This is a genomic window from Gramella sp. KN1008 (assembly GCF_004332155.1).
In the GTDB taxonomy this organism is placed as follows: domain Bacteria; phylum Bacteroidota; class Bacteroidia; order Flavobacteriales; family Flavobacteriaceae; genus Christiangramia.
Genome location: NZ_SJDV01000013.1, coordinates 1 through 57671, shown reverse-complemented (window position 1 = coordinate 57671; position 57671 = coordinate 1). Strand labels below are relative to the sequence as shown.

At 39.7% G+C, this 57671-nt stretch carries 56 protein-coding genes, 1 rRNA gene and 1 other RNA gene (1 of these 58 running past the window's edge); 31 read left to right on the top strand and 27 right to left on the bottom strand.

All coding sequences use genetic code 11. The features are described from left to right. The 4 genes from EZJ28_RS15395 to EZJ28_RS15380 all read left to right on the top strand — a co-directional run. On the top strand, nucleotides 1-2312 hold part of the coding region annotated (locus tag EZJ28_RS15395) for an HYR domain-containing protein (RefSeq protein WP_131399500.1) (this coding region is incomplete at its 5' end). Its footprint begins 1789 nt before the window's first position; 2312 of 4101 annotated nt are visible. Between the two features lie 12 nt (nucleotides 2313-2324). Next, the gene (locus EZJ28_RS15390) at nucleotides 2325-3236 is read left to right on the top strand and encodes a type IX secretion system membrane protein PorP/SprF (protein ID WP_131399498.1); all 912 of its coding nucleotides are present in this window, start codon (nucleotides 2325-2327) and stop codon (nucleotides 3234-3236) included. 18 nt (nucleotides 3237-3254) lie between these two features. Next, nucleotides 3255-5117: an OmpA family protein gene (locus EZJ28_RS15385; RefSeq protein ID WP_131399496.1), complete on the top strand. Its 1863-nt coding sequence runs from the start codon at nucleotides 3255-3257 to the stop codon at nucleotides 5115-5117. 518 nt (nucleotides 5118-5635) lie between these two features. After that, nucleotides 5636-7123, top strand: a complete 1488-nt coding sequence (locus EZJ28_RS15380) for a S41 family peptidase (protein WP_131399494.1) — start codon at nucleotides 5636-5638, stop codon at nucleotides 7121-7123. 364 nt (nucleotides 7124-7487) lie between these two features. On the opposite strand, the gene EZJ28_RS15375 is transcribed toward EZJ28_RS15380, so the two are convergent. The 5 genes from EZJ28_RS15375 to pyrR form a co-directional block, all read right to left on the bottom strand. Next, a complete protein-coding gene (locus tag EZJ28_RS15375; RefSeq protein ID WP_131399492.1) occupies nucleotides 7488-7994 on the bottom strand; it encodes a CAP domain-containing protein in 507 nt (168 codons plus the stop codon). Between the two features lie 175 nt (nucleotides 7995-8169). Next, entirely contained in the window at nucleotides 8170-9078 is a 909-nt protein-coding gene (locus EZJ28_RS15370) for a ribonuclease Z (RefSeq protein ID WP_131399490.1), read from the bottom strand. Between the two features lie 39 nt (nucleotides 9079-9117). Continuing rightward, a complete protein-coding gene (locus EZJ28_RS15365) occupies nucleotides 9118-9450 on the bottom strand; it encodes a ribonuclease Z (RefSeq protein WP_131399488.1) in 333 nt (110 codons plus the stop codon). Between the two features lie 63 nt (nucleotides 9451-9513). Then, nucleotides 9514-10446 (bottom strand): aspartate carbamoyltransferase catalytic subunit, encoded by a 933-nt coding sequence (locus EZJ28_RS15360; protein WP_131399486.1) that lies wholly within the window; start codon nucleotides 10444-10446, stop codon nucleotides 9514-9516. Between the two features lie 7 nt (nucleotides 10447-10453). Next, nucleotides 10454-10993 carry a bifunctional pyr operon transcriptional regulator/uracil phosphoribosyltransferase PyrR gene (gene pyrR, locus EZJ28_RS15355; RefSeq protein WP_131399484.1) on the bottom strand — a complete coding sequence of 180 codons (540 nt, stop codon included), beginning with the start codon at nucleotides 10991-10993 and terminating at the stop codon, nucleotides 10454-10456. Between the two features lie 175 nt (nucleotides 10994-11168). On the opposite strand from pyrR, the gene EZJ28_RS15350 reads away from it, so the two are divergent. After that, a complete protein-coding gene (locus tag EZJ28_RS15350; protein WP_131399482.1) occupies nucleotides 11169-11777 on the top strand; it encodes a hypothetical protein in 609 nt (202 codons plus the stop codon). Between the two features lie 8 nt (nucleotides 11778-11785). Here the strand turns inward: EZJ28_RS15350 and EZJ28_RS15345 are convergent, their stop codons facing one another. Continuing rightward, complete coding sequence (locus EZJ28_RS15345) at nucleotides 11786-12793, bottom strand: carboxylesterase (protein ID WP_131399480.1); 1008 nt, start codon at nucleotides 12791-12793, stop codon at nucleotides 11786-11788. A gap of 93 nt (nucleotides 12794-12886) precedes the next feature. Here EZJ28_RS15345 and EZJ28_RS15340 point away from each other — a divergent pair, with 93 nt between their 5' ends. The 3 genes from EZJ28_RS15340 (at nucleotide 12887) to EZJ28_RS15330 (ending at nucleotide 17461) form a co-directional block, all read left to right on the top strand. Continuing rightward, nucleotides 12887-13738 (top strand): GNAT family N-acetyltransferase, encoded by an 852-nt coding sequence (locus EZJ28_RS15340; protein ID WP_131399478.1) that lies wholly within the window; start codon nucleotides 12887-12889, stop codon nucleotides 13736-13738. Between the two features lie 275 nt (nucleotides 13739-14013). Further along, entirely contained in the window at nucleotides 14014-17079 is a 3066-nt protein-coding gene (locus EZJ28_RS15335; RefSeq protein ID WP_131399476.1) for a PAS domain S-box protein, read from the top strand. After that, complete coding sequence (locus tag EZJ28_RS15330) at nucleotides 17066-17461, top strand: response regulator (protein WP_131399474.1); 396 nt, start codon at nucleotides 17066-17068, stop codon at nucleotides 17459-17461. The genes EZJ28_RS15335 and EZJ28_RS15330 overlap by 14 nt, the downstream gene beginning before the upstream one ends. Before the next feature lie 107 nt (nucleotides 17462-17568). Here EZJ28_RS15330 and rpsA read toward each other — a convergent pair whose 3' ends face one another. The 3 genes from rpsA to lon form a co-directional block, all read right to left on the bottom strand. Next, on the bottom strand, nucleotides 17569-19428 hold the full coding sequence (gene rpsA / locus EZJ28_RS15325; RefSeq protein WP_131399472.1) for a 30S ribosomal protein S1: 1860 nt from the start codon (nucleotides 19426-19428) through the stop codon (nucleotides 17569-17571). 205 nt (nucleotides 19429-19633) lie between these two features. Next, a complete protein-coding gene (gene cmk / locus EZJ28_RS15320; RefSeq protein WP_131399470.1) occupies nucleotides 19634-20335 on the bottom strand; it encodes a (d)CMP kinase in 702 nt (233 codons plus the stop codon). Nucleotides 20336-20425: 90 nt separating this feature from the next. After that, a complete protein-coding gene (lon, locus tag EZJ28_RS15315) occupies nucleotides 20426-22876 on the bottom strand; it encodes an endopeptidase La (RefSeq protein WP_131399468.1) in 2451 nt (816 codons plus the stop codon). 210 nt (nucleotides 22877-23086) lie between these two features. On the opposite strand from lon, the gene EZJ28_RS15310 reads away from it, so the two are divergent. Genes EZJ28_RS15310 through EZJ28_RS15295 form a run of 4 tightly spaced genes read left to right on the top strand, consistent with a single transcriptional unit; the run spans nucleotide 23087 to nucleotide 26056 of the window. Then, nucleotides 23087-23647, top strand: a complete 561-nt coding sequence (locus EZJ28_RS15310) for an RNA polymerase sigma factor (protein ID WP_131399466.1) — start codon at nucleotides 23087-23089, stop codon at nucleotides 23645-23647. Further along, nucleotides 23637-24197, top strand: coding sequence for a DUF4179 domain-containing protein (locus EZJ28_RS15305; protein WP_131399464.1), 561 nt, complete (start codon nucleotides 23637-23639; stop codon nucleotides 24195-24197). Before EZJ28_RS15310 ends, EZJ28_RS15305 begins: the two co-directional genes overlap by 11 nt. Then, nucleotides 24178-25305, top strand: coding sequence for a hypothetical protein (locus EZJ28_RS15300; RefSeq protein WP_131399462.1), 1128 nt, complete (start codon nucleotides 24178-24180; stop codon nucleotides 25303-25305). Before EZJ28_RS15305 ends, EZJ28_RS15300 begins: the two co-directional genes overlap by 20 nt. Before the next feature lie 25 nt (nucleotides 25306-25330). Further along, nucleotides 25331-26056 (top strand): head GIN domain-containing protein, encoded by a 726-nt coding sequence (locus EZJ28_RS15295; protein WP_131399460.1) that lies wholly within the window; start codon nucleotides 25331-25333, stop codon nucleotides 26054-26056. A 46-nt stretch (nucleotides 26057-26102) separates the two neighbouring features. Here EZJ28_RS15295 and EZJ28_RS15290 read toward each other — a convergent pair whose 3' ends face one another. Beyond that, nucleotides 26103-27428: an MFS transporter gene (locus tag EZJ28_RS15290; RefSeq protein ID WP_131399458.1), complete on the bottom strand. Its 1326-nt coding sequence runs from the start codon at nucleotides 27426-27428 to the stop codon at nucleotides 26103-26105. 67 nt (nucleotides 27429-27495) lie between these two features. Then, nucleotides 27496-28326, bottom strand: coding sequence for a M48 family metallopeptidase (locus tag EZJ28_RS15285; RefSeq protein ID WP_131399456.1), 831 nt, complete (start codon nucleotides 28324-28326; stop codon nucleotides 27496-27498). A 190-nt stretch (nucleotides 28327-28516) separates the two neighbouring features. Here EZJ28_RS15285 and EZJ28_RS15280 point away from each other — a divergent pair, with 190 nt between their 5' ends. From EZJ28_RS15280 to lpdA, 5 genes are all read left to right on the top strand, one after another. Further along, nucleotides 28517-29395, top strand: coding sequence for an alpha/beta fold hydrolase (locus EZJ28_RS15280; RefSeq protein ID WP_131399454.1), 879 nt, complete (start codon nucleotides 28517-28519; stop codon nucleotides 29393-29395). Between the two features lie 19 nt (nucleotides 29396-29414). Continuing rightward, nucleotides 29415-29903, top strand: coding sequence for a peptide-methionine (R)-S-oxide reductase MsrB (msrB, locus tag EZJ28_RS15275; protein WP_131399452.1), 489 nt, complete (start codon nucleotides 29415-29417; stop codon nucleotides 29901-29903). A gap of 1 nt (nucleotide 29904) precedes the next feature. Continuing rightward, entirely contained in the window at nucleotides 29905-30297 is a 393-nt protein-coding gene (gene msrB, locus EZJ28_RS15270; RefSeq protein ID WP_131399450.1) for a peptide-methionine (R)-S-oxide reductase MsrB, read from the top strand. 15 nt (nucleotides 30298-30312) lie between these two features. Continuing rightward, nucleotides 30313-30873: a collagen-like protein gene (locus tag EZJ28_RS15265; RefSeq protein WP_207388477.1), complete on the top strand. Its 561-nt coding sequence runs from the start codon at nucleotides 30313-30315 to the stop codon at nucleotides 30871-30873. A gap of 139 nt (nucleotides 30874-31012) precedes the next feature. Further along, entirely contained in the window at nucleotides 31013-32404 is a 1392-nt protein-coding gene (lpdA, locus tag EZJ28_RS15260) for a dihydrolipoyl dehydrogenase (RefSeq protein ID WP_131399447.1), read from the top strand. Nucleotides 32405-32507: 103 nt separating this feature from the next. On the opposite strand, the gene EZJ28_RS15255 is transcribed toward lpdA, so the two are convergent. The 5 genes from EZJ28_RS15255 to EZJ28_RS15235 all read right to left on the bottom strand — a co-directional run bounded on the left by EZJ28_RS15255 (nucleotide 32508) and on the right by EZJ28_RS15235 (nucleotide 35641). Then, the gene (locus tag EZJ28_RS15255) at nucleotides 32508-33200 is read right to left on the bottom strand and encodes a diphthine--ammonia ligase (protein ID WP_131399445.1); all 693 of its coding nucleotides are present in this window, start codon (nucleotides 33198-33200) and stop codon (nucleotides 32508-32510) included. Continuing rightward, entirely contained in the window at nucleotides 33197-33622 is a 426-nt protein-coding gene (gene aroQ, locus EZJ28_RS15250) for a type II 3-dehydroquinate dehydratase (RefSeq protein WP_131399443.1), read from the bottom strand. Before aroQ ends, EZJ28_RS15255 begins: the two co-directional genes overlap by 4 nt. A gap of 72 nt (nucleotides 33623-33694) precedes the next feature. Next, nucleotides 33695-34309, bottom strand: coding sequence for a porin family protein (locus EZJ28_RS15245; RefSeq protein WP_131399441.1), 615 nt, complete (start codon nucleotides 34307-34309; stop codon nucleotides 33695-33697). A 142-nt stretch (nucleotides 34310-34451) separates the two neighbouring features. Beyond that, nucleotides 34452-34925, bottom strand: coding sequence for a hypothetical protein (locus EZJ28_RS15240; protein ID WP_131399439.1), 474 nt, complete (start codon nucleotides 34923-34925; stop codon nucleotides 34452-34454). 122 nt (nucleotides 34926-35047) lie between these two features. Next, nucleotides 35048-35641, bottom strand: a complete 594-nt coding sequence (locus tag EZJ28_RS15235) for a porin family protein (RefSeq protein ID WP_131399436.1) — start codon at nucleotides 35639-35641, stop codon at nucleotides 35048-35050. A 113-nt stretch (nucleotides 35642-35754) separates the two neighbouring features. Here EZJ28_RS15235 and xerD point away from each other — a divergent pair, with 113 nt between their 5' ends. Both xerD and EZJ28_RS15225 read left to right on the top strand, forming a co-directional pair. Continuing rightward, on the top strand, nucleotides 35755-36651 hold the full coding sequence (gene xerD / locus EZJ28_RS15230; protein WP_131399434.1) for a site-specific tyrosine recombinase XerD: 897 nt from the start codon (nucleotides 35755-35757) through the stop codon (nucleotides 36649-36651). 76 nt (nucleotides 36652-36727) lie between these two features. Further along, on the top strand, nucleotides 36728-37678 hold the full coding sequence (locus tag EZJ28_RS15225) for an aldo/keto reductase (RefSeq protein ID WP_131399432.1): 951 nt from the start codon (nucleotides 36728-36730) through the stop codon (nucleotides 37676-37678). Between the two features lie 92 nt (nucleotides 37679-37770). Here the strand turns inward: EZJ28_RS15225 and rny are convergent, their stop codons facing one another. The 4 genes from rny to EZJ28_RS15205 form a co-directional block, all read right to left on the bottom strand. After that, the gene (rny, locus tag EZJ28_RS15220) at nucleotides 37771-39333 is read right to left on the bottom strand and encodes a ribonuclease Y (protein WP_131399430.1); all 1563 of its coding nucleotides are present in this window, start codon (nucleotides 39331-39333) and stop codon (nucleotides 37771-37773) included. A 57-nt stretch (nucleotides 39334-39390) separates the two neighbouring features. Further along, nucleotides 39391-39522, bottom strand: a non-coding RNA gene (gene ssrS, locus EZJ28_RS15215) — 6S RNA. Between the two features lie 50 nt (nucleotides 39523-39572). Next, nucleotides 39573-39866, bottom strand: coding sequence for a cell division protein ZapA (locus EZJ28_RS15210; protein ID WP_131399428.1), 294 nt, complete (start codon nucleotides 39864-39866; stop codon nucleotides 39573-39575). Between the two features lie 6 nt (nucleotides 39867-39872). Next, nucleotides 39873-40163 (bottom strand): hypothetical protein, encoded by a 291-nt coding sequence (locus EZJ28_RS15205; protein ID WP_131399426.1) that lies wholly within the window; start codon nucleotides 40161-40163, stop codon nucleotides 39873-39875. Between the two features lie 182 nt (nucleotides 40164-40345). Here EZJ28_RS15205 and EZJ28_RS15200 point away from each other — a divergent pair, with 182 nt between their 5' ends. Further along, nucleotides 40346-42040 carry a M23 family metallopeptidase gene (locus EZJ28_RS15200; protein WP_131399425.1) on the top strand — a complete coding sequence of 565 codons (1695 nt, stop codon included), beginning with the start codon at nucleotides 40346-40348 and terminating at the stop codon, nucleotides 42038-42040. 86 nt (nucleotides 42041-42126) lie between these two features. On the opposite strand, the gene EZJ28_RS15195 is transcribed toward EZJ28_RS15200, so the two are convergent. After that, nucleotides 42127-43275 (bottom strand): cysteine desulfurase family protein, encoded by a 1149-nt coding sequence (locus EZJ28_RS15195; RefSeq protein WP_131399423.1) that lies wholly within the window; start codon nucleotides 43273-43275, stop codon nucleotides 42127-42129. Nucleotides 43276-43362: 87 nt separating this feature from the next. Here EZJ28_RS15195 and EZJ28_RS15190 point away from each other — a divergent pair, with 87 nt between their 5' ends. After that, nucleotides 43363-44373, top strand: a complete 1011-nt coding sequence (locus EZJ28_RS15190; RefSeq protein WP_131399421.1) for a hypothetical protein — start codon at nucleotides 43363-43365, stop codon at nucleotides 44371-44373. Between the two features lie 4 nt (nucleotides 44374-44377). Here EZJ28_RS15190 and EZJ28_RS15185 read toward each other — a convergent pair whose 3' ends face one another. Together EZJ28_RS15185 and EZJ28_RS15180 are read right to left on the bottom strand one after the other, a co-directional pair. Next, complete coding sequence (locus tag EZJ28_RS15185; RefSeq protein ID WP_131399419.1) at nucleotides 44378-44926, bottom strand: DNA mismatch repair protein MutS; 549 nt, start codon at nucleotides 44924-44926, stop codon at nucleotides 44378-44380. After that, entirely contained in the window at nucleotides 44926-45129 is a 204-nt protein-coding gene (locus EZJ28_RS15180; protein WP_131399417.1) for a hypothetical protein, read from the bottom strand. Before EZJ28_RS15180 ends, EZJ28_RS15185 begins: the two co-directional genes overlap by 1 nt. 76 nt (nucleotides 45130-45205) lie before the next feature. Here EZJ28_RS15180 and EZJ28_RS15175 point away from each other — a divergent pair, with 76 nt between their 5' ends. The 3 genes from EZJ28_RS15175 to EZJ28_RS15165 are packed head-to-tail and all read left to right on the top strand — an operon-like array spanning nucleotide 45206 to nucleotide 47588. Continuing rightward, nucleotides 45206-46954 (top strand): T9SS type A sorting domain-containing protein, encoded by a 1749-nt coding sequence (locus EZJ28_RS15175; RefSeq protein WP_131399415.1) that lies wholly within the window; start codon nucleotides 45206-45208, stop codon nucleotides 46952-46954. Between the two features lie 17 nt (nucleotides 46955-46971). Continuing rightward, a complete protein-coding gene (locus tag EZJ28_RS15170) occupies nucleotides 46972-47244 on the top strand; it encodes a DUF2752 domain-containing protein (RefSeq protein ID WP_131399506.1) in 273 nt (90 codons plus the stop codon). Between the two features lie 17 nt (nucleotides 47245-47261). Then, the gene (locus EZJ28_RS15165) at nucleotides 47262-47588 is read left to right on the top strand and encodes a CCC motif membrane protein (protein WP_131399413.1); all 327 of its coding nucleotides are present in this window, start codon (nucleotides 47262-47264) and stop codon (nucleotides 47586-47588) included. Between the two features lie 66 nt (nucleotides 47589-47654). Here the strand turns inward: EZJ28_RS15165 and rocD are convergent, their stop codons facing one another. Then, nucleotides 47655-48938 carry an ornithine--oxo-acid transaminase gene (rocD, locus tag EZJ28_RS15160; RefSeq protein ID WP_131399411.1) on the bottom strand — a complete coding sequence of 428 codons (1284 nt, stop codon included), beginning with the start codon at nucleotides 48936-48938 and terminating at the stop codon, nucleotides 47655-47657. Between the two features lie 172 nt (nucleotides 48939-49110). Between rocD and rlmD the strand changes: the two genes are divergently transcribed. From rlmD to EZJ28_RS15145, 3 genes are read left to right on the top strand one after another with little or no spacing between them, the layout of a single operon-like run. Then, a complete protein-coding gene (rlmD, locus tag EZJ28_RS15155) occupies nucleotides 49111-50520 on the top strand; it encodes a 23S rRNA (uracil(1939)-C(5))-methyltransferase RlmD (protein WP_131399409.1) in 1410 nt (469 codons plus the stop codon). After that, complete coding sequence (locus tag EZJ28_RS15150; protein WP_131399407.1) at nucleotides 50521-51039, top strand: DUF6452 family protein; 519 nt, start codon at nucleotides 50521-50523, stop codon at nucleotides 51037-51039. It abuts the gene before it with no gap. Beyond that, on the top strand, nucleotides 51020-51730 hold the full coding sequence (locus EZJ28_RS15145; protein ID WP_207388476.1) for a DUF6048 family protein: 711 nt from the start codon (nucleotides 51020-51022) through the stop codon (nucleotides 51728-51730). The genes EZJ28_RS15150 and EZJ28_RS15145 overlap by 20 nt, the downstream gene beginning before the upstream one ends. Here EZJ28_RS15145 and EZJ28_RS15140 read toward each other — a convergent pair. Continuing rightward, nucleotides 51727-52887 carry a class I SAM-dependent RNA methyltransferase gene (locus EZJ28_RS15140; protein ID WP_131399405.1) on the bottom strand — a complete coding sequence of 387 codons (1161 nt, stop codon included), beginning with the start codon at nucleotides 52885-52887 and terminating at the stop codon, nucleotides 51727-51729. The two genes, EZJ28_RS15145 and EZJ28_RS15140, sit on opposite strands and share 4 nt — an antisense overlap. 111 nt (nucleotides 52888-52998) lie before the next feature. On the opposite strand from EZJ28_RS15140, the gene EZJ28_RS15135 reads away from it, so the two are divergent. Both EZJ28_RS15135 and EZJ28_RS15130 read left to right on the top strand, forming a co-directional pair. Further along, on the top strand, nucleotides 52999-53682 hold the full coding sequence (locus EZJ28_RS15135; protein ID WP_131399403.1) for a ZIP family metal transporter: 684 nt from the start codon (nucleotides 52999-53001) through the stop codon (nucleotides 53680-53682). After that, nucleotides 53683-54111, top strand: coding sequence for a DUF4268 domain-containing protein (locus tag EZJ28_RS15130; protein ID WP_131399401.1), 429 nt, complete (start codon nucleotides 53683-53685; stop codon nucleotides 54109-54111). Here the strand turns inward: EZJ28_RS15130 and EZJ28_RS15125 are convergent. Beyond that, nucleotides 54108-55031 (bottom strand): AraC family transcriptional regulator, encoded by a 924-nt coding sequence (locus EZJ28_RS15125; protein ID WP_242670143.1) that lies wholly within the window; start codon nucleotides 55029-55031, stop codon nucleotides 54108-54110. The two genes, EZJ28_RS15130 and EZJ28_RS15125, sit on opposite strands and share 4 nt — an antisense overlap. A 209-nt stretch (nucleotides 55032-55240) precedes the next feature. On the opposite strand from EZJ28_RS15125, the gene EZJ28_RS15120 reads away from it, so the two are divergent. Then, nucleotides 55241-56764, top strand: a complete 1524-nt coding sequence (locus EZJ28_RS15120) for an aldehyde dehydrogenase family protein (RefSeq protein WP_131399399.1) — start codon at nucleotides 55241-55243, stop codon at nucleotides 56762-56764. Nucleotides 56765-56769: 5 nt separating this feature from the next. Further along, on the top strand, nucleotides 56770-57153 hold the full coding sequence (locus EZJ28_RS15115) for a DUF779 domain-containing protein (protein ID WP_131399397.1): 384 nt from the start codon (nucleotides 56770-56772) through the stop codon (nucleotides 57151-57153). A 154-nt stretch (nucleotides 57154-57307) separates the two neighbouring features. Here EZJ28_RS15115 and rrf read toward each other — a convergent pair. After that, nucleotides 57308-57418, bottom strand: a 5S ribosomal RNA gene (gene rrf, locus EZJ28_RS15110). Between the last annotated feature and the right edge of the window lie 253 nt (nucleotides 57419-57671).

The window sequence follows — 57671 nt, the reverse complement described above, 5'->3', positions numbered from 1 at the left end:
TATATGTTACAGATAATGAGGCTCCTGTAATTACATGTCCTCAAGATGTAACCGTATCTGCTGATACAGGAATCTGTTCAGCTTCTCAGGTTGAACTGGGTATGCCAACAGTAACCGATAATTGTGACGCTGACCTGGAGATAACCAACGATGCTCCCGAAGTATTCGAACTGGGTGACACTACCGTTACATGGACCGTGATAGATAAGGCAGGAAATAGTACAAGCTGTACTCAGCTAGTAACTGTTGTAGACGATCAGGCTCCTGTGGTAGAAACAATGAGCAATATTACTGTTGATAGCGATCCTGGTGTTTGTGGTGCAGTAGTGGAATTCGGAGTTGTTGGAGCTACTGATAATTGTGAACTTGCTTCTGTAGAAGTAACTGAAGGTCTTATTTCAGGATCTGAATTCCCTATTGGAACAACTACAGTAACATATACTGTAACCGATAGCTCGGGAAATACTTCAACAAGCAGTTTTACAGTGACCGTAGAAGATAACGAAGCACCTGAGGTTTCCTGTCCTGAAAACATTACCGCAACTACAGTTACCGGTGAATCATATGCTATTGTAGAATTTGCAGATGCAACCGCTACAGATAATTGTGAAGTAAGCGTTGAACAAACTGCCGGTCCTGTTTCAGGGTCACAATTTCCGATAGGAACTACTACAGTAACATTTACTGCGACCGATGCTTCCGGAAATACTACAGATTGTAGCTTTACTGTTACTATTGAAGATAATGAGGATCCAACTCTGGAATGTCCGTCAAATATTACTCAGGGTGTTGACGCAGGGGTATGTAGTGCAGTTGTGGAATTTGAAACTCCAGCAGGCTTGGACAATTCTGGAGATGTAACAGTAACCCAAACTGTCGGTCCTGCTTCCGGAGCGGAATTCCCGGTGGGAACTACTACGGTAACATTTACCGCTACTGATACAGCCGGTAATACCGCTACCTGTAGCTTTACCGTAACAGTGAATGATGATGAAGGGCCGCAGATTGATAATATGGATAATATCACAGTGAATACTGATGCAGGCATCTGTGGAGCAATTGTAAACTTTAATGCTCCCGGAGCTACAGATAACTGTGGTGTAGAGAGCGTAGTGCTTACCGAAGGACTTGATTCCGGATCAGAATTCCCTGTAGGAGAAACCACAGTTACCTATACCGTTACGGATACTTCCGGAAACACAGCATCCAGCAGCTTTACTGTTACTGTAATTGATAATGAAGCGCCGGCTATAAGCTGTCCTGAAAATATAGAAATGACGGTTGAAAATGGAACAACTTCAGTTGTTATAGAATATGCTGCAATCACCACTACAGATAATTGTGAGGGTACCACAGTAGCGCTTACCGAAGGTCTTGCTTCTGGAGAAGAATTCCCAATTGGTACCACCACTGTAACCTATACGGCGACCGATGCGGCAGGAAATTCAACTTCATGTACTTTCACTGTAACAATAGAAGAGGAAGCTTTACCAAATCCACCGGCAACACCAACAGCTACTGTGACAACGACAGCTACTTGTACTCAGCCAACTGGAACTATTACTGTGGAGACTGCAGAAGGATTGACTTATAGCATTGATGGTGAAAACTATCAGGAAAGTGGAGTATTTGCTGATCTTGCTCCTGGTATTTATCAAGTAACCGCAAGAGATGAATTTGGACAGGTTTCAACTGCAGCAACAATAACGATTGACGAACCTGTAGCAGATGTTATTCAGGTAGCAGCCGATCCGGACCTTTGTGTTGAAGATTCAGTATTCGATCTCTTTGAATTATTGATCGGAGACGTGGATGAATCAGGAACCTGGGTTGATACGGATAATACCGGAGCCCTTGACAACGGATTTATCGATCCTTCTTTAATGGCATTGGGCACCTACACTTTCACTTATGAACTGGAAGGTAATTGTCCATCAAGCACTAACGTTACCGTCTCAATAAACGATGACTGTGTAGTCTTAAGCTGTTCTATCGATGATGTGCGAAACAGTATTTCAAAAGTAATCACGCCTAATGGAGATTCTAGAAATGATTACTTCAAGATAGGTGAAGAACAGGATGGGGTTGATATAGAATGTAACTTCACCTATGATGTCAAGATATTTAACCGTTGGGGAAATGAGATTTTCAGTAAAAGGAATTATCAACCTCGGGATTGGAATGGTTCCGCACAGGGATCAACCTTTGGAGGCTCAGACAACCTACCGGCCGGCACCTACTATTATATAGTTGAAGTTAGAAATTCTGACTTTAAACCAATCACCGGATACATCTACTTAGGAACTAAATAAAAAAGGGAAACCATGAAAAAAGTATATTTAATCATATTGATTTTATTTGTTGCAGCCCCAGGATTTTCGCAACAGCTCCCTCAGTTTACACAATACATGTATAACACGATCTCAATTAATCCTGCCTATGCGGGAAGTAGAGATGGCTTTTCAGCCGTTGGCTTACATAGAAGCCAGTGGGCCGATTTTGAAGGGGCTCCAACTACCCAAACCCTGTCTATTCACTCACCTTTGAGCAACGATAAGGTTGGATTGGGACTTTCTGTCATCAATGACAATGCGGGATACGAAAATTATACCTATGCATATGGAGATTTCTCATATCGCCTTGACCTAAGTGATGACGTAACCTTACGTCTGGGTTTAAAAGCCGGAATGAGCTATTATAATTTGGAAGATGAACTGTTCACAGAGCCTGATGTTCTTGACGACCCATTTTTTCAGGACCAGTTAAACAGGTGGACGCCAAATTTCGGGCTAGGTTTTTATTTGTCGTCTCAAAACTGGTATATAGGAGGATCTGCTCCTAAACTGATCAATAATGACAATAATGAGTTCAGTGAATATCTGGCTCTTGAACAGGTTCATTATTATCTTACCGCCGGATACGTTTTCGACCTTAGCGATAATGTAAAACTTAGGCCTACCACTCTGGTAAAAGCAACTAGCGGAGCTCCTCTGTCGGTAGATTTTACGGCAGCAGCCATCTTTAATGAAAAATTCTTTTTAGGAGCCAGCTACCGTGTGGATGATGCCATAGGAGGTTTCCTGGATGTTCAGTTGTTTGACGGCTTTCGTGCCGGTTATGCCTATGAGTATCCTATCTCAGATATCAGACCATATACTTCAGGTTCCCATGAGGTCCTGTTGATCTATGAATTCAGATTTAAAAACACCAGGTATAAATCACCCCGTTTCTTTTAACCTAAAAGCCTGTATATTATGAAAAACGTTTACTATATATTTTTGATACTCCTTTCCTGCTCCATTGCTACGCAAGCCCAGAGCGGTAAACAAAAAAAGGCAGATAGGCTGTATAACGACTTTGCCTATCTAGAAGCGACAGACGTTTACAAGGAGCTTATAGAAAATGAATACAATGTAGTTAGGAACAGCCAGAAACTGGGAGATGCCTATATGATGCTAAGAAGCCCGGAAAATGCGGTGCATTATTATGGCGATATCATTGAAGACACTACAGTTTCTCCTGAGTATTATTACAAATATGCCCAGGCCTTACGTGCGGTGAAGCGTTATGACGAATCCAGGACATGGTTAAAACGATACCTGGAAAGCGGTAACCGGTCAGATGAGATTGAAACCATGCTGAACAAGACGGAGTTTAAAAGCATGGCAAGTTATAAACTACAGCCTTCCGACTTTAACTCGGACGTGAGTGATTTTGGTGTATTTGTAAAAGATGAAAATCTATACTTCGTTTCGGCAAGAGCTGAAGGTGTAGATGTAAAAGAGAAAACCTATAGCTGGAATGGAGAACCTTTCCTTGATATTTACGTAATGGACAGGGTTTCAGGAACCATTAGTGCCATTGCCGGAGATATCAATACCAAATTGCATGACGGACCCGCCGTGATTAGTCCGGATGGGAATACCATATATTTTACCCGAAACAATTACATCAATAATAAAGAAGGAAAAAGAGATAAAGAGAAGACCAACCATCTTAAATTATATTCAGCTACAAAATCTGGTAATCAGTGGACCAATGTTCAGGAACTACCATTTAACAGCAATGAATATTCGGTTGGCCACCCTTCTATTTCTTCTGATGGCAAGACGCTATATTTCACTTCAGATATGCCTAATGGAATTGGCGGAACTGATATCTATAAGGTAAGCCTTGATGAAAATGGAAACTTTGGAACTCCTGAAAATCTTGGAGAACCTGTTAATACGGAGTTTGATGAGAATTTCCCGTTTATGGATACAGATGGTACTCTGTATTTCTCTTCAAATGGACATGCAGGAGTCGGACTTTTCGACATCTTTCGTTTAAATGAAGAAAACCAGGTGGAAAATGTAGGAGAACCGGTAAACAGTAGTATGGACGATTTTGCCTACTTCCAGGTAGCCGATTCAAGAGAAGGTTATATCTCCACCAATCGTGGAGGAGGGAGTGATGACATTTATGTTTTCAATAAAATGAATCCACTTATTCTGAAAGGACAGGTGACCGATGCGGTGAACGGAAATCCTATTGCCCAGGCTACCGTAAGGATCATGAATCAGGATAATGAACAGATCGCTTTTCTGGAAACTGATACTGATGGAAATTATGAAACCGAGATATCAAGGGATAAGACTTTCCCTGTAGAAGCTAAGGAAATAGAATATGAAACCTTTGAAGGACAAATAAACACCAGCAATACAGATGATAAAGACGAATTGGTATATGATATCCAGCTGCAGCCTGTAACTGATGTTGAATACCTTGCTGAAATAGACAATATTTATTTTGATTTTGACAAATCAAATATCCGTCCCGATGCGGCAAAGGAACTGGATAAACTGGTTGATCTTATGCAGAACGAATATCCGGATCTCGTAATAGAGATCGGGTCCCACACAGACCGACGTGGAAGCAATGCATATAATGAAAAGCTGGCCGAAAGACGTGCGAAATCCACCTATGATTACTTAATTTCAAAAGGTATAGCTCCTGAAAGGATCGTGGAATATAAAGGATACGGAGAAACCAAACCTGCAATAGACTGTGACCGTTGTACAGAAAAGGACCATCAGCTGAACAGAAGGTCTATGTTTAGTGTAGTAAAAATGAAATAAATTTCTAACTAACCTGAAGGAAAGAGGTAGTCTGAATAACCTGTAACCCCTCTGACTGGCACCGGTTAATCCCGGTATCATCACAGGTTTTCAGATAACCTCTTTCTGTTATCTTAATGTCCCAACATTTTAGTTAAGAGATCGGTTACGGGGTTTGAGAAAACAGAATTACTTTTCTAAAGTTCACATCAAAATCGACCCCAACAAATCGATTGTAAGAGAAAAAGGTTCAGCCTCTAGCCTGAACCTTTTTCCATTTTATATATTTCCAATCTTACCCATTAAACCCAAATCTTAAAGAGGTCTAAATACTACGGTTCAAATCCTAAATTCTATTAAAAACCTCTTCTTCCCGATTTTTCGCTGGTTTTTATCAAATCATTATGTTAAAGATCATTCGGCTTTAACAATATTATAATCATTCGGTTTTTGGCATAATTCATGAATTATAAGTAAAAGCTATGAAAAAATTGAAACCTATAGTTCATAAAGATTGTATATCCCGAAAACCATTCACAATGAAGAAGATTATGTTGATTAGCCTAGCTGTGCTGCCCATGCTTTTTGGTTCCTGTGAAAAAGAAGAAACCAATTTTGAGAGTAACAATTCTGAAGCTACAGTAGAACAAACCCAAACCAGTACAAACGAAGATCTTGAAGTGGAGGACTTTATTTATAATGGGCTAAACGAAATTTACCTGTATAAAAGTGAAGTACCTACGCTCGCTGATGACTATTTTTCGAGCGAGGATCAGAAATTCAGTTATCTCGATAATTTCAGTTCTCCTCAAGAACTATTCAATACATTGACCTATAATGAAGATAGGTTTAGCTTCCTTGCTGATGATTACGAGAGCCTGGAGGATCGTTTTAATGGAGTAAGCGGCAGTACGGGTATAAAATACGGGTTAGGCAGAATAGATGGAACAAATAATGTCTTTGGTTACCTACAGTATATTTTACCCGGAACCTCAGCAGAAAAGGCCGGATTGAGCCGTGGGACTATTTTTACAGAGGTAAACGGACAGAAGCTAAGCCTCAATAATTATGAAAGTTTGCTGGATGCCAATCCAATGACTATCAATATTGGAAAGATCGAAAATGGAAAAATCCAAATGACTGAGCAAACGGTAACGCTAACAGATGATCCTTATACTTCCAATCCGGTATATATTTCAAAAGTACTGGAGGTTGAAGGTAAAAAGATAGGTTACCTTATGTACAATAGTTTTATAAGAGACTTTGATGATGAACTCAATACCGCTTTCGGGGATTTGAAAGCGCAAGGAATTTCTGAACTGGTTCTGGATCTGCGATATAATGGAGGTGGTTCTGTAAACTCTGCAGTAGATCTGGCGAGTATGATCACCGGGCAATATGAAGGTGAAGTTTTTATGAAAGAAAGATGGAATGACAAATACCAGCAGCACTTTGAATCTACAGATCCTGAAAAGCTTATTAACCGTTTTGATTCAAGGATCAGGACCGGTGAAACAATCAATAGTCTTAAACTTTCAAAGGTCTATATACTTACCACGAGTGCCACTGCTTCGGCCAGTGAACTAGTTATAAACGGACTGGCCCCTTATATAGATGTAGTGCAGATTGGAGAAACCACTACCGGCAAATTCCAGGCATCCGTTACCCTTTATGACAGCCCTGATTATACAAAAAATAATATCAATGAAAATCATACGTATGCCCTGCAACCTCTGGTGTTTAAATCTCTAAATTCACAGGGTAAAACCGATTATATTAACGGACTAAATCCGGTTATAAAATATATAGAAAACCTCGGAGATATGGGTACCCTGGGAGATCCCGATGAGCCTATGTTGCAAATGGCGTTGAATGTTATTCTAGGACGAGCTCAAGCAAAACAGGATGAGTCGGCTTATAAGAACGCCCAAAAGTTTAAACCAATTGATCAGGGTGAAATGAACGAACCGGATTTTCAAAGAATGTATATTGATGAGATACCCCCAATACTAAACAGGAATCAGTAAGATTCCCCGAAAAAAATCCCACTCTCAGGTGGGATTTTTTATTATTTATAAGGTGGAACCTTCAATGTATACTCCCTCTAGTAATATTCTTTTTTGGAACTCCTCCGTAAATGCCTGTAAATACTTTCCACATTAGATAGAGTACTATATATTAATCTGTTATACTCTTACATCTTATTGTCGTCCAGGCATTGAAATAAGGCCAAGAATAGAATAATAACAAATACTTAAGATAACCATTAACCTTTAAAATTTAGTTCACGAGTCTGGTCACAGGATTCTTTTTTGCTAAGGAATAAAAAAAAAGGGCCAGCCTCTAGCCTGAACCCTTTTTTAGATTTGGGGGGAAAACAAAACTTGCGGTTTATTTTTTTATAAAGATATTCGTGAAATAATTCTTTCCATCTGCATCCTGCCTTACGGAAATTCCAAAGTGGGTATGACTACCTTCAATGTTCTCCTTATGGCCTTTACTCTTTAACCAGGCATTTACAACAGCATCAGCTGTTCTGTAACCAAATGCTACATTTTCGCTAACAGTCTGTGCTCCAACCTCATTCATCAAGTAAGAAGCTCTTTGCGAGAAGTTCTCGTGACTTACAGAACCTTTCGCAATCATATACTCATTATGATCTTCAGATTCCAGTGACAGTTCGGCAAGAGGTTTTAGTTCATTTAATCCAAGAGCTTTCCGATATATATTTAAGTCTTCAAGCACCTCTACCTCCATCGCCGTATATTGATATTCAGCTTTTTTTGTTACGACCTGATTATAGGCAGTTACCTCATCTTCTAGATTATCTTTTGAACAAGACGTAAGAAACACCGCACAAAAAATTAACATAAATCCTGTTAACGTAATTTTCTTCATAGGTTCAAATGTTAGATTCAGGGAAGATAAATGTACACATTTTATCGACTAAAGACACTCAAACCTTAATAAAAAACTAAATATGCAGAAATTTTAACATTTTCTGTAAGAATTTACAGTCATATAATTCATTTACAGTCGATTAACTACCTAAAATACAAAGAAGAAAATTGTGTTATTCAACGGTTATTTCTTTACCGTCATCGGCTAAAATAATTTCAGGAAAGATAGGGGCGGCCTCAGTTCTGAAAAGCTCAATATCATCATATCTGGTAGAATAATGGCCAAGGATAAGCTTCTTCACCCCGGCAAGCTTTGCGATAGTAGCTGCCTGCCTGGCGGTAGAGTGTTTGGTAGGAAAAGCCAGATCAAACTCATCTTCGAGAAAAGTAGATTCATGGTACAGGGCTGAAACGTTCTTTACCAGAGGAACTATATCCTCATCGTACACAGTATCGCTGCAAAAGGCATATGATCTGGGTGGTGGTGGATCGGCAGTAACAAGGTGGTTCGCAATAAGCTTTCCGTCCTCAGAAACAACATCCTTTCCCTTTTTCAGGCTTTTATACAGGGTCTTATCAATATTATATTTTACCGCTTCATTAATCAGTAGTTTACGGTCCCCCTCTTTTTCACGAAAAAGGAAACCGTTGGTGTAAACCCTATGTTTAAGCGGAATAGTACTTACACTTATCTTAGTATCCTCAAATAGAAGTTGTGGTTCTTTGGAAGTAAGCTCATGAAAAATAAGAGGATAGTTGGTCCATGAGTTAGCGAGTTTCAACTGAAGGGTAATGATCTCCTTTATCCCTTTAGGTCCATAGATATGCAATTCAGTTTCCCGATTCAGTAAGCGGAATGTAGACACAAGTCCTACAAGACCGTAAAAATGATCGCCGTGCAGATGGGAAATGAAAATATGCTTTATTCTGGAAAATTTGATCCTGTTCTTTCGAAGCTGTACCTGAGTACCTTCTCCGCAATCTATGAGGAAAAGATGATTGTTCACTTCCAGCACCTGTGAGGTGGGATTGGTGAAGCTCCGTGGAGTAGCAGCATAACAACCCAGAATGGTAACTTTCATTGAAAAGTTTTTTCGATTGAAGAGAATAATTCTTAGAGTTTAAAACCCTAGATCCCTCTGGATTTCATCCATCTGTATCATATCTTCAGCTTCCTGAAGTGTAGGAACCACAATTAGTTCATCTGGTAGTTCATCAATACCCACCGTATTTTGCAAGATTACGAAGCTCTTATTCTGAGTTCTGTGATAATTGGATATTTCCAAAAAACCTAACAGACTTTTATTCTCGATATTTTCATGATGCAGCAGATCTACCACAACATTCTCATCTTTAAAATCATCATGATGTTTGGTAATATCTGATGAAAAATCAGTTAAGGAAGCGCCGTCATTCTCAATAAGAAGATAATTTTCTTTTCTGGCAATTTTCATCTTTAATATCTGTTTTAAGCTTTTAAAGTTAACAAAAACCTGTTTTCAATTAAAGAAAGTAGGTTATTGTTTAATCCTGGAAGCTAAAAGATAGATCACAGCCATTCGTACAGCCACACCATTTTGAACCTGATCCAGAATTATGGCATTATCAGAATCGGCTACATCACTGGTGATCTCCACCCCGCGATTTATAGGCCCGGGATGCATAATAATGACTTCCTTATCCAGGCTTTCAAGAAGTTTTTTATTTAGTCCGAACTGTTTAATGTATTCGCGTGTGCTTGGAAAATAACTAATATCCATCCGTTCGTTCTGAACCCTAAGCATATTGGCTACATCACACCACTCCAAAGCAGCTCTTAGATTGGTTTCTACTTCTACTCCTAAAGACTCAATATATTTTGGCAATAAGGTTTTAGGTCCGCACACTTTTACTTCAGCTCCCTGAAGTTTTAAAGCGAAAATATTGGAAAGAGCTACCCTGCTATGAAGAATATCTCCCACTATGACTATTTTTTTTCCCTTTACCTCTCCCAGTCTTTCCCTGATGGAATAAGAGTCCAGCAATGCCTGGGTTGGATGTTCGTGAGCTCCATCTCCAGCATTAATGATACTTGCCTTAACATGTTTGGAAAGAAAGATTCCCGCTCCGGGATTAGGATGGCGCATCACTACCATATCTACCTTCATGGAAAGAATGTTATTTACGGTATCTATAAGTGTCTCTCCTTTCTTAACAGAAGACGAAGCCGCAGAAAAATTGATCACATCGGCACTAAGACGTTTCTCAGCAAGTTCAAAGGAAAGCCGGGTTCTCGTGCTGTTCTCAAAAAAGAGATTGGCTATGGTTATATCCCTGAGTGAAGGAACTTTTTTGATGGGACGGTTAATAACTTCTTTAAAATGATCGGCTGTTTTGAAGATAAGATCAATATCCTCCCGCTTCAGGTATTTGATTCCAAGTAAGTGGTTCACACTTAATTCGCTGCTCATTTTTTATCTATTTTGAAACAAGGTAAACGGCATCTTCTCCATCATTCTCCTTCCAGCTTACCTTTACTTTTTCTTCATTAATCGCATCTACCTGTGTCCCATTATAATCTGGCTGAATTGGTAAATGCCTGCTAAAACGCCGGTCTATCAAACTCAATAACTCAATTTCACGAGGCCTTCCGAAAGATTGAATTGCAGTTAAAGCCGCCCGGATACTACGACCGGTATAAAGCACATCATCGATAAACACTACACGCTTATCTTCTACTATAAAATCTATCCTCGTCTTGTTCGCCTCTAGTGGCTTCTCTCCTCTTCTAAAATCATCACGGTAAAAGGTGATATCAAGCTGACCTGTTTTGATATCTTTTAGATCATATTCTTCCTGGAGTATTTTTTCAATACGATTGGCCAGAAAAATCCCTCTTGGTTGAATACCAATAAGGACAGTTTCTTTAAAATCAGTGTGTTTTTCAACTAACTGGCAAGCCAAACGATGTAGAATGATGTTAAGTTGGTTAGAGTCCAATAGTACTTTCCGGCTCATAAGACTATTTGTAGATTGCAACAAAAGTAAGGTTTTTTTTGAATAAGATAATAGCATTTGCCTCTACAAAATCTCTTGAATTTTGAAGAGATAGAAAACACGGTTTTTATTAAATTTAGATTAATGTCCGCTTTAGTGGTAATGACATTCCTGTTTATAATTTGAAAAATCAAAGATGTTCAGCAGTAAAGAGATAAGGTGGTTCACTAAAAATGAAGACAAGGTGATAAGTATCTGGTTCAGTCAGAAGAAAATTGATTTCAATAATGCAGCAACCAGAACAGACTTTTATCTTCCCCTTCCCGGTAAGGAGGATATTGGAATAAAATTAAGAGAGGGAAATATTGAGATAAAACACAGGATAGCTGAACCTGAAAAAGGTCAATTCAGTAAGAATACTCAGGGTTATTTTGAAAGATATACAAAATGGAGCTTTTCAACTCCATCAGATGATCTTTTAACCAGGCAGATCATACATGAAAAACGATATGACTGGCTGGAAGTCAAAAAAGAACGAATGGGACTTAAACTCAAGGAAGAGACTAATGGAAAAATAGACTTGCTCCCCATTGACAGGCAGATCGACTATGGTTGCCAGATTGAATACACACGAATAACGATAAATAATAGAACCTGGTTTACATTCGGACTGGAATGGTTTGGAGAAAAAGAGTTGAAAGTGGATTCAGAATTGCTCAATGATATCCTGGGTAATACCGTTTTTAATATTGGATCTTCCATGGGCTACGCCGAATTTCTCAACAAAGGAATATTTAAGGATTGAGTGCTGGATTAATTTTCAGGGGAAAGAGTTATATCCAATTTTCCTCGCAAAAAATCAACGATCTCCTTTTCTACAATATCAGTGTCCTTTGATTTGATATCACTTCCTATAAAATGGGTTTTTGGCGTTTCCAGAGGTTTGAGTTCCACCAGAGAATGCGGTGTTTTAAACAACTTATGAGCCTCGTTATACTCACTCACTTCTACATGCTGATCTTCCTGTAAAAAATTCTTATGATAATATAATGTAAGCACGGGACAGCTGATTTTCTGAAAAGTTTGAGGTAGCATGGTATTACCAACCAAAACTTGCAAATCTACGAGAGCTTTTGAAGGATATACCGTATCCCAATACTGTACGGCTATAGGTTCATCGTGGTTAATCTTTTTACTTTCGCCAAAGGAGATCAAATTGGCTATCTCATATCCCCACGGCGATTCCAGTACAAAAGTCCCGGGCACATCATCTTCGATATTTGGCGAAAGATTTATTAATGCAAACACCCGGTCCGGGTAAACAGCAGCAAGCTTAAGGGCCAGTGTACCCCCGGTTGAAGTGCTCATAATTATCACCTTTTTCCCAAGCTTCTCCCCTATCGCCAACGCCTCCTTCGCCGATTGCCAGGCATTTTCGGCAGAGAAGTTTTTTAACGCGGCACTGGGCCTTAAGCCATGACCGGCCCACCGTGCAAGAAATAGATTAGCTTTAAGAGTATCGGCGATATTGACGTTCACAGGGTAACCATCACGATAACTTCCGGCAAATCCGTGAAGATAAACCACGCTGTATTCGGTTACTACTGCTTCTTCATTAGCCCAGATAATCCTGGCTTCATTATCCTTTCTAATACTGAAAGAATCTTCCTTTTCCTGGATATAGGCCTCCAGTTTTCCAAGGTCTGACGGCAATTCTGGAAGTTTCGTGGAAAAGTCAGGTTTTCGAGGAACGGGGCCGGAGAAATAACCAATTATGATTCCAGCCAGAATGAACAGAATGATCCAGTAGCGTTTTTTCATCGGTCAATTATAGCCAATTGAATTGATAATATTGAATATAATATTCTCTTTCTTTGCAGAAATATTATACTTATAGCTTCTAAAAAGACACTTATGTCCATAGAATTTAGACTTTTAAAAGGTATCCCATTATGCGACCTGGCACAAGCCTTTAACAGGTCTTTTTCAGATTATATGATTCCTCTTCAACTTTCGGAAGAACAACTGGCAAAGAAGATGAAAAACGACGGGGTAAACCTGGAAATCTCAGCCGGTGCCTTCATAAATGATGAGTTGATTGGTTTTATTCTTCATGGAGAAGGAAAGTTTAATGGCAAAGCTACTGCTTACAATGGAGGTACAGGAGTCATCCCATCCATGCGAGGTAATCAAATCACTAAGAGACTTTACGAATACATTCTTCCTATTCTGAAAGATGTGAAATTAGAGCAATCTGTACTGGAGGTAATTTCTTCTAATAGCGGAGCCATAAAGGTCTACGAAAGTTTAGATTTTGAACAGACCCGGAAACTTATTTGTTTTAAAGGTGCTGTTTCTAAAGAAACAAGCGGGCTGCCGGAGTCTTTTACCCTTAATGAACCAGATTCTATAGGTTCAGTTAATTCCAAAGATTTTTGTGACTGGACTCCTTCCTGGCAAAATTCCTGGGAAGCCATTGAACGCTCAGGAGCCGATCTAAAGATCATAACCGTTGAAAAGAATGAAGAACCCGTGGCCTATATAATTTATAGCCCTATTACCTCTAGGATATCACAGTTTGCAGTGAAGAACGAATTTCGCAATCAGGGAATAGGAACCCTGCTTTTCCAGGAATTATATAAAAGAACAGATAAGGATCTCTCAATAATTAATGTTGATTCTAAAGCTTTCAAAAGTATAAGTTTTCTCAAGGCGCTAGGTCTAAAGGCCAGTATTACACAGTATGAAATGCTGAAGAAGTTTTGAATCCTAATTTAACAATGGTCCGGTCTTATTCCTGTATATACTTTCTATTATCATCTGGTCTGATGTTATCAGTATTTTTAAAATGAATAATTAAAAGTTATGGATATAGAATTGAGCCTTTAGGGCTTTGCTTATATTTAAACAAAAGTTAAAATTTTAAGATTTAGCATTTAAGAAGAGTAACATTATTGAATATTAAAAAACTTTATATTTTATTGCACCCCAATTAGATACCCCAAAAATCTAATTGCCCAAATTGACTTAACCTTACAAGAATGAATGAAGTTGAAGAGAGGAAATTCTCCATTTTATGCGAGAACCTTAATTTATTTGAATTTACGCAGCAGTATGGTCTTGACGGAATAGTGATATTTAATTTGCACGCCCCCCATAGTTCGTGGATAAATCCAAAACTCCGTTCCGTCCTGGGATACGACAACAGGCCCTCCCCAGAATTAAAATTCAGCGATCTGTTAACCTCTTCCAATCTGGCCGAGCTATCCTCCTACTTAAATACAGAATTCCCTACAGACATAGAAAATCCTTTTGAGGGGACTGTTCAGCTTAGGAACACCTCTGATAATTTTTTGACCTTCAATTACAGGATTGTGTTATTAAAAGGCACCAATCCGGAAGTAATTATGGCTCTTGAATTAGCAAAAGATTCAAATGTCTCAATTCATAACCTCAATAAAGAACTAACCCGATACAAGAATATCCTTAAAGGAACAAACCTGGCCACCTGGCAATGGAATGTCCAAACTGGAGAAACCATATTTTCTGAAGAATGGGCAAATGTTCTGGGATACCGCCTTGAAGACTTAGCTCCAACGTCAGAGAGCACCTGGTCAACCCTGTCACATCCGGATGATCAAAAAGTATGTGATAACTTAATTAAAGCACATTTTAGAGGTGAGAGTGAGTTCTATGTAAGCGAAGCCAGGATGAAACATCGATCCGGTAAATGGATATGGGTAAAAGATCAGGGACAGGTAGTTACCTGGACCATTGATGGAAAACCTGAATGGATGACAGGCTTTCATGAAGAGGTCACTGAATATAAAGAGAGACTTGCACTTAAAAAGCTTTTTATAGACGAAGCTCCAAGCGCGATTGCCATGCTTGACAATGAAATGAGATATATTGCTGCTTCTAACAAATGGATTGAGGATTATAATCTTCAAGGCAGGGAGGTTCTGGGGAAATCTCATTACGATATATTTCCAAACCTCAGTGATGATTGGAAAGAGATTCACCGGGATTGTCTTCGCGGGAATACCCATAAGCGTGAGGAAGATAGCTTTGTTAGAGAAGATGGCGCCACACACTGGTTAAGTTGGGAAGTTAAACCCTGGTATAAAGGAGAAGGTGAAATTGGTGGAATACTCATGCATACAGCTAATATTACACCTATAAAAGAGGCAGAAAAAGAAATATTTGAAAAGAAACAATTAATGCAAACGGTCCTTAATAGTATAAATGTAGGAATCGTTGCCTGTGACGCTCACGGAAAATTAAACCTCTTCAATAAAGCAACCAGGCATTGGCATGGTATTCCAAAGCGTGATATTCCCGAAAAAGATCTATCTAATTATTATGGTTTATTTCATGCGAAAGACGACAGGGAACTTAAGGCTAAAGATATTCCACTACTTAAGGCTTTAAGAGGAAAGAAGGTAGAAAATGAGGAGATACGAATAATTCCAAAGGAGAATAAAGAAAGGATTGTCTCCGTGAACGGATCACAGTTACTGGATGAATACGGGCATGTAACAGGAGCCGTTGTGGCAATGCATGATATTACGGAAAGGATCGAGGCAGAGAACAGAATTCGAATAAGTGAGGAAACTTTTAGAGGAAGCTTTGAGCATGCAGCCATTGGAATGGCTACAGTGAACCCTGATGGAAGATGGATTAAAGTTAATCAAAGGGTGTGTGAAATTGTAGGGTACGAACGGGAAGAATTGCTGAATCTCACATTTCAGGATATAACTCATCCTGACGATCTGGATGCGGATCTGAAACTTCTGGAGAAGCTGGTGGAGGGCGAACGGGATTATTACCATATGGATAAAAGGTATTTCCATAAAGAAGGGCATATTGTTTATATCCATCTGGCAGTCTCACTGGTAAGGGATAAATACGAAGAACCTCTTTATTTTATAGCTCAGATACAAGATATCAGTCGGCGTAAAATGGCCGAGAAAAAGCTATCTCAAACCCTGGCTAAGCTTGAAAGCCTTCTTGAAGCCAGTACACAGGTAAGTATCATTGCCGTGAATAAAGAAGGAATTATTACGACATTCAATAAAGGTGCAGAAAACCTACTGGGATATTCCAAAGATGAAGTAATAGGTAAAGAAACACCCTCATTTATTCATTTAGAGGAAGAAATGGAAAGGATATCTAAAAAGATCAGTCCATCCAATGAGCTACTGAAAGGCATGGCAATCTTCGCAAAACTTGCCGAAATCAATGAATACGATACCAGGGAGTGGACATACGTTAGAAAAGATGGTATTAGCTTCCCGGTACAGCTTACCGTCACTTCGATCAAAGAAGATAAGGAAACCATAGGCTATCTAGGAGTAGCAACAGATATTTCTGGCCTTAAAAAAGCTGAAAAGGAGATTAAGACCATATTGAAGCTTACGGAAGACCAGAACGACCGATTGAAGAATTTTGCACACATCGTATCTCATAATCTAAGATCTCATTCGAGCAATTTCGGAATGTTGCTGGAATTATATATACAGGATCACCCCGAGCAGGCCGAAAATCAAATTATACAGATGCTTACGAAGGCTTCAGGCAACCTGAAAGAAACGATTGAACACCTAAATGAAGTAACTGCCATTAATACCTCAGAAAATGAACAATATACCTGTTTAAACCTGAAAAGCGCCGTGGAGACCGTATTGAGTTCGGTAAGCGGAATTATTGAGGAAGCGAAAATCAGGATTCTGAATGAGATCCCTCCTCATATGGATGTTAATGGAGTCTCTGCTTATTTGGAAAGCATATTACTTAATTTTACCACTAACGCTATAAAGTACAGGGGTCGAGAAAAAAGTTCTTATATAAGGTATTTCGCTGAAGTTTCAGGTGATTATATTAAGTTGAGTATAGAAGATAATGGCCTGGGAATAGATTTAAAAAAACACGGTGAAAAACTATTCGGAATGTATAAAACGTTTCATAGACATCCCGATTCCAGAGGTATAGGTCTATTTATAACTAAAAATCAGATTGAGGCTCTCGGAGGAAAGGTAGCCGTAAAAAGTGAGGTGAATTCAGGGACAACTTTTGAGATATATTTAAAGAGATATGAAAAAAATTGATATTGCCTGTATCATAGATGATGACCCGATCTTTGTATTTGGTACCAAAAGGATCATGGAGCTGGCTAATTTCTGTGAGAATTTTACGGTCTTTCCTAATGGAGAAGAAGCAATAAATCATTTAAAACCAATTATGGAAGCCGGAGGTCCCAGTATACCTGATGTTATCTTGCTGGACCTTAATATGCCCATTATGGATGGATGGCAATTCCTGGATGAGTTCACTAGTATCCCTACGAAAAAGAAGATCATTATCTACATAGTCACCTCTTCCATTAATCCTGAAGACATGGAAAAGGCGAAAAAATATGACAGTATCAGCAATTACCTGGTAAAGCCAATAAGTGTAGAAGACCTGAAAGATATTCTGGAAAATATGTAGGCCACTTAATTATAGGTTTACCAGTCTACTCCTCTTTAATTCTTTAAATAAAAAAAAGCCTCCCTGAATCAGGGAGGCTTCTTTATTTATCAAATATCAGGAAAAGATTACTCTTTACCTTCCATTTTATCCTTCAATGCCTGAAGATCTGCATTTACATCACCAATAGTGGTTTTGTCTGCATTTTGAGCAGCAGCTTTCTTAGCAGCCTGCTTAACGATCTTTTGCTCTTCTTCCTTATGGATCGCAGCATGAGAAGCTACCACTCTCTTGAATTCCTTATTGAATTCAATGATCTGGAATTCTGCTTCTTCACCCTTCTTAAGTTTGCTACCATCTTCTTTTTCAAGATGTCTTTGCGGAACAAATGCAGTGATATCTTCGTTGAAGTCTATAGTAGCTCCTTTGTCTACGATCTCATCGATCTTAGCGGTATGCTTAGTTCCAACACCGTAGTCTTTCTCATATTTATCCCATGGATTATCTTCGATCTGCTTGTGTCCAAGGCTAAGTTTTCTACCTTCAACATCAAGTTCAAGAACAACAACCTCCAGCTTATCTCCTACATTGCAGAATTCAGATGGGTGCTTGATCTTCTTGGTCCATGAAAGATCAGAGATATAGATCAATCCGTCGATTCCTTCTTCAAGCTCTACGAACACACCAAAGTTGGTGAAGTTACGTACGATACCTGTGTGTTTAGAACCAACAGGATACTTGGAAGTAATATCAGTCCATGGATCTGGAGTCAATTGCTTGATACCAAGAGACATTTTTCTATCTTCCCTGTCCAGAGTAAGTATCTGAGCTTCTACCTCATCTCCAACGTTTACGAAATCCTGAGCAGATCTCAAGTGAGTACTCCAGCTCATTTCAGAAACGTGGATAAGACCTTCAACACCTTCAGCTACTTCAATAAATGCACCGTAATCTGCGATTACAACTACTTTACCTTTAACCTTGTCACCAACTTTCAAGTTCTCATCAAGAGCATCCCATGGGTGCTGGCTAAGCTGCTTAAGACCAAGCTGAATTCTTGTCTTAGACTCATCAAAGTCAAGAATTACAACGTTAAGCTTCTGGTCAAGTTCAACGATCTCATTTGGATGGTTGATTCTAGACCAGCTAAGATCTGTAATGTGAACAAGTCCGTCAACACCTCCAAGGTCAACGAATACACCATAAGAAGTGATATTCTTAACGGTACCTTCAAGTACCTGACCTTTTTCAAGCTGACCGATGATCTCTTTCTTCTGCTCTTCGATATCTGCTTCGATAAGCGCTTTATGAGATACAACAACGTTTTTGAATTCGTGGTTGATCTTAACCACTTTGAATTCCATGTTCTTACCAACGTAAGCATCGTAATCACGAATTGGCTTAACATCGATCTGCGATCCTGGAAGGAAAGCTTCGATTCCAAATACGTCTACGATCATACCACCTTTGGTACGACATTTAATAAATCCGTTTACTACAAGGCTCTCATCGTGAGCTTTGTTAACACGCTCCCATGCTTTGATCACTCTCGCCTTACGGTGAGAAAGAATCAACTGTCCGGTAGCATCTTCACGAACATCGATCAATACCTCAACATCATCCCCTACTTTAAGGTCCGGGTTATAACGGAATTCGTTAAGAGAGATAACTCCTTCACTCTTCGCGTTTATATCGATGATTGCATCACGGTCGGTGATATTGATCACTTTCCCGGTTACAACTTCGTCGTCTAAAGTGTCTACGAAATTCTCTTCAACCAGCTTTTCAAATTCTTCCAGCTTCTCATCGTCGATAGGATCGATTCCTTCTTCGTAATTGTGCCAGTTGAATTCTTTAAGGAATTTTTCAGGATTTTCCTGTTGTTTTTCTGCTTCAGGTTGAGAATCGGTACTCATACCGGCTACATCCTGAACTTCAAGATTTTCAGTGTTCTCCTGAACTTCTTTGTTTTTGTTTTCTTCAGCCATTACTGACTATAAAATTTGTATTCTGAGTTTCTCCGGAAATCTTTGAAGCAAATTAGAAACCTCAGAAGTTGTTTATAATTTTGATTATCAAACCTTTTTGGATTTCCGGTGTTCTGCCAAAAAGGAGTGCAAAAATACACAACTAAAAAAAAATCCGCAACTAATAATGGAATTAATTGCGGATAAGTATTTTAATGAAATATAATTAAGAATTCACTTCTGCTATTTTATCTTTTACAATCTTTAAAACTTTATCGAACTGTTCTTCCAGCTCCAGTGTTGAATTATCGAATTCAATAGCATCATCAGCCTTTCTAAGAGGTGAATCTTCCCTCGTAGAATCCATAAAATCACGGTCTTTTACATTCTTCAGTACTTCCTCATAGCTGATATCATCTCCCCTGCCCATAAGTTCATCATAACGTCTCTTAGCTCTTTGCTCCGTTGAAGCCGTCATAAAGATCTTTAACTCCGCATCAGGGAATACAACAGTGCCTATATCACGCCCATCCATCACGACTCCTTTGTCTTTGCCCATTTCCTGTTGCTGGTCCACCAACATTTTCCTTACTTTGGGAAGAGCAGAAACCCTGCTTACATGTTTGGAAACTTCCATATACCGAATCTCTTCTTCTACATTTTCATCGTTTAGATAGATCTCTCCATAGCCTTTATCCTCATTGAATACGAATTTCAGATTTATAAACGGCAGGTGTCTAATGATCGCCTCTTCATCAAAATTCCCTTCAGACACGAATACCTTCCGCATCATATACAATGTGACCGCCCTGTACATGGCACCGGTATCTACATACACATAACCCAACTCTTTAGCCAGGCGCCTTGCGACCGTACTTTTACCTGTAGAGGAAAATCCGTCAATGGCAATCGTAATTTTTTTCTCCATTTAAATCAATTTTTCTGTGGCAAAGGTAGGTTTTTCCAAACGCTATTCCAGACTAAAAAAAAGAAAAGCCCCTGTTTACGGGGCCTGTCTTTATAGTTTCTTCGCGTTCTTTACATTTTCATCTGTGATCGCTATATCTATCACATCGCTCATCTCTTTCACATAATGGAAAGTGAGTCCCTCAAGGTATTCTTCTTTTATCTCTTCCACATCCCGGCGGTTATCTTCACATAAAATGATCTCTTTGATACGTGCTCTTTTCGCTGCCAGGATCTTTTCCTTGATTCCTCCTACCGGTAATACTTTTCCTCTCAAAGTTATCTCCCCGGTCATCGCGATGCTCTTCTTAACCTTTTTCTGAGTAAACAAAGAGACAAGGGAGGTTAACATCGTGATACCTGCGCTTGGACCATCCTTAGGAGTTGCCCCTTCAGGCACGTGGATGTGTACATTGTACTGATCAAATATGGAAGGAATTATTCCAAGCCTTTCAGCATTTGCCTTTATATATTCCATGGCGATAGTGGCCGACTCCTTCATTACCTTACCCAGGTTACCGGTAATACTCAGATTACCCTTCCCTTTTGAAAGTATGGATTCTATAAATAGAATATCTCCCCCAACACTGGTCCATGCAAGTCCTGTAACAACTCCCGCTACTTCGTTATGCTCATATTTATCGCGCTCCATTCGCGGACTACCCAGGATCTCTATCACATCGTCATTTGATATCCTTACATTATACTCTTCCTCCATCGCGATGTTCTTAGCCGCATAACGAACCACCTTGGCGATTTGTTTTTCCAATCCCCGAACACCAGACTCTCGTGTATAGCCTTCAACGATCTTTTCCAGCTGCTTTTTACCAATTTTAAGATCGTCACCGCTCAGTCCATGCTCTTCAAGCTGTTTAGGTAGAAGATGCCTTTTCGCGATCTGAACTTTTTCTTCAATGGTGTATCCTGTAACCCTTATAATCTCCATCCTGTCCCTTAGTGCAGGCTGAATACTGCTAAGAGTATTACAGGTTGCGATGAACATAACCTTTGAGAGATCAAAGCCCATCTCAAGGAAATTATCGTGGAAATCGCTGTTCTGTTCCGGATCAAGTACTTCCAGTAATGCTGAAGACGGGTCGCCCGCATTCCCTATGCTTAATTTATCAATCTCATCAAGCACAAAAACAGGATTACTCGTCCCGGCTTTTTTCAGACTTTGAATAATACGCCCAGGCATTGCACCTATATAAGTCTTTCTATGGCCTCTTATCTCAGCTTCATCCCTTAAACCTCCTAAAGAGATTCGCACATATTCCCTTCCTAATGATTCGGCAATAGATTTCCCTAAAGAAGTCTTACCAACTCCGGGGGGACCATACAAACATAAGATAGGAGACTTCATATCGTTCCTTAGCTTAAGGACGGCAAGATATTCTATGATTCTTCTCTTAACATCATCAAGCCCATAATGGTCGCGATCTAATATCTTCTTAGCTCTTTTAAGATTGAACTTATCCTTGCTAAATTCATTCCACGGCAGATCAAGAAACAGGTCGAGATAATTTCTCTGAATTGAATATTCGGCTACCTGGGGATTCATTCTTTGCATTTTGGAAAGTTCCTTCTCAAAATGATTCTGAACATCTTCACTCCATTTCTTATCCCTGGCCCTTTCACGCATTTCTTCTATCTCACCTTCATGCGATACGCCACCAAGCTCCTCCTGGATGGTTTTCATCTGCTGATGAAGGAAGTACTCACGTTGCTGCTGGCTCATATCACTCTGCACCTTGCTCTGAATGTCATTCTTAAGCTCAAGTTTCTGATGCTCGGTATTCATATGTTTAAGAGTGGCAAGTGCACGATCTTTAAGATCGTTTGTTTCCAGTAATTTCTGCTTCTCCTCTACCGTCAGGCTCATGTTGGAAGAAACGAAATTGATGAGGAAAGAAGTACTCTCTATATTCTTGATCGCAAAAGAAGCTTCAGAAGGAATATTCGGACTTCCTTTTATAATCTGGAGCGCCAGATCCTTAATAGAATCTATGATCGCCGAGAATTCAGCATTATCTTTTTCCGGTCTTGTCTCAGGGACTTCGGTAATAGTAGCATTCATATAGGGCTGCTCAGTTACCACTTCTGTGATCTGAAAACGCTTCTTACCCTGTATGATCACAGTGGTATTACCATCTGGCATCTTCAAAACCCTCAATATTCTTGCAACCACCCCTACCTTATTGATGTCTTTCCCTCCAGGGTTTTCAACCTCTTCATCCTTTTGTGATACTACTCCAATGATCTTACTGCCGTTATTGGCATCATTAATCAGTTTTATGGATGCATCCCTACCAGCAGTAATTGGTATTACTACACCGGGGAAAAGCACTGTATTTCTTAAAGGAAGTATTGGTAGAGTTTCGGGCAGATTCTCTTTATTTATTTCCTCTTCATCTTCAGGGGTCATTAAAGGAATTAATTCTGCATCTTCATCAATTCCCTGGAATGACAAACTGTCAATATTTGTAAACTTTGTTTTCGCCATAATTTCGTTTAAGTCAAACTGTCACCAAAATTAATAATCCTTAATTTTGAGAAGTTCACTGAAAGCCTTGAAAAATAGAGCTTTCAGTATTATTTTAGATTTCCTAATTCCAAATATTCAATTCCCATGCCACGCTTTTCAGAAAAAAATTCTATAAAAGTGTAACAAATACAAATCAACTCCATCTTTATAACAGAAACCAAGTATTAATTGACACCAACCATCACACATATTAATGACCTGGTAGAACGTTGCCGTCATGGTGACCAGCGTGCTCAAATGGAAATTTATGATCGTTATTACAAAGCTATGTATAACACTGCTTACAGGATAACCGGTCATTCAGCTGAAGCCGAAGACATTATGCAGGAAGCTTTCCTGAGTGCTTTCACCAAAATTGAAAGTTTTCAAGGTACCTCAACCTTCGGAGCCTGGTTAAAACGAATAGTAGTGAACGAAAGTCTCACTGCCTATAAAAAGATCGCAAAACTGGGAGAAGTAAGCTATAATGACGAATTAAAGAATGAAACCGATAGCGGTGGAATTGCTCTGGAAGATTACGATCAGAACAACAAGAAAGTACGTATGATCCTTAACCAGATAAAGTCTCTTAAGGAAAATTACCGACTGGGACTCACTTTACATCTGATAGAAGGATACGACTACGAGGAAATTTGTGAAATAATGAATATTTCTTACGCTAATTGCCGTACGATGATTTCAAGGGCAAAGGAGAGTTTAAGAAAAAAATTGGAGCATCATGAAAAATAATGACTTTGACGAACTTTTTGAAGGTTTGAACTTCGATATCGAAGAACCTCATTCAGGGCATAAGGAACGCTTTCTGAAAAAGCTGGAGCAAAGATCAACGGCTTCACAAAAGAAAGGAAAAGTTCGAAGGCTATGGGCACCCCTTATGGGAGTAGCTGCGAGTTTCCTTCTGGCTTTCTTTCTGCTGGGAGAATTCGTGATCGCTCCGGGTGCGGCCAAAAATGCAGACCTGGCCAGTATTTCCCCGGAAATGAAGCAAACCCAGGAATTCTACACCAGCATGATCAATAAAGAATTGAATGCGATTAATGCTGAGAAGACTCCCGAAACTGAAGCCATTATCAACGATGCTATGCTCCAGATGGAGAAACTGGAAAAAGAATACCAGGAACTTAGAAAAGACCTGAGAAACAGTGGTAAAGACAACAGAGTTATTCACGCCATGATCCAGAATTTCCAGCAACGAATAGATCTTTTAAGCAATGTTTTGACCCAAATCGAAAATATTAAAACACTAAAGAACCAAAATCATGAAAACAATATTATCTAGTATCCTAATCTTCGCTGTGCTGGCCCCCGGGCTTCCATATTTCGATGCGAAAACAGTAAACACCGCTGTAATAGAAAAAGAATGGAACGATCTTGATGGCAAACACACCAGAGAGAAAAAGATCAAAAAGGAATTTAATGTAAGTGCTAATTCCAACCTTAATATCAATAATAGTTACGGGAATATAGACATCACCACCTGGGATCAGAACCGTGTGGTTATAGAAGTAATTATTAAAACCAACGGCAACGATGAAGAGAAAGTAGAAGAGAAACTTGAAGAGATCAATGTAGATTTCAATCAGACCTCTTCAGGAGTTAGCGCCAAAACCCTATTTTCAAAAGAGAACAAATCCTGGTGGAAAAACCTATTCGATGGCTTTGATAATGTAAACATGGAGGTAAACTACATTGTGAGAGCTCCTGAAGGGAATAACCTGGACATCAATAACGATTACGGTGGAATTTATGTGGATAAGACCACAGGTAATACAAAGATTAATTGTGACTACGGAAAGATTGATGTTGGAGAACTTAGAGGAAAATCAAATTACCTTAATTTTGACTATACCCGAAACAGCCGTATTGAGTATGTCACCAACGCCGAAATCAATGCCGACTATTCCGATTATGAAATTGGAGAGGCTGAAGAGCTGATGATAAATGCCGATTATACAAAATCGCGTATCCAGAAGGTCGCTAAACTGGAATTTAATTGTGACTACGGAAGCGTTGAAATAGACAAGGTAAAGATGCTTAAAGGAGATGGCGATTATCTAACCACGAAGATCAACAGAGTTTTCACTTCAGCCGATCTTAACCTGGATTACGGTTCCCTTTCTATAGAAAAAGTGATCAAAGGCGCTCGTAGCGTGAATATAGATACAGATTATGCCGGAGTGAAAATTGGTTATGATAATGAAATGAGCTTCCAGTTCGATGTGAAGACCTCTTTTGGTAGCATCAACGGCCTTGAGGGTCTTGAAGTGCAGAAAAGAAAACAGGAGAATACCAGCAACAGTGTAGCAGGATATTACGGATCTTCCAGTGATGGTGCCAGGTTCAGCATCAGTACCAGCTACGGAAGCGTTAAATTCAATAAACAATAATCATCAATCAGATAAATATTTAATCATGAAAAAATCAATCTTATTCTTAGCCGCCTTTCTAATGGTTTTATCCACTGCCAACGCTCAATGGTGGAGTTCAGAAAAAATAAAAGGAAACGGTGAAATGGTCACCAAAACCAGGTCTACTGGTTCATATGACGGAATTCAACTCGTAGGCTCCATGAATGTGGAACTGGTGGCAGGCAATGAAGGAAATATAAAAGTAGAGGCTGAAAGCAACCTTCAGGAATATATACTTACTGAAGTTAAAAATGGCACGTTAAAGATCTCCACAGAAAAAGGAGTGAATCTTAACCCTACTGAAGATATTAAAATCACCGTTCCATTTGAAAGCCTTGAAGAAGTTGCCCTTACAGGATCTGGCGATATCTGGAATAAAGATGTTATAAAAGCCTCGTCGTTAAAGGTACAGGTAACTGGTTCGGGAGATATAATGCTGAACCTTGATGTAAAAGATCTGCAAGGGAAAATCACCGGTTCAGGAGATATAAAGCTTAAAGGAAAAAGTGAAAACTTCGAATGCAACGTAACCGGAAGTGGAGATTTTGAAGCTTTCGATCTAGCTGCTACTCACGTTGAAGCAGCGGTATCCGGATCTGGCGACATACAGGTAAATGCCAGACAATCACTTACTGCCAGGGTTTCGGGATCTGGCGATATTCAGTATAAAGGAAATCCTGACAAACAGGATTTCAAGACCTTCGGTTCGGGAAGCGTTGAATCTTTCTGATGTAGGTTAATAGTTAAACGGAGCCACGCCCTAAGCGTGGCTTTTTTTATTCTTTAATCCTTCCCTTTGGAACTCTCATTAACAGGATGACCCCAGCAATAAAAAAAACAACAAGAAACAATACTGAATTCCTGATACTACCTGTTAGCTGAGCCACCAATCCATATAAAAACATTCCTATTACAATACCGATCTTTTCTGAAACATCATAGAAACTGAAGTAACTGGCTGTATCTATCGTATCAGCAGGAAGCATTTTGGAGTAGGTAGATCTTGAGAGGGACTGTATGCCTCCCATCACTAATCCTACCGATGCGGCAGCAACATAAAACTGGACCGGTGTAGTAATAAAATAGGCATATCCGCATATGGCTATCCAAATAAGATTAATAAGAATGAGTATTTTTATATTTCCAAATTTAATGGCCAGGCGTGAGGTTAGGGTTGCACCCGCTATTGCCACCAGCTGTATAAGAAGAATGCTAACTATCAATCCGGTTGTGCTATCCTGGTCTCCCCAATCCAGTTCTTCGATCCCGAAATAAGTAGCAACCAGCATTATAGTTTGTACGGCCATACTGTAGACAAAAAAAGCAACCAGGTAACGTTTCAGGATTTCATTATGTTTCAGGGCTTTCCAGATCTTTTTCAGTTCCCTAAAACCATTGAAAAGAATATTTCTGGTAAGACCCGATCTTTTATTGCCTTTAGGTAAATAATAATAGGTATACTGGCTAAAACCAATCCACCATATTCCTGTCAATACAAAAGAGAGCCGGGTTGGAAAACCTTCATTTTCAAATCCAAACCATTCATATTTCAATATCATTATTAGACAAAGCACCAGCAAAATTACACTACCTATGTACCCCATAGCGAAACCCTGAGCACTGGCCTTATCCTGCTGTTCAGGATATGCAATATCTGGTAGGTAAGAGTTATAAAAGACCAGACTGGCCCAAAATCCAATAAGCGCGAAGAAGTAACATAATAATCCAAACCACAGTGTTTCAAGATCGAACCAGAAAAGCCCAATACACGAGATGCCACCCAGGTAACAGAAGAATTTCAGGAAATTTTTCTTATTCCCAACATAATCTGCAATACCGGACAGGAAAGGACTTAAAATGCTAACCACCAGAAAGGCGGCGGCAGTAATGTAACTTATTAAAGCATCATTGTTAAAATCGTAACCAAGAAAGTGTACCGTATCGTCAAGAATTTGCCCATTTTCTGACTTTACAATGGTGAGGGCTCCGTAAAAGATCGGAAATATGGCAGAACTTATAACCAGGCTGTATACCGAGTTAGCCCAATCGTAAAAAGCCCATGCTTTTATTAGCTTTTTACTTCCTTTTGGCAGATGCTTCATGCCCTAAAAATAGAAAAAGCCGCTGAATACAGCGGCTCTTCATTTTTATTTTTCTATTAACCAGGCTCTAGAAACTAGTCACTCCATATTTCTTGGCTTCGGCTTTCGCCTGCGGAGCCCATTTTTCAAGGTTGTTTATTCTCGTTTGAGTTGAAGGGTGAGTACTTAGAAATTCCGGCGGAGCCTGTCCTCCACTTTCATCTCTCATCCTTCGCCATAGATCTGCCGCCTCATCCGGATCATACCCGGCTATAGCCATAAGAGTAAGTCCAATTCTATCGGCTTCAGATTCATGGCTTCGGCTAAATGGCAACATTACTCCTACCGTGGTTCCAAGACCATAAGCCTGGGCAAAGATCTGCTGAGTCTGTTCGCTCTTTCCGCTTAAAGCAATACTACCTGCTACACCACCTAATTGCTGTAGCTGAGCAGCACTAATCCTTTGTGCACCATGATCGGCAAGGGCGTGAGCCACCTCGTGGGCCATAACCACAGCAACACCATCTTCACCTGCTCCACCTCCTTTGGCGATAGGCATTATACCTGTAAAGAACACCACTTTACCTCCGGGCATAGCAAAAGCGTTAACCGCTTCATCATCAACCAGGTTGAATTCCCATTTAAAATCATTAAGGAACCCCTGGTATCCATTCGCATTAAGATACCTTTCGGCGGCGGTTACGATCTTATCTCCGGTTCTTTTAACCATTGCCGCATCAGCAGTTCCTCTTACCACGTCATTCTCTTTCAGGAACTGATCATACTGAGCAAAAGAGGCCGGAAATAACTGATCATTACTTACAAAATTCAGGTTTTTCTCACCCGTAAACGGATTGGTCTTACATGCTACTATCAACAGCAAGACACTTAGTCCTATAAAAGTCTTTTTGAGCTTCATAATAATTGGTTTTAGTTACTTAAAAGTACGAAAGCTTGTAACTGCCTCTTTTCTGTTTAAGTATGATTTAACAGTTAGTAAGTATCCAAAAACAATACCATTGTCGATATTCGCAGGTATAGAAAGACATCAGAGCCACTTCATTTTTTTTTAAATTTGAAACCGCTTAAACAGGCCGAATTCTTAAAATATGACTAAAGAAATCAAAGATAAATTACCGGTTCAGCAAATACTGGTTCCGGACTATATCCTTAAAATCTCAAGAATTCTCACAAAAATTTCTCCTTTTCTGGCCAGCCGTTTCGCCGCCAGGTTATTCTTAACTCCTTTTCGATACAAATTGCCGGAACGGGAACGAGAAATGTTCGAACATTCTGAGATCACAAAAGAACATGTTCCCTCTATTAATCGTGAAATAGTAGTTTATAATTATGGTGAAAATGAAAAGAAAGTTCTTTTAGTACACGGCTGGAGCGGCCGTGGTACCCAACTTTCAAAAATCGCTCTGGATCTCAGGAAAAATGGCTATTCTACCGTGAGCTTTGATGCCCCTGCTCACGGAGAGGCTCCTGGCAAAATAAGCATGATGCCATTTTTTATCAAATCCATTCATTATCTGGAGGAAAAATACGGGCCCTTTGAAGCGGTCATAGGCCACTCCCTTGGGGGTATGTCTTCATTAAGAGCTATCAAAGATGGTCTGCAAACTCAGAAACTGGTCATTATAGGTACGGCAAACAGCGTTACAAAAATCACGAAGGATTTTGCTGAAAATATGAATATGAACCGGGAAGTAGCAAAGAGAATGAAGGAGTATCTCGACTCAAAATTCGGTCAGGATATGGACGATTATTCAGGTGCTATTTCGGCCAGAGATGTAAAAGTCCATACACTGATAATCCATGATGAACAGGATGTAGACGTAAGCGTTAAGGATGCCTACGAAATTCACGATTCTCTTGAGAATTGCCAGATATTAGTTACAAATGGACTCGGACATCGCAGAATTCTGGGAAATCCGGAGGTAATTAACAAAATCACAACTTTTATCACGGCACAATCTTTGTAATTTTAACCAAAAGATTGCTATGAAAAGGTTATTGTTATTAAGTCTTCTCTCCGTTTTTCTTCTGAGTTGTAATGGAAATGCCCAAAAAAATAAAGGCGAAGAAGCCGAGGAGTTTGAAATTTCCAAATCTGAAGAAGAATGGAAAAAAGAGCTAACCCCTGCAGAATTTGCCGTGCTACGAAAAGGCGGAACCGAAAGAGCTTTTACCAGTGAACTCAATAATATTAAAGAACCAGGAACCTTCGTTTGTGCCGCCTGCGGCAATGAATTATACAAAACCAGATATAAGTTTGATAGCGGCACCGGATGGCCCAGTTTTGACCGGGCTATTGAAGGTGGTGTAGCGTATGGCAGCGATACCAAGCTGGGATACCAGCGAGACGAAGTTCACTGCGCAAGATGTGGTGGTCATCTGGGTCATGTATTTAACGATGGGCCCAAAGAAACAACCGGAAAAAGACATTGTATAAACGGAGTGGCTATGGACTTTATTCCAGAAAAAGAATAATATGAAAAAATATAAAGTAGAAAAGACCGAAGAAGAATGGAAAGAACAGCTTTCTGATGAGCAATACCATATTCTTCGGGAAAAAGGTACTGAGGCTCCTCATTCGGGAAAGTATAACCTGCACTTTGAAAAGGGCGAGTATAAATGTGCCGCCTGTGGAGAAAAGCTCTTTGAGAGTAACGCCAAATTTGAAAGTGGTTGCGGGTGGCCCAGTTTTGATGATGCTATAGAAGGAAAAATAGAATATGTACAGGACCGAAGTTATGGAATGATGCGTACCGAAATACTTTGTGTGAACTGCGGAAGCCATCTTGGCCACGTTTTTGATGACGGTCCTACAGATACCGGCCAGCGCTACTGCGTTAACTCTGCCAGTATTGAATTTAATAAATAACTTAACTTAACAATTATGAAGAAAATATTATCATTATTAGTATTAGCCAGCATTTTTTTAGTTTCATGTGAAGGCGACCCGGGACCTCCTGGTGCGGATGGGCTAGATGGTCTGGATGCTCCCCTCCCTACAATTTTTGAGGTAGAGTCCGATTTGGAATATTTTTCAGAAGGCAATCTTTGGTCTACTGGACTTATCAATTTCTCAGAATTTAGCGATGTAGAGGTATTTGAAACCGATGTAGTTCTAATATATCGCCTCAATTATGTTGACGAGCTCGAAGATGGAAGTGAAATTGACGAATGGAGTTTGTTGCCTCAAAACTTTTTTACAGAAAATGGGACTATTCAATACGTATACAACCATACCTTTATAGATACTGAAATTTTTATTGATGGAAATTATGATCTGATTGGGCTGGATAATTCGTATACTCAAAACCAGATTTTCAGGGTAGCCATTATTCCTGCAAATTTTTATTCCAGTGCTAATTTCAACGCTGAAAATATTAGTGACTTAATGCAAAGTTTCAGTATTCAGGAACAGGACATTATCCATGTAAATACTCTTCAGTAAAAACAATCAGATAATTGTTACAATGCCTGTCTATTCAGACGGGCTTTTTTTAAGCTCTTATCCGTAGATTCTAACTTTCAGTTTAGGGTTTAATTCCTTAAATTCGCAACTTCGATAACCGATTCAAAATATACCGAATATGAGTAAATATGATATTATAGTTTTAGGTAGTGGCCCGGGCGGATATGTAACGGCCATCAGAGCTTCACAACTGGGTTTTAAGACAGCTATCGTTGAAAAGGAAAACCTTGGAGGTGTATGTCTTAACTGGGGTTGTATTCCAACTAAAGCGCTTCTTAAGAGCGCCGAAGTATTTGACTATCTGAAACATGCCGAAGATTACGGCCTGAAACTGGAAAAAGCTGACAAGGATTTTGGTGCGGTTATAAAGAGAAGCCGGAATGTAGCTGACGGAATGAGCAAAGGAGTTCAGTTCCTGATGAAGAAGAACAAAATAGACGTTATCAACGGTTTCGGTAAACTGAAACAGGGTAAGAAAATTGAGGTTACCGATAAGGACGACAAGAAAAAGGAATATTCTGCAGACCATATCATCGTTGCAACCGGGGCGCGTTCAAGAGAACTGCCAAACCTGAAGCAGGATGGTAAGTCCGTGATAGGATACCGTGAGGCGATGAGCCTTGAAAAACAGCCTAAGAAGATGATCGTGGTTGGTTCTGGCGCAATTGGTGTTGAGTTCGCACATTTTTATAATGCCATGGGAACCGAAGTTACTGTAGTGGAATTTCTTCCAAGCCTCGTGCCACTTGAAGATGAGGATGTTTCCAAACAGTTTGAACGCAGCGTGAAGAAAGCCGGTATAAAGGTAATGACAAACTCTTCTGTAGAAAGCGTTGAAAAATCAGGAAACAAGGTTAAGGCCAAAGTAAAAACCAAAAAGGGAGAAGAAACTCTTGAAGCAGATGTAGTACTTTCTGCGGTAGGGATCAAAACCAATATTGAAAATATAGGTCTTGAGGATCTTGGAATAAAGACCGATAAAGATAAGATCGTGGTTAACGATTTCTATCAGACCAATGTAAAAGGAATTTACGCCATCGGTGACGTGGTACACGGACCTGCTCTGGCGCATGTTGCTTCTGCGGAAGGTATCATTTGCGTAGAAAAGATAAAAGGTATGGACGTACAGCCATTGGACTACGGAAATATCCCCGCTTGTACCTATGCCACTCCTGAGATTGCTTCTGTAGGAATGACCGAAAAACAGGCTAAAGAGGCTGGTTACGATATCAAGGTTGGAAAATTCCCATTCTCTGCCTCAGGCAAGGCTAAGGCTGCAGGAAAGTCTGACGGTTTTGTTAAAGTCATTTTCGATGCAAAATACGGAGAATGGCTAGGTTGCCATATGATAGGAGCCGGTGTTACCGACATGATCGCTGAAGCGGTTCTTGGTAGAAAACTGGAAACCACAGGTCATGAGGTATTAAAAGCGGTTCACCCACACCCTACGATGAGTGAGGCTGTGATGGAAGCCGTAGCAGATGCTTATGATGAAGTAATTCACTTATAGACTTTAGACTATAGACTTTAGAAAAATAGAAAACCCTGGGTTCAAACGAATCCGGGGTTTTTATTTGTCATTTCAACCAGTGGGAGAAATCCAGATTTTCATTTTATTCGGGAAGTAAATCACAATAGCAGAAACGATTATCCCATTTATCAGCTTCAGAATCATAGGTCCTTATATGCTTCTCTCCTATTTTAAAATTCACAGGATTGGTAAAAATCGGTCCGTCGAAAACAAAGGTGTGAAATTCTCCATTTTCACCACAGGGATCGACATTGGCAGGTAAGTCTTTTAGAAATTCATCATCTATAACTCTTCCGCAGAAACTATTCTCCAAGTATTTCGAATTAGTACAGACTACAATTGCTTTAAATCCAAGCTCAATGAATTCCTGCATTAGTTGGGAAGTATCCTTTTTCCAAAGAGGAAAGACAGTTTTAACCCCAATACTATCTAATTGTTTTTCTCGGTATTCCCGTAAGTCTTCAAGAAAAATATCTCCAAAGATGCTATGGGTAAAACCTTCATTTTTAAACTTCATGCACGCATTTTCCATCAGCTTGTTATAGGTATTCAAGGAAGTACCCGTAGAACGGTGAGTGATTTGCAGAGACAATCCGATGCTTTCAACCTGTGCGAGAAGTAAATCTTTTCGAAGACCATGCATGGAAACCCTCTCTTTAGCATCGCTTAGGGTTGTAAAAAGCATCTCCACGCTATATTCATTTCCATTCTGAACATGATATAATGCCATGGCAGAATCCTTCCCGCTACTCCAGTTTAACCAGGCTTTTTTCATTTAGAATGATTCAGAAAACTTTGGATAGCCAGATCGTAACTTTCCAATCCAAAACCGATGATCACGCCTTTGGCAACGGGAGATATAAATGATTTATGCCGGAAGTCTTCCCGGGAAAAAGTATTGGAAATATGAACTTCCACTACGGGAGTATCTATAGCTTTAATCGCGTCACCAATTCCTACAGAGGTATGGGTATAGGCTGCAGCATTAAGAATGATACCCTCAAATTCTTCAGCCGCCCGATGAAGTTTCTCGATTATCTCCCCTTCAATATTAGTCTGATAATAGGAGAGCTCTACGTTTCTGAATTTGAACTGCAGTTCTGAAAAATAATCTTCAAAACTCTTATGGCCATAGGTTTCGGGTTCGCGTTTACCTAGCAGGTTTAAATTGGGGCCGTTGATAATAATAAGTTTCATAAAATAAAGGTATTAAAATTACCGTATAAAAAAAGCGGGAACATTGTCCCGCTTTATATTTATTAGGTTTATTTAAAACATATATCCCACAGATAGTTGAAATACATTGTTTTGGTTACCATCTCCGTCAAATTCGTTTTCCTCATTTATATCTATTATTCCAAGGGTATAGCGGCCATTAAAAAATATACCGGAATTAAGCTTGTAACCCAGACCACCACTAATTCCAAAATCAATATTTTTTACTTCCTCATCTAAATCTATTGTTTCCGACATAGTTTCTCCCTGGAAACTAACCTCATACTCCCCTTCCGAATTAATCAGGAATCCAAGCTGTGGACCTAACTGAAAATTTAAAGCCGGTGTTACATAGTATTTTGCAAGGAGGGGAATATTAATATAATCCAGTTTAATTTTCCCTTTTTCCGTGATGCCACTTTCTGAATATTCTGATTCGGCTCCCTGCATGGAATATAGAAGCTCAGGTTGGATCCCGAATTGTTCTGTGATCATAAATTCTGCTAAAATACCTGCGTGAAACCCAGTTCTTCCGTCAAATTCATCCACATCCTCACCGCCAATGGAAGCAAAATTCACTCCTGCCTTAAAACCGAAATGTGTTGTCTGGGAATGTGCAGAATAGAATACACCGAAGATTACGGCAGTAGCCAAAATTAGTTTTTTCATAATAGTATTATTAATTGGTTAATTGAAGTAATTACATATCAAAGCGCGAACTAACATTGATATAAAAGAGTTTTAGAAAAAATCCCGAGAGATTAAAAAGCGGAAGAAAAACTTCCGCTTTTGAAAAATCAAATGATCGCCTTTATAGCCCGAATTCCACCCCAAGATTTATAGAACTGGCTGTGTCTCCGTCTGTACTTATACCAGAATAAGAAGCTACCAAACCAATGAGACCAAAATCATAACCTACCTGTGGCCTGTAGTAAAAACCACCATCATTACCATCGTCAATTCCCACTGCATAGCCAAGATCGGCACCAAGGAAAAATGCGGTTCCTAAATTTAACCTACCGGAAGCAGCGATTGGTAAGAACTGAGCATTATCATAGACATCGGAGTCTTCAGGAAAAAAGTTTGAATAACCGAGCATAGGCCCTACTGAAAATGTGTTTGCAACACTGAACATGTAAGCCACATCTGCTCCGAACTGGAGATTATAAAAATCTGAAACATCCCCAACAGGAATTCCAAGATTTAAACCGGCTTTAAAGCTACCTTGGCAGTAGGCAGTAAAAGAAGCCATCATCAAAGCTCCAATAATTAACAGCTTTTTCATAATAAATTGATTTTAAGGTTATTAGTAATAATAAATATAATGAAAAAGCCGATCCGTTATTAAAAATAAAAAAGCGCAGGAAAATTCCTGCGCTCTCTTTTTCATAGGTGTTATTTAAAAATTTAGAACTGGAAACCCAATCCTACCTGGATACCATTGTTATTAATGGCATCGTCATCAAAGTCATCACCGTCATAGACATTCGTGAATCCCTGGGTGTATCTTCCATTCAGGAAAAAACCGTTATTGAACTTATAAGAAAGTCCTAAACCACCGCCAAGCTCAAAAGTACTGGCGTAATCAGAATCTGATTCAAAGGATACGGGACCGTCTTCCACATCATATTCTTCCTCAACCTTAAAGTTAAATGATGGACCAGCTTCTATAGCCAAACCATCAACTAAATAGAATTTAGCGATCAGGGGGACCTGAACATAATCAATTTGATATTCTCCTTCCCCTAACCATCCATCGGCCTCGGTTCCCTGAGTAGAGTATAATACCTCCGGTTGTACCGAAAATCGATCACTTACCGGAATTTCAGCCAAAAGACCTAAATGAAAGCCCGTTCTGCTGTTATTATCTTCAAAACCATCAGAACTCATATTGGTGAAGTTCGCACCACCTTTAATACCAAAGTTCCAGTATTCCTGAGCTTTGGCGGTATTACTCAGTCCTAAAATCGCAATAGCAACTAATAAAAATGTCTTTTTCATCACTTTTAGTTTTTTGATTCGGGAACAAATGTAGGTTTCAACTTGTTAAAAAAACGTTACCCAAGCCTAAAGTATTACTAAGACTAACCGGGCTTAATTATTATATTTAACACATGAAATGGCAACATACGCTACAGGATTACAGGCATTATCTAAAGCTTGAACGCGGACTCTCAGCAAATTCCATAGAGAACTACAGCATGGATGTCATCAAACTTATCAACTACCTAAAAGTTAATGAAATTGAGGTTAGCCCGGTAAGGATATCCGATAAGACCATCCAGGAATTTATATATGATGCCTCCAAATCCTTAAATGCCCGCTCTCAGTCAAGACTGATTTCAGGTTTAAGAAGTTTTTTCAGCTATCTGGTATTTGAAGATTACCGAAAAGACAATCCGCTGGACCTAATGGAATCACCTAAAATAGGTAGAAAACTGCCTGATACCATTTCAATTGAAGAAGTAGACATGATTATAGCCGCGATAGACCTATCTAAAAATGAAGGAGAGCGCAACAGGGCCATTATTGAAACCCTGTATGGTTGCGGCCTACGCGTTTCCGAACTCATTGATCTCAGAATATCTGACCTGTATTTTAATGAAGGTTTTATTAAGGTTACGGGAAAAGGAGATAAACAGCGCTTTGTGCCAATTTCAGAATACACCATCAAGTTCATCAATATTTATAAAGACCAGGTAAGAATCCACCAGGATATTAAGCCCGAAGCGACCGACACCTTGTTTTTGAACAGAAGAGGTAATAAACTTACCAGGGCTATGATCTTCACCATTGTGAGACGTCTTACTGAAGCGGCAGGCATAAAGAAAAAGATAAGTCCGCATACTTTTCGACATTCCTTTGCGACCCACCTGCTGAAAAATGGAGCCGATCTTAGGGCCATACAGCAAATGCTGGGACACGAGAGCATCACAACAACCGAAGTATATGTTCATGTGGACAGAACACATTTAAGAAAGGTCATGGAAGATTTTCATCCCCGTAAATAGATATTAAAATTCTGCTAAACCCTTATAATTACTTTATCTCACGTGATCAAATTAGTACCTTCAAAAAAAGTGAATTATGAAGAAACTAAAATTTAAGAACGGAGATACTCTGGATGCGATAGGCCTTGGTACCTGGAAATCTGAAAAAGGAAAGGTAACTGAAGCGGTAAAGATCGCATTGAAAAATGGATATAAACATATAGACTGCGCTGCGGTTTATGGTAATGAAGCGGAAGTTGGCGAGGGCCTTTCCGAAGTTTTCAAAGAAGGAGATGTAAAGCGTAAAGACGTTTGGGTAACTTCTAAATTATGGAACAATGCCCACAAAAAGAAAGACGTGATCCCGGCTTTGAAAAAGACCTTAAAAGATCTGCAGCTCGATTACCTTGACCTTTATCTTATTCACTGGCCGGTAGCATTTAAACCTGAAGTGGATGGTTTTCCCGAATCAGCCGATGAATATCTGTCGCTTGAAGAGGCTCCATTAAGTGAGACCTGGAACGAGATGGTCAAAGCAAAGGAACAGGGATTGGTAAGACATATTGGGGTTTCTAACTTTAGTATTCCTAAATTGAAGGAACTAATGGCTGAAACGAACGATACTCCCGAAATGAATCAGGTGGAATTACATCCCTACCTTCAGCAGAACAAGCTACTGGAATTTTGCAGCAAGAATGGCATAAATGTTACAGCTTACTCTCCACTGGGAAGCGGAGACCGGCCGGACGAGATAAAAGCCAATGATGAACCTTCATTACTGGAAAATCCAGCAATAATGAAAATTGCCAAGAAACATGGTGCCAGCCCGGGACAGATACTTATAAAATGGAGCGAGCAAAGAGGAACGGCGGTTATTCCTAAATCCACCAATGAAGGTCGAATTAAAGACAATCTGAAGAGTGCCGGCTATACACTGGATGAAGAGGATATGAAAGAAATTGCAGGCTTGGATTATAATTTCAGATACGTTACCGGAAAATTCTTCGAACTTGAAGGTAATTCCTATCAGAATATATTTGATGATTAAGATTCAAATGAATCAGAAGCTGAAATAAGTTCAGCCTGACAAAAAAAAGCCCCGCAGTTGCGGGGCTTTCGTTTTATAAATAGTAAAAAAGATTATTTAGCCACGTTCACTGCTCTGGTTTCACGGATCACAGTAACCTTTACCTGACCAGGATAGGTCATATCTGTCTGTATCTTCTGCGAGATCTCAAAAGAAAGGTTCGAAGCTTTTTCATCGGTAACCTTTTCACTTTCCACAATTACTCTAAGTTCTCTACCTGCCTGGATGGCGTAAGCTTTCTTTACTCCACCAAATCCAAAAGCGATGTCTTCCAGATCCTTCAATCTCTGGATATAAGAATCAAGCACCTGTCTTCTGGCTCCAGGTCTGGCCCCGCTTATCGCGTCACAAACCTGAATGATTGGTGAAAGCAACGAATTCATTTCTATCTCATCATGGTGAGCACCTATAGCGTTGCATACTTCTGGCTTCTCTCCATATTTTTCTGCCCACTGCATTCCCAGAATTGCGTGAGGTACTTCTGTTTCGGTTTCCGGTACTTTTCCAATATCATGAAGAAGACCGGCACGTTTTGCAAGTTTAGGATTAAGACCTAATTCTGCGGCCATCACTCCACATAATTTGGCAACTTCTCTGGAATGTTGTAATAAATTTTGCCCATAAGAAGAACGATATTTCATTCTACCTACCATCTTTATCAGCTCAGGATTAAGACCGTGAATTCCAAGATCTATCACCGTTCTCTTACCAATATCTATGATTTCCTCCTCTATTTGTTTACGGGTCTTCTTAACAACCTCCTCGATACGCGCTGGGTGAATTCTGCCATCGGTCACAAGTTTATGGAGGGATAATCTTGCCACCTCTCTTCTAACGGAATCAAAACAGCTTAATATAATAGCTTCCGGAGTGTCATCAACGATGATCTCCACGCCTGTTGCCGCTTCCAGCGCACGGATATTCCTTCCCTCACGCCCAATGATCCTACCTTTTACATCATCGCTTTCAAGGTTGAAAACAGAAACGCAATTCTCTATCGCTTCTTCTGTACCAATTCGTTGAATTGTATTAACGATGATCTTCTTGGCTTCCTGTTGTGCGGTAAGTTTTGCCTCTTCAACCGTATCCTGAATAAGGGACATGGCATCAGCCTTTGCGGTATCTTTTAACGATTCAATAAGCTGAGCCTTGGCATCTTCAGCTGAAAGTCCTGAGATCACTTCTAACTGCTGTACTTTACTGTTGTGAAGCTTATCTATTTCTTCCTGCTTCTTTTCAAGGTATTCAACCCTGTGATTATAATCAGCGATCTTCTCCTCCAGATCCTTATTCAGCTTTTTGTTCTTCCCAAGTTCATTAGAGACGTGAGATTCTTTATCCTTTACGCGCTTTTCAGCATCATTTATCTTTTTATCGCGCGCCAGGATAACCTTTTCGTGTTCAGATTTAAGCTCGATGAACTTCTCTTTTGCCTGAAGGATCTTGTCTTTTTTGATGCTTTCTCCTTCGGCCTTAGCCTCCTTGATGATACCGGCTGCCTCTTTCTTCGCGCCTGCGATGGTATTAGAGGCCTGCTTCTTCTCCAGCATTTTGGCAATTCCAAAGCCCAGGGCCAGCCCCACCACTACTGCTATTACTATTGTTAAGATTTCCATTTATTCAGTGTTTAGATAGATATATAAAAAAAGCCTGCATTAGATAGGTTTTGTTATAAACTCCTTAAAATCAGGTTTAGGGCTAACAAGCTGATCAAGGATCCGCTCTCCTCAACCGGATAAACCGGAAAAGGACACGGCACGCTTTTACAACTTAGACTCACCCTTTTTAAAGAATTCGTGTTGAGTTTATCAAAAAAGCACTAATGCAGGCAGTAACCTTATTTTATTTAAAGAACTTATGAGCTTAAATGCTGTTGCAGTAATTCATTAAGTGACCTTAATTTATCCTCTGCTTCAATCATTTCACTCGATTTATCGATATTCTTCTGCTCGGTTTGGGCAGCGAACTGCAATGCACACATTGCAAGAACATCCTGTTTGTCCCTCACCGCATAATTTTGCTCAAACTGCTTGATCATAGCTTCAATCTTCTTCGCCGCCTTTCGCAATCCTTCTTCCTGACTCGGCTGAATGGTTAGCGGATAAACGCGGTCTGCTATCGATATTTTGATCTTCAGTTTATCTTCCATTTTTTATTATTCAGATAACTGAACTATACACTGATCGATCTCTCTAATCAGGCTGTTTATCTTGAGCTTAGTTTCTCTTTTATGGTCGGTACTGCCAAGCATCGCGTTCGCAGCTTTCAGGGTCTGAATCTGATCTCTGGAAGATGCTAAATCTTCCTCCAGTTTTCCATATTCAGTTTTAACAGCAGTCAATTCCTGTTGAAGGTTTTCATTAGACTGTTTCAAAAGTTCATACTTATGAAGCAACTTACTGATCCTATTCTCTAGGTTATCAACTATTTCTGTCATTTCACCCATAAGCGCTAAAACCGATGTGAACCCTTACAAAGTTAACATACGCTTTTAAATATCCCAATACTTTTTTAGCTGTTTTAAAATATTAATCAACAATCATATTAAATCTCTGTTATCAAGAGATTTAATTTTGATCGAAGTTTGTTTAACTTTACGCCAGGTTTAAAATTGAATATACCCGATCTATGAAGAGAGCAACAAGCCTGTTATTCCTAATCTTTTTTTCCAATTCCTTATTTGCGCAATCTCCGGTCCCGGCAGAGTATTTTGAAGATCCTCTTGCGGTACCCCTGGTTTTATCAGGAACTTTCGGCGAATTGAGGTCTAATCATTTCCATAGTGGATTGGATATAAAAACCCAGGGTGTGGAAGGCCTGGAAGTATTGGCCTCGGCTTCCGGATATATAAGCCGAATCAATATCCAGCATTATGGTTACGGAAAAGCCCTTTACATACAGCATCCTAATGGCTTTACTACGGTATATGCGCATTTGCAGCGCCTGGCGCCTAAGCTGAAGGAATATGTAAGAAAAAGACAATACGGTAAAGAATCGTATGAGATCGAATTGTTTCCTGAAGCCGGAGAATTAAAAGTAGAACAGGGTGAAGTGATCGCTTATAGCGGAAATACAGGCGGAAGTGGTGGTCCACATTTACATTTTGAAATCAGGGATGGAAACCAGCGTCCAATGAATGCCCAGATGTTCGGTATCCAGGTTCCCGATAATCGCGCTCCTTTAATCGAAGGTATTTTCGCTTATCCACTTGGAGAAGATGCACATGTAAACAACTCGCAGGAACGTCAAAAATTAAGGTTGATCCCTCTGAATGACGGTTCTTATACCACTAAACAGGTTGAAGCATGCGGTGAAATAGGCTTTGGGATCTCTACTGTAGATCAGCAGGATATGGCTTATAATAAAAATGGAGTTTATAGAATTGAAGCAAATTTAAATGGGGATCAGGTTTTTGAAATCAATTTTGAAAAGTTCTCTTTTTCAGAAACCCGACACCTTAATCAGCTAATCGATTATGAATATTATTCCAAACATCGGGACAGGGTACAGAAACTCTTCAAAAATCCTGGTAATCCACTAAGTCTTTACGGAAAGTTAATACAAGAAGGAAAACTGAATATCAAAGACAGTCTCGACTATCAATATACGATTAGCGTGACTGATATACAGGGCAACGAAAAGCTGATAAGGATCCCTATCAAAGGCCAGGTAAGCGATAGGATACAGAAAAAAGAAAAAAATGAAACCCCTTATCTGGCCAAGGCTAATCAGGCCTTTTCAGTAAAAGAGAATAATATTGACGTGTATATCCCTGAAGGCAGCCTTTATGAAGACGCTTATCTTGATATAAAGTTCACAGGTGATACCATAGAACTGCACAAAGATGAGATCCCACTTCACAGTAATATGACCATAGGTTTCGATATGAGCAGGTACCCGAAAGAAGACTGGGACAAACTGTTTATAGCCAGGCTGGGCAACTATGGCAGGCCAAACTACTCCACCACCTACAAAAAAGGAAACCGTTTCACCACACGCACAAGAACCTTTGGAAAATATACACTTGTAGCCGATATCAACCCTCCGGAAATACGACCGGTTAACTTCTATGACGGGCAATGGATCTCCAATAAGGAAACTCTGAAGGTTAAAATCACCGATGATCTTTCAGGGATTGATTCTTATCGGGCAACGGTTAATGGAAAGTTCATTTTGATGGAATATGAGTATAAAGACAATACTCTTACTCATTATTTTTCTGATGATGTGGTTACCGAAACTGAAAATAACCTGAAGGTGATCGTGGTAGATAATGTTGGAAATACTGCTACATACACCGCGAAATTTTTCAGAAAAGAATAAAAATAAAAAAAACCAGAATTTTCATTCTGGCTTTTTTTATTTTGTAGATAATCCTGAAAATATTTCGATAACTCGAATCAGGATTATTAATTGTCGATGAACTCTTTAAGACTATTCACCACGTAATCTATTTCGTCTTTCGTATTATATCTGGAAAAGGAGAATCTTAATGAAGGTTTTTTAAGGTCTTCTTCTGGCAGGAAAGCATTGAGAACATGTGATCCCTGATCGCTTCCGCTCTGGCAGGCGCTGCCTTTGGAACATGCAATCCCTTTTAGGTCCAGCTGAAAAAGCAGCATCAGTGCCTTTTCTTCAGAAACAGGTAAACTTACGTTTATCAGCGTATAGGTGCTGTTTTCGAAGTCTTCACAATTACCATTGAACTTAACGCCGGGAACTTCATTTTTAAGACTTTCAATAAAATACTTCTTTAAAGAAGTTATATACTCTTTCTCTTCGTCAAGATTATCATAGGCAAGTCTAAGGGACTCTTCCAGACCCACTATATTATGGACCCCCTCAGTTCCCGCACGATGGCCTCGCTCCTGCTCACCTCCAAAAATAAGAGGCTTAAGGCCGGAGTTCCTTCTCACAAATGCGAATCCCACACCTTTGGGACCGTGAAACTTATGTGCACTTACAGCAGTGAAATCTACAGGAATCTCACTTAAATCCAATCTAAAATGTCCTATGGACTGAACAGTATCTGAATGGAAAAGCGCATCATAAGATTTGACAAGCTCTGCAGTTTTCTTCAGATCTATCTTGTTTCCAATCTCATTATTCACATGCATAAGACTCACCAGGGTTTTTTTATCTGAACCCTTCAATAATCTTTCAAGATCAGCGAGATCTACATTCCCATTTTTATCCAGGGCCACATATTCTACTTCCACATTAAAACAATCCTTAAGCTGATTTACGGTATAAAGTACCGCATGATGCTCTACTTTGGAAGTAATTATCCTTTTCACATCAAGGTCTCTAACCGCACTGTTTAAAGCCAGGTTATCTGCCTCGGTTCCTCCAGAAGTAAAAACGATTTCGGAAGCCTTTACATTAAGGATCCCGGCCACCGTTTTCCTTGCTTGCTCAATAAGGGCTTTGGATGATCTTCCAAAACTATGGGTGGAAGATGGATTGCCATAAACTTCTTTTAATGTGCGGGTCATTTTATCGACCACTTCTTCCCTTAACTGGGTTGTAGCTGCTGAATCAAAATAGACTTTATCCATGGCTGCAAAATTAAGGGAAATAAAATAATTTCCTACATCGCTTCCTTATAAGTTTGATTCCTTTATTTTTGTTGAAAAAGCATCCTGATGAGACGTTTGCTGTTGGGCATATTCATTTCACTTCTTTTCTCCGCCTGTGATGACGGGGATATTATTGTTACCAGTTTTGACTTTGAGGACAGTAGCCTGAAATTCTGTAGCGGTCCTAATAAAAATGTTATCTACGCCATTAATAACAATGACGTTTACGAGTCTATCTCTCTTGAGTTTAGCAATAATAATCAACTGGATGTAGATGAAGACGGTAATATTATCCCGCCTGATGAAGATCAGGTAAGTTTTCCATTAAGTGGAAGCAACCGTGTTGTGTACAGAATATATGATTCTGAAGTACCCAATGACTATTTCTGTAACGTGGTACCTCCCAGCTCACCAGACGTAATTGAGGAATGGGTAAGCGGGACAGGCGGAACCGTAATTATAAATACAGATTTTATTGATGAAACCGCCACCTCCGATCCTGATAGGGACGGACTGGAAAACCGCGAAGAAGGCTGGAATTCCCTTGGGGAAGATCTTCAGGATACGGATGAGGATGGAATACCTGACTATCTTGATAAGGACGATGATGGCGATAATGTTCCAACCTCAAACGAACTTGCCAACAGCGCAAATGATCCCGTAAATGAAAACGGCTACCGTGATACTGATGAAGATGGAATTCCTAATTACCTTGATAATGATGATGATAATGACGGGGTCCTAACAAGATTTGAGGTTGAAGAAGGTGATGAAGACAATCCTGCAGCATTCCAGACGGCACAGGGAATTTCAAATTATCTCAACCAGGAACAAACCGCCGAATTCCAGCATGAGGTATATATCTCCCATGATATCACTCGTAACTACGGACTCCAGATCCTTATAAATAATCTGAAATTCGAAAAGCAGGATGGTTCCGGCGAATCCATTCAGTTTGAGACTTATAATCTAGGTAACCTGAGTTCAAATAGTGTGGATTTCCCACAATGTCCAGGTCAGGACCCTGATTGTAGCGATACTGAAGAGGAAGAAGAAACTACTGAGACTGAAGGCTAGTAGATCAGGGATTCTGATAAACGTATACCTCCATGGCTCCCAAACCATACTTCTGATAATCGGCGTCATAAAATCTGATATTTGAATATCTGCCTAACAGGTATTCCAGTTCCATTTTTAAAACGCCCTCTCCCACTCCATGTATAAAAACAATTCTCTGTATTCGGTTCCTTATTGCAAACTCAAGTTTGTGCCTGGCAGTATCCAGCTGTAAATTAAGTATCTCATGATTGCTCATGCCTTTGGATGACCTTATTAGTTGGTTAACATGCAGGTCTACCTCCATGGGAGGTTGTTGTTTATCTTTTGATCTGGCAGGCCTGGATTTTGGCTTTTTTACTGGTTTCTTTTCTTTAAGTACCTCTTCAAAATCAAAACCTTCAATAGTTGCCGGATCAATATCATCATCGATTTTCACTAATTGATCTGCTGGAAAACTCATGATAAAACCATCTTCGGTTTTAATACTGATTTCGTCACCATTAATCTCCTGAACGATCCCGCTCAGTTCATCATCCAACAGCTCCACTTTATCTCCCGGTCTAAACTCCATTAGTCATCCTGATTTTCATTTTCCTTTTTATGGTCATCCTTGGTAGCTACCCAGTAATTGGTTGCTCTGTAAAGTCCAAGCATAATAATTACAAGGCCAATAATTTTAAAAAACGGGCTAACATCCTCAGCCGAAATGGCATAAAGAAGCATTCCCCCTCCAGCAACAATAAGCAAAGTGTTTATAATTTGTGAATTATTCATTTTCAGTAAGTTAAATATTTTAAAAGCTAATTTTGAAATGCTTTATTTACTACTTTTAGGCAAATTTATGGCTTTCATGAAGCTTCCACTCCTTTTTTTGATGATTTTTAGCGCAAGCACGCTCTATGCGCAATTATACATTATGCCTTCTGATAAATCAGACAGCTATATTTATGCAAAGGATCGACTGATTTTTGTAAAAGATGAAATTCATCTGACCGAAAACCTTCACAAGGAAACTCAGGCGAGCCTGTATCTGAGAAAAGATGCACAATTACTTCAGGGAGCAAAGATAAGTAGTCTGAATAACGGCTCCGGTATGATCTCCATTTTTCAGGCTGGAACCTCTAATGCCTATGATTATAATTACTGGGGTTTACCAATTGAGATCCGAGATAATAATATACAGCTGAATGATATTATTTATGAAACTCTGGGTAATACAGAAAGCAGAAAAGCAAAACTTATATCCGCTCTTGATGGCAGCAGCAGTCCTTTAAGCATCTCCAACCGTTGGATCTACACATTTTCAGGAAACAATTATTCCAGCTGGCTCTATGCCGGTGACCATTTTGACCTTCTTCCTGGAGAAGGCTTTACCATGAAGGGAGTAAACGGAGTAAATATGAATGAAGTTGAAGGAGAACCTATTAATGCAGGCTCGGCACATATTTATGATTTTCGTGGGCTTCCGAATAATGGAAAGATTGAACTGTCAATTACCAAAGACCAGATCCTCCTTGTTGGGAATCCCTATCCTTCAGCCCTGGATCTTGACAAATTTCTCATAGAAAATACTTCTTCCACAGGAATCGCTTACTTCTGGGATTCCCGAAAAGATGGAAACTCACATTATCTTTCCGATTACGAAGGTGGTTATGGAACATATTCTCCGGGAGCCGGGATATATGTCCCTGCAATATTCCGGAAATATCCCAATGGAGCCGAGACTGGTGAAACCGGAAGAACCATTGCCAGAAAAGTAAGTCCTGTAGCACAGGGATTCATGATCATTGGCAAAAATGACGGAAAAGTATTTTTCCAAAACTCGCACCGAATGTTTCAAAAGGAAAATCCCGGGATCTCTGAATTCAAAAGTCCTGAATCAGCTATTCCTTCTTTGAAACTGAATATAGAATTAGATTCTACCTACATAAGGCAACTTGTTCTGGCCTTCAGAGAGGATAGTAGTCCAGATGAAGACCATGCTATGGATGCCCGGAAGATGGACGCTTCTCCAAGCGACGTGAGCTGGTCCCTTTCTGGAGAACCTTACGTAATTAACGTAAGACCTAAATTAGATGAAGAGCTTATACCTTTAAGGATATCTCTAAACAAAGAAACAAGTCTCCAGTTCTCTGTTGGAGAAACTAATAATTTTAATCCCGACCGTTTGTTCATTTATGATGCGAAGGATGATCTCTATTTTGGGATTAAAACCGGATACTTAAAGATAAAATTACCTAAGGGTAAATATAATGATCGATTCTATTTAAGTTTTATCGAGAAACTACCGACCACCAATTCTGATCCCGAAACGCCCGAAGGTTTTAAACCAAAACCTCCTAATATTCTTCTTAACACTATAGATATATTCCAGAATAACCGGGAAGAAAGGTTAGAAATAAAAATTTTATACGATTCGGGAATCAGCAGTTTAATGGTGTATGATCTTAATGGTAAGCTTGTTTTTAATCGCAGTTTTAAAGGACTTCAGAAAGAATTTACAATGCCTACAGGAAATCTGGGAAATGCTGTTTATATTGTAAAGGTAAATACAATAGATAAACTCGAGCTAACCAAAAAAATAGGTGTAAGGAATTGACCAGTATTCAAGAATATATGCTGCCGTGCTTGAACAAGACCCTTTTCGGTATAGATTGTACTGGATGTGGGGCTCAACGGTCTGTAGCCTTATTATTCCAGGGGGAGTTTTCCGAAGCCTTCTTTATGTATCCGGCTATCTACAGTCTGCTAATATTATTTTTATTCCTGGTTTTTAATCTTTTTTTTAAATTTAAATATGATTATAGCATAAAGATAGGACTCATTTTGTTGAATGCTGTTATTATCGCCATCGCGTATATCATTAAAATGATTCATATTTTCAACTAACCAATTAAATCCTTCTTATGGAAAGAAAAGAATTACCCAATTCGACCCTTATTTTAGTATTCGGAATTTTATCAATTGTAGGTTGTTGCTGCTACGGCATCCTTGGTATTGTGTTCGGGATCATAGCTCTGGTGATGTCTAACCGGGCCATGGAGATATATAGTGCCAATCCCGAACTTTACACGGGTTACCAGAATGTAAAAACCGGAAGAATACTTGCGATCATAGGTCTTGTATTAAGTGCCCTAAGCTTTATAAGCATAGTAATTAGTTTTATTTTCTATGGTGGCCTTGAAGGCATCTATGATATGCAGGAAGAGATCCTCAGAGAATATGGAGGTTAGGAAGGTTTATATAAAAACAAAAATCCCGCTTAAAAGCGGGATTTTTTTATTCTTTATTATATCGAATTATTTTTCAAACTGTTTTAAGGTTCTGATAATAATATCCACACAATCTCTGAGCTGTTCTTCATTCATAACAAGTGGAGGAGCAAAACGAATGATATTACCATGAGTTGGTTTGGCTAGCAATCCGTTTTCCTTTAAAGCCATACAAATATCCCACGCAGTGCTACTTTCGGGTGAATCGTTTATCACGATTGCGTTCAAAAGTCCACGACCTCTAACAAGGTTCACTATATTCGATTCCCTGATATAATCATCCAGCAATCTTCGGAAAAGTTTCCCCAGTTTTCTTGCATTCTGAGTAAGATGTTCATCTCTTACCACATCCAGGGCAGCAACTGCTACAGCTGCAGCCACAGGATTCCCTCCAAAGGTAGACCCGTGCTGACCAGGCTGGATTACATCCATAACTTCATCATTGGCAAGTACTGCAGAAACCGGGTAGTTCCCTCCTGATAGCGCTTTACCAAGAATAAGGATATCCGGTCTTGTATAGGTGTCTTCCTGTCTTTCACAATGATTTTCACAGGTACAGTGGCCACAAACCGCAAGCAAACCTCCGGTCCTGCCAATTCCCGTCTGGATCTCATCCGCCATGAAAAGTACATTGTGCTTATTACAAATTTCTTTTGCCTTAGACATAAAATCATCGGCAGGCGTATATACTCCAGCCTCTCCCTGAATAGGTTCTACTAAAAATCCAGCTACGCTTGGATTATTTTCAATGGCCGCTTCCAGCGCTTCCGGATCATCATAAGGAATTTTAATAAATCCCGGAGTATAAGGCCCAAAGTTCTTTCGCGCCTCTTCGTCATTAGAAAACGAAATGATCGTTGTAGTCCTACCATGGAAATTGTTCTCACAAACAATGATCTGAGCTTCTGTTTCCTTGACACCTTTTCTTTCATATGCCCATTTACGTGCGATCTTTATAGCTGTTTCAACCGCTTCAGCTCCGGTATTCATGGGTAAAAGCTTATCAAAACCAAAATATTCGGTAGCGTATTTTTCATAGGCTCCCAGTACATCATTATGGAAGGCTCTTGAAGTAAGAGCAAGCCTGGAAGCCTGCTCATGCAAAGCTTCAATGATATTTGGATGACAATGCCCCTGGTTAACCGCCGAATAGGCCGAAAGAAAATCGTAATATTTGTTGCCTTCCACATCCCACACATGAACTCCTTCTCCCCTGCTTAGTACTGCAGGTAATGGATGGTAGTTATGAGCTCCATGTTGGTCTTCAAGTTTAATAGCTTCTTCAGAAGAATTAATTTTTGGTAATGGCATGTAAAATCAGTTTTTGTATTAGTGTTAAGCAATTCCTTCTTTTTTCTCCTGAAAAACGGACGAAAAGGAGAGAAATCATCCCAAATTCTGAATTGCTGCAAATTACTAAATGTTTGCTGAAAATTTCAACCGCCCTCTCTTTAAATCTTGTTAATTATCCTATTTTTGCGCTATGGCCAGAAGAAATAAAAACAAGCTTTTTAGCGAAATTGAAGTGACCGATGCGGGTGCCAAAGGCAAGGCAGTTGCCAAATCTCCTGATGGACGTGTAATCTTTATTGACAATGCAGTGCCGGGAGATATCGCCGATGTGCAGACGACCCGAAAGAGAAAATCGTATTACCAGGGAACCGCGGTAGAATTCCATAAACTTTCAGATAAAAGAACCGAACCGGTTTGCAGGCATTTTGGAACCTGTGGTGGCTGCAAGTGGCAGAATATGGAATACAAATACCAGCTCGAATATAAGCAACAGGAAGTTATAAATAATCTTCGCCGCCTGGGAAAAATTGAATTACCAGAAGTTACACCCATACTCGGAAGCGAGAAAATTTACTTCTATCGCAATAAAATGGAGTTCTCCTTCAGTGATAGCCGCTGGTTAACCCAGAAAGAGATCCAAAGCGGGGAGAATATCGAAAACCGAAATGCTCTTGGTTTCCATATTCCCGGAATGTGGGATAAGATCCTTGATATAGAAAAGTGTCATCTTCAGGAAGATCCCAGCAATGCAATCAGGAATTTCGTAAAAAAATTCGCCACAGAAAATGGACTGGAATTCTTCAATACCCGTAATCAGGAAGGATTGCTACGTACGCTTATGCTTCGAACTTCTTCCACCGGGGAAATAATGGTACTAATTCAGTTTTATGAGGACAGAAAAGATCAGCGGGAATTATTGCTGAATGCGATTGCCAAAAAGTTCCCGGAGATCACTTCTCTTCAATATGTGATCAATAATAAGCCTAATGACACCATTTACGATCAGGAAGTGATCTGCTATAAAGGCCGTGATCATATCTTTGAGGAAATGGAAGGGCTTAAATTCAAAATTAACGCAAAATCATTTTATCAGACAAATTCAGACCAGGCTTATAATCTATACAAAATAGCCAGGGATTATGCTGGTTTGAAAGGAGATGAACTGGTTTACGATCTGTATACCGGAACAGGAACCATTGCTCAGTTCGTGGCAAAACAGGCAAAAAAAGTGATTGGTGTTGAGGCAGTTCCGGAAGCGATCATAGATGCCAGGGAGAATGCCGAAAGAAATAATATTGAGAATGTGGAGTTCTACGTTGGGGATATGCGAAAGGTTTTTACCGAAAGCTTTATCAATAAACATGGACATCCAGACGTTATTATAACCGATCCACCAAGGGACGGTATGCATAAAGATGTGGTGGCACAAATTATTGGTATATTGCCGGAGCGTATCGTGTATGTTAGCTGTAATTCGGCTACCCAGGCAAGAGATCTTGCCTTACTGGACGAACATTATAAGGTTACGGCCACCCAGGCAGTGGATATGTTTCCGCAGACGCATCATGTGGAGAACGTGGTTTGCTTAGAAAGACGATAAATGAAAAGCTATACTTATAAATTTTTACTTATTTCTTTTTTATTGGTCGGTTTTGCCTGTCAGCGCGACGACATTTGTCCTGAAAGCACTGAGACCACTCCCCTGCTCATAATCAGGTTTTATGACAATGAAGCTCCCGAGGAACTTCAGGCGCCCCAGAATCTCAGAGTTCGCTCTGTCGGCAATGATACAAGTTATGTCTATAATCGCTATAGCCAGGATAGTATTGCCATTCCCTTAAGAACCGATCAGGATATTACCGAATACATTTTCACATTGAATACACCAGCCGACCCGCAAGAAGGTGAAGAACCGGATGAGCCTGGAAATTCTGATATTTTAACCATCAGTTATGGCCGGGAAGAAGAGTACCTTAACCGTGCCTGTGCCTATAAGGTAAACTATGTTGGCTTAAATGTAGATGTGGAAAATGACGATGACAACTGGATACAGGATATTCAGATTGAACGCCCGAATGTTGAAGATCAAAATCAGGCCCATGTATCGATATTTTTCTAGCCTATTTTTAATTCTTTTTTTCTGTCTTTCTGCCCTTGCACAGGAACAAACGACAGTGAATGTGAATGATACTATTCGGTATAAGGACAAATATGGAATAAGAGTGGGTGTTGACCTAAGTAAACCTCTCAGGAACTTGATTGATGACAAATATAGAGGGCTGGAACTGGTAGGTGATTACCGTGTTTATAATAATTTTTACGCGGCTGCCGAAATAGGAAATGAAGAGATCACCTTTGAAGGTGACAATATACAGACCCTGACTAAGGGAAGCTATATTAAAGTAGGGGGTGATTATAATGCATACGAGAACTGGCAGGATATGCAGAATGCCATCTTTGTAGGCGTCCGTTACGGCTTTGCAACATTTTCCCAAACCCTGGATCAATACAGGGTTTATACTTCTTCAGACTATTTTGGTCCGGACATTAGGGAAGATGACAGTGAAGTAAGCGGACTTACAGCTAACTGGGCAGAACTGGTAGTAGGACTCAAAGTTGAAGTACTAAAAAACCTTTTCCTTTCTGCCAATGTTCAGCTAAAAAGAAGAATTGGCCAGAACAGTCCTTCAAACTTCGACAATCTTGTTATCCCCGGCTTCGGCCGCACTTATGACGGTAGTGAATTTGGAGCAGGCTATGGTTATTCTATCTCCTACCTTCTTCCCCTTTACAAGAAAGACAGGAATTAGTTATCCTGCTTGCTTTTCTTCTTGGAGCCTTCATAGATCACATATTTCAGTAACCGGCCTTCCAGAGGACCGTTATAAAGTTTGATCTTTCTTGAAGCCCTGAGCCCTACGCTTTTTATGGCGTCAAAATTAGTAGCGATGAACCAGGCATGCGTACCATGATAATTCTGCTTAAGGGTATCCCCTATTTTCGCGTAGAATTCCTCTACATCTATTTCCAGACGCTCTCCATATGGAGGATTAAAGAGTATATGAAGATATCTGTCAGTTTCCTTTTCACTTTCGAAAAAGTTCTTCTGTTCAATCTGGATAAATTCTGAAAGATTGGCATTCTTCACATTCTCCCTGGCTTTCATTACTGCTGAAGGTGCCTTATCATAACCACGAATCTTAAAGCTGAAGTCCCTGATCTTTTTCATGGCAGATTCCTCAATCTTCTCATATAGATCTTCATCCCAGTCTTTCCATTTTTCAAAAGCAAATTCCTTTCTGTTAAGGTTTGGAGGGATATTACAGGCTATCATAGCGGCCTCGATGGGAATCGTACCACTTCCGCACATTGGGTCCAGAAAATCACACTGGCCCTGCCATCCGGAAAGGATTAGCATTCCCGCTGCAAGCACTTCATTAATGGGTGCTATGTTTGTTGCCGCCCTGTACCCTCTTTTATGAAGGGAATCTCCGGAGCTGTCAAAAGAAACATTACAGTAATTCTTCTCTATATGAATATTGATACGAAGATCAGGGAAATCAAGGTCTACATCCGGTCTTTTTCCATAACGGTCTCGAAACCTGTCTACGATAGCATCCTTGGTCTTTAGCGCAACATACTGTGAATGTGTGAAAATATCCGAATGTACCGCCGAATCTATTGCCAGACTACCGTTCACATCCAGAAAATCCTCCCATGGGAGTCGTTTAATGTTATCGTATAGTTCCTGTTCAGAATTTACTTTAAAGCTTTCATAAGGTTTAAGGATCTTTATAGCTGTGCGCAGGCACAGGTTTGCTTTATACATGAATCCCTTGTCACCAACAAAGCTCACCATCCGGTTACCCTGTTTGATATCCATCGCCCCAAGATCCAGTAATTCTTTCGCCAGGATCGCTTCAAAACCATATAAGGTCTTTGCGATCATTTTAAAGTTATTCGCCATAATCCTTCTTTATAGAACGACAAAAATAAGTTAATTTTGTGCGGAAAGTATAATAATTACAGGATTGTTCCCCTTATAAGGGAGCTGTCGTTAATCAACCCCAGTAATAACTTGCTTACGAACCTTTATATCTATATACTACCCATACTTGCAGTTGCGGTAGGTTATCTAATCTCACTCTTTTTGAAACCGGGAAGCTCTTCCGGCTTCAAACTTTTACTGGCGTTCAGTGGCGCGTACCTGCTTGCGGTAACGGTACTTGAACTGCTACCTGATGTGTACCGCGAGCCTGATTCAGGCATAGGGGTTTTCATCATGCTGGGATTATTATTACAGATCGTGTTAGAATTTCTGTCTAAAGGAGTTGAGCACGGCCATCTGCATTTTCATGAGAACTCAACGGCCTTCCCTCTTCTGCTACTTGTGAGCTTAAGCATTCATTCCCTTCTGGAAGGTTTCCCTCTGGATAAGCACAATCATCTCCTGCACGGGGTGGTTGTACATAAAATTCCGGTGGCCGCCATACTTTCGGTCTTTTTGGTTCATAGTAAACTGAGTAAAACCAAAGTTTTCCTTTTTCTTGGCTTCTTTGGACTAATGACGCCTTTGGGAAGCTGGTTAAAAAATAATGTTGAATTTATTTCTGAATATGCTACCTATGTCAATGCGGTAGTTATAGGTATCTTTCTTCACGTTTCAACAACTATATTATTTGAAGCCTCAAAGAACCATTCCTTTAACGCGTCAAAACTGGCAGTGATCATCCTGGGTATTCTACTGGCTTATTTTATTTAAATGTTCAGCAGGGAAGAATCAAAAAGACTAAGACAGGAATTCTGGACCAGCTTCGGAAAAGAATATCCTCGAAAATGGATTCTTTACAATACTAAAATTAAGGAGATTCAGCTCAAATTCACATTTAACCGTAAGCTTGCCCAGGTTTCTCTAGATATTATTGATGAAGATGAGTTAATAAGGGCTTATTATTTTGAAAAACTTGAATCACTTCAAAAGATTGTGAAAAGTGAATATCTTCCTGAAATTATTTTTGATTCACAATATGAACTGCCGGAGGGAAAGGTCATCTCCCGGATCTATGTCCAGCTTGATAATGTAAGTATTCATAATCAAAAGGACTGGCCTCTGGTAAAGGAATTTCTTGCTTCGAAAATGTTGCGGTTAGAAGAATTCTTTAAGGATTTTAAAGAATTTCTGCATAGTTAAACTTCTGCTCTTACTTGTCTCAGTCTGGATTGGTAATCACCTGGTGTGATTTTCTTCCTGCTTTTAAATACGCGGTTAAAATACGACCTGCTTTCAAAACCACATTCCAGATATACTTCCTTAACCGTTCGTTTTTCATCCTGTAGCAGGCTTACGGCCTTTTTTATACGCTCCGTATTTATAAAATCAGTTGGAGACATGCCGAGCTCGTTTTTAAAAACCCTGTAAAAATTTGAGACACTCATACAGGCCTTCTCACTCAACAGCTCTATGGGAATAGGACGGTGCAAATTGCATCTTATATATTCCACCACATAGGCAAGCCTGCTGTTACTGCTTAATTTCAAGCTTTTATCAGAATATATCTTCCTGGAATTGGTCTGCATGATCCTGATCACAAGTTCCTGAAGCATATTATCTACAAAGAGTTCTTTTGAAGGATGGTTTTCAGTAAAGAGAAAAATAAGACGCTGCAGGATTTGATAAATCCCGATATCATTGGTGAAGTGAAAGTTATAATCCATAAGGTTCCACTCCCTGTCATCAGCCTTACTCATATTTTCGTTCATATGATCAAGGACTTTTTTAATTTTTTCTTCGGAAATGGCCATGGCAAGACAACGTGTTGGGTTGGTTTCCAAAGCTTCTGGAAAATCGATACACATCAATTCATTTGCAGGTAAAATCAGGGATTCACCAGGCAGAAAATTAAAATGCTGCTTTTCCCGAAGGTGCATTATCTTTTTACCTTCCAGCATACTGGCAAGCACCGGCTGATCAAATTGCAGCAATACACTCTCTGCCTGTTGATGAGTTTCAAAAATATGAAGAGATGCATTGTTCATGGTATAAGAGGTTTGATTCTCTACCAGATTCTCAAGTTTTCGATTTTTCAGAAAATGTTTTGGCAACTGCATCATTACATCAATATCAGAAATTCATTTTTCAATATTTAATTCTACTAAAAATACATTTTTTTATAAATATTTATGTCAATTAATCATTAAATGATCTATTTGTTCACCGTATTAATAGAATAGGTCAGACATAATTGAAATCGAAAAGTTAAATTTGAGAAGCCCCGCTTTATTCCTCCGGAAAAATTTCAGTTTAATTTAATATAACGATTATGAGTGATGTACAAACAACAGAAAAAAAGTCCATTCAAAGACCACATTTTAAAGATAAGTATGATAATTATATCGGTGGTAAATGGACTGCCCCGGTAAAGGGAGAGTATTTTGACAATATATCTCCTGTAGATGGTAACAGTTTTACAAAAGTTGCCAGGTCTACCGAAGAAGATATTAATAAAGCCATAGATGCTGCCTGGAAAGCTGCTCCGGAATGGAATAACTCTTCTGCCGCATATCGCAGTAACCTCTTATTAAAGATAGCCGATATAATGGAAGCCAATCTGGAAGACCTGGCGAGGGCAGAGACCTGGGATAATGGAAAAGCAGTAAGGGAAACCCTGGCGGCTGACCTGCCTCTTGCAGTAGATCATTTCAGATATTTTGCCGGAGTGATAAGAGCTGAGGAAGGTTCGGTTAGTGAACTGGACTCCAATACGGTTTGTATCAATGTAACAGAACCTTTGGGTGTTGTTGGCCAGATAATCCCCTGGAATTTCCCTATACTAATGGCCACCTGGAAACTGGCACCAGCCCTGGCTGCAGGTAATTGTGTTGTACTAAAACCCGCCGAGCAAACACCGGTAGGAATAATGATATTAATGGAACTAATTGAAGATGTACTGCCCGCAGGTGTTCTGAATATAGTGAATGGTTTTGGAGCGGAAGCTGGGAAACCATTAGCTTCGAGTCCAAGAATTAATAAAATTGCTTTTACGGGAGAAACCACTACGGGTCAGCTTATCATGCAGTATGCTTCAAAAAATATCACACCTGTAACTCTCGAGCTTGGCGGAAAATCGCCTAATATTTTCTTTGCTAATATTATGGATGCTGATGATGAATTCCTGGATAAATGTATTGAAGGAGCAGTTATGTTTGCGCTAAATCAGGGAGAAGTTTGTACCTGTCCATCCCGACTTCTAATTCAGGAAAGTATTTATGATAAATTCATTGAGAAAGTTATACAGCGTACCGAAGCTATTAAATTAGGACATCCACTGGATCCCGAAACTATGATGGGCGCCCAGGCCTCCAATGACCAGTATGAAAAGATCCTGAATTATATCAATATAGGGAAAGAAGAAGGCTGTGAGGTCCTTACCGGAGGTGAAGCTGCATTCAATGAAGGACTTGATGGCGGCTACTATATTAAACCGACGATATTAAAAGGTAATAACAAAATGAGAGTATTCCAGGAAGAGATCTTCGGGCCCGTAGTTTGTGTAACTACATTCAAAGATGAAGCTGAAGCAATAGAAATTGCAAATGATACTTTATATGGACTGGGCGCCGGTGTATGGACCAGGGACACTCATCAGGCATATCAGATATCCAGAGCTATCAAAGCAGGTCGTGTATGGGTTAATAATTATCACAATTATCCTGCACATGCTCCGTTTGGCGGATATAAGAAATCTGGTATTGGCCGTGAAAATCATAAAATGATGCTTTCACATTACCGTCATACCAAGAATATGCTAATTTCCTATGACAAGAAACCAATGGGATTCTTTTAAGAAGGATGGTCAAAAGAGTAAATATAACAACGGAAGCAGCTGAAATCATTGATAAGCTCCGCGACAGGCACGGTGAACTCATGTTTCATCAGAGTGGGGGTTGCTGTGACGGCTCCTCCCCAATGTGTCTTGAAAAAGGTGATTTATTGTTAAATGAAAATGATGTCTGGCTCGGTAATATTCATGGCTGTGATTTTTTCATGTCCAAAGACCAGTTTGAATATTGGAAGCACACGCAACTACTGGTTGATATTACTAAAGGGCGAGGTTCGAGTTTTTCTTTAGAAATTCCCCTGGGGCTTAGATTTGTTATAAAATCCAGAATGTTTAACCAGGAAGAAATGGAAGACCTGGAACCAATTAAGTTTGGGGAATCTTTTATTGATTAATGCTACTTATGTTAATTGTCAGGTTATAAACCCGCATGTCCCAATGCGGGTTTATTTTTTAATTAAAATTCGAAAAATAATATAAGAGAATAGCGGTATCTGAGATATACGCATAAAAAAACCCTTTATCTGTTTAGATAAAGGGTTTTCAAGAAGAAGGCGGCGACCTACTCTCCCACAATGATAGCAGTACCATCGGCGCTAACGGGCTTAACTTCTCTGTTCGGAATGGGAAGAGGTGAGCCCCGTTGCTATAGCCACCTTAAATTTTAAGTCATAAGCTTTCAGTTAAAAGCTTTAAGCTCAATGCTGAGTGCTTAAGACTGCCCGGAACGGGCTAATATTGTTGACATATCTGAAGAAACGAAAAACAAAGAGCTGCAGTACACTAATAAAATAAGCATTTGGCGGTTCCGGAGTTTTGCGGCTCCGGAACCATTACGCATCAAGCTTTACGGAGTATTAGTACTACTCGGCTATGACATTACTGCCTTTACACCTGTAGCCTATCAACGTGG

Coding starts and splice junctions, on each gene's coding strand:
- EZJ28_RS15340 (WP_131399478.1), top strand. CDS start 12,887: ATGTCCATAGAATTTAGACTTTTAAAAGGTATCCCATTATGCGACCTG.
- xerD (WP_131399434.1), top strand. CDS start 35,755: ATGAAATGGCAACATACGCTACAGGATTACAGGCATTATCTAAAGCTT.
- EZJ28_RS15150 (WP_131399407.1), top strand. CDS start 50,521: ATGAAAAGCTATACTTATAAATTTTTACTTATTTCTTTTTTATTGGTC.
- EZJ28_RS15145 (WP_207388476.1), top strand. CDS start 51,020: ATGTATCGATATTTTTCTAGCCTATTTTTAATTCTTTTTTTCTGTCTT.
- EZJ28_RS15240 (WP_131399439.1), bottom strand. CDS start 34,925: ATGAAAAAGCTGTTAATTATTGGAGCTTTGATGATGGCTTCTTTTACT.
- EZJ28_RS15225 (WP_131399432.1), top strand. CDS start 36,728: ATGAAGAAACTAAAATTTAAGAACGGAGATACTCTGGATGCGATAGGC.
- lon (WP_131399468.1), bottom strand. CDS start 22,876: ATGGCGAAAACAAAGTTTACAAATATTGACAGTTTGTCATTCCAGGGA.
- EZJ28_RS15335 (WP_131399476.1), top strand. CDS start 14,014: ATGAATGAAGTTGAAGAGAGGAAATTCTCCATTTTATGCGAGAACCTT.
- EZJ28_RS15370 (WP_131399490.1), bottom strand. CDS start 9,078: ATGAAAGTTACCATTCTGGGTTGTTATGCTGCTACTCCACGGAGCTTC.
- EZJ28_RS15375 (WP_131399492.1), bottom strand. CDS start 7,994: ATGAAGAAAATTACGTTAACAGGATTTATGTTAATTTTTTGTGCGGTG.
- EZJ28_RS15385 (WP_131399496.1), top strand. CDS start 3,255: ATGAAAAACGTTTACTATATATTTTTGATACTCCTTTCCTGCTCCATT.
- EZJ28_RS15175 (WP_131399415.1), top strand. CDS start 45,206: ATGAAGCTTCCACTCCTTTTTTTGATGATTTTTAGCGCAAGCACGCTC.
- msrB (WP_131399452.1), top strand. CDS start 29,415: ATGAAAAGGTTATTGTTATTAAGTCTTCTCTCCGTTTTTCTTCTGAGT.
- rny (WP_131399430.1), bottom strand. CDS start 39,333: ATGGAAATCTTAACAATAGTAATAGCAGTAGTGGTGGGGCTGGCCCTG.
- EZJ28_RS15185 (WP_131399419.1), bottom strand. CDS start 44,926: ATGGAGTTTAGACCGGGAGATAAAGTGGAGCTGTTGGATGATGAACTG.
- EZJ28_RS15265 (WP_207388477.1), top strand. CDS start 30,313: ATGAAGAAAATATTATCATTATTAGTATTAGCCAGCATTTTTTTAGTT.
- EZJ28_RS15195 (WP_131399423.1), bottom strand. CDS start 43,275: ATGGATAAAGTCTATTTTGATTCAGCAGCTACAACCCAGTTAAGGGAA.
- EZJ28_RS15125 (WP_242670143.1), bottom strand. CDS start 55,031: ATGATGCAGTTGCCAAAACATTTTCTGAAAAATCGAAAACTTGAGAAT.
- EZJ28_RS15360 (WP_131399486.1), bottom strand. CDS start 10,446: ATGAGCAGCGAATTAAGTGTGAACCACTTACTTGGAATCAAATACCTG.
- EZJ28_RS15190 (WP_131399421.1), top strand. CDS start 43,363: ATGAGACGTTTGCTGTTGGGCATATTCATTTCACTTCTTTTCTCCGCC.
- EZJ28_RS15245 (WP_131399441.1), bottom strand. CDS start 34,309: ATGAAAAAACTAATTTTGGCTACTGCCGTAATCTTCGGTGTATTCTAT.
- EZJ28_RS15180 (WP_131399417.1), bottom strand. CDS start 45,129: ATGAATAATTCACAAATTATAAACACTTTGCTTATTGTTGCTGGAGGG.
- EZJ28_RS15235 (WP_131399436.1), bottom strand. CDS start 35,641: ATGAAAAAGACATTTTTATTAGTTGCTATTGCGATTTTAGGACTGAGT.
- EZJ28_RS15285 (WP_131399456.1), bottom strand. CDS start 28,326: ATGAAGCTCAAAAAGACTTTTATAGGACTAAGTGTCTTGCTGTTGATA.
- EZJ28_RS15290 (WP_131399458.1), bottom strand. CDS start 27,428: ATGAAGCATCTGCCAAAAGGAAGTAAAAAGCTAATAAAAGCATGGGCT.
- EZJ28_RS15200 (WP_131399425.1), top strand. CDS start 40,346: ATGAAGAGAGCAACAAGCCTGTTATTCCTAATCTTTTTTTCCAATTCC.
- EZJ28_RS15205 (WP_131399426.1), bottom strand. CDS start 40,163: ATGGGTGAAATGACAGAAATAGTTGATAACCTAGAGAATAGGATCAGT.
- EZJ28_RS15115 (WP_131399397.1), top strand. CDS start 56,770: ATGGTCAAAAGAGTAAATATAACAACGGAAGCAGCTGAAATCATTGAT.
- EZJ28_RS15345 (WP_131399480.1), bottom strand. CDS start 12,793: ATGAAAAAACGCTACTGGATCATTCTGTTCATTCTGGCTGGAATCATA.
- EZJ28_RS15350 (WP_131399482.1), top strand. CDS start 11,169: ATGTTCAGCAGTAAAGAGATAAGGTGGTTCACTAAAAATGAAGACAAG.
- EZJ28_RS15255 (WP_131399445.1), bottom strand. CDS start 33,200: ATGAAAAAAGCCTGGTTAAACTGGAGTAGCGGGAAGGATTCTGCCATG.
- pyrR (WP_131399484.1), bottom strand. CDS start 10,993: ATGAGCCGGAAAGTACTATTGGACTCTAACCAACTTAACATCATTCTA.
- msrB (WP_131399450.1), top strand. CDS start 29,905: ATGAAAAAATATAAAGTAGAAAAGACCGAAGAAGAATGGAAAGAACAG.
- EZJ28_RS15120 (WP_131399399.1), top strand. CDS start 55,241: ATGAGTGATGTACAAACAACAGAAAAAAAGTCCATTCAAAGACCACAT.
- EZJ28_RS15165 (WP_131399413.1), top strand. CDS start 47,262: ATGGAAAGAAAAGAATTACCCAATTCGACCCTTATTTTAGTATTCGGA.
- EZJ28_RS15210 (WP_131399428.1), bottom strand. CDS start 39,866: ATGGAAGATAAACTGAAGATCAAAATATCGATAGCAGACCGCGTTTAT.
- EZJ28_RS15300 (WP_131399462.1), top strand. CDS start 24,178: ATGAAAACAATATTATCTAGTATCCTAATCTTCGCTGTGCTGGCCCCC.
- EZJ28_RS15330 (WP_131399474.1), top strand. CDS start 17,066: ATGAAAAAAATTGATATTGCCTGTATCATAGATGATGACCCGATCTTT.
- EZJ28_RS15365 (WP_131399488.1), bottom strand. CDS start 9,450: ATGAAAATTGCCAGAAAAGAAAATTATCTTCTTATTGAGAATGACGGC.
- EZJ28_RS15140 (WP_131399405.1), bottom strand. CDS start 52,887: ATGGCGAATAACTTTAAAATGATCGCAAAGACCTTATATGGTTTTGAA.
- rpsA (WP_131399472.1), bottom strand. CDS start 19,428: ATGGCTGAAGAAAACAAAAACAAAGAAGTTCAGGAGAACACTGAAAAT.
- rocD (WP_131399411.1), bottom strand. CDS start 48,938: ATGCCATTACCAAAAATTAATTCTTCTGAAGAAGCTATTAAACTTGAA.
- EZJ28_RS15130 (WP_131399401.1), top strand. CDS start 53,683: ATGTTCAGCAGGGAAGAATCAAAAAGACTAAGACAGGAATTCTGGACC.
- EZJ28_RS15305 (WP_131399464.1), top strand. CDS start 23,637: ATGAAAAATAATGACTTTGACGAACTTTTTGAAGGTTTGAACTTCGAT.
- EZJ28_RS15295 (WP_131399460.1), top strand. CDS start 25,331: ATGAAAAAATCAATCTTATTCTTAGCCGCCTTTCTAATGGTTTTATCC.
- EZJ28_RS15380 (WP_131399494.1), top strand. CDS start 5,636: ATGAAGAAGATTATGTTGATTAGCCTAGCTGTGCTGCCCATGCTTTTT.
- EZJ28_RS15390 (WP_131399498.1), top strand. CDS start 2,325: ATGAAAAAAGTATATTTAATCATATTGATTTTATTTGTTGCAGCCCCA.
- cmk (WP_131399470.1), bottom strand. CDS start 20,335: ATGGAGAAAAAAATTACGATTGCCATTGACGGATTTTCCTCTACAGGT.
- aroQ (WP_131399443.1), bottom strand. CDS start 33,622: ATGAAACTTATTATTATCAACGGCCCCAATTTAAACCTGCTAGGTAAA.
- lpdA (WP_131399447.1), top strand. CDS start 31,013: ATGAGTAAATATGATATTATAGTTTTAGGTAGTGGCCCGGGCGGATAT.
- EZJ28_RS15170 (WP_131399506.1), top strand. CDS start 46,972: ATGCTGCCGTGCTTGAACAAGACCCTTTTCGGTATAGATTGTACTGGA.
- EZJ28_RS15280 (WP_131399454.1), top strand. CDS start 28,517: ATGACTAAAGAAATCAAAGATAAATTACCGGTTCAGCAAATACTGGTT.
- rlmD (WP_131399409.1), top strand. CDS start 49,111: ATGGCCAGAAGAAATAAAAACAAGCTTTTTAGCGAAATTGAAGTGACC.